At 44.6% G+C, this 57,671-nt stretch carries 52 protein-coding genes and 1 tRNA gene (1 of these 53 running past the window's edge); 23 read left to right on the forward strand and 30 right to left on the reverse strand.

Annotated features, from left to right (window positions below):
* Positions 1–133 precede the first annotated feature (133 nt).
* Positions 134–616, reverse strand: coding sequence for a regulatory protein RecX (locus ACTHQF_RS09520; protein WP_440429933.1), 483 nt, complete (start codon positions 614–616; stop codon positions 134–136).
* A gap of 68 nt (positions 617–684) precedes the next feature.
* Positions 685–909 carry a hypothetical protein gene (locus ACTHQF_RS09525; RefSeq protein ID WP_440429934.1) on the reverse strand — a complete coding sequence of 75 codons (225 nt, stop codon included), beginning with the start codon at positions 907–909 and terminating at the stop codon, positions 685–687.
* A 403-nt stretch (positions 910–1,312) separates the two neighbouring features.
* On the opposite strand from ACTHQF_RS09525, the gene ACTHQF_RS09530 reads away from it, so the two are divergent.
* Both ACTHQF_RS09530 and ACTHQF_RS09535 read left to right on the forward strand, forming a co-directional pair.
* A complete protein-coding gene (locus ACTHQF_RS09530) occupies positions 1,313–1,939 on the forward strand; it encodes a DUF6266 family protein (protein WP_440429935.1) in 627 nt (208 codons plus the stop codon).
* A gap of 6 nt (positions 1,940–1,945) precedes the next feature.
* On the forward strand, positions 1,946–4,036 hold the full coding sequence (locus ACTHQF_RS09535) for a PAS domain S-box protein (protein ID WP_440429936.1): 2,091 nt from the start codon (positions 1,946–1,948) through the stop codon (positions 4,034–4,036).
* Positions 4,037–4,249: 213 nt separating this feature from the next.
* Here ACTHQF_RS09535 and ACTHQF_RS09540 read toward each other — a convergent pair whose 3' ends face one another.
* From ACTHQF_RS09540 to ACTHQF_RS09550, 3 genes are read right to left on the reverse strand one after another with little or no spacing between them, the layout of a single operon-like run.
* Positions 4,250–5,260 (reverse strand): glycoside hydrolase family 43 protein, encoded by a 1,011-nt coding sequence (locus ACTHQF_RS09540; RefSeq protein ID WP_440429937.1) that lies wholly within the window; start codon positions 5,258–5,260, stop codon positions 4,250–4,252.
* A gap of 31 nt (positions 5,261–5,291) precedes the next feature.
* Positions 5,292–5,777, reverse strand: a complete 486-nt coding sequence (locus ACTHQF_RS09545) for a DUF4112 domain-containing protein (protein ID WP_440429939.1) — start codon at positions 5,775–5,777, stop codon at positions 5,292–5,294.
* A 3-nt stretch (positions 5,778–5,780) separates the two neighbouring features.
* A complete protein-coding gene (locus ACTHQF_RS09550) occupies positions 5,781–6,590 on the reverse strand; it encodes a hypothetical protein (RefSeq protein WP_440429941.1) in 810 nt (269 codons plus the stop codon).
* Positions 6,591–6,694: 104 nt separating this feature from the next.
* On the opposite strand from ACTHQF_RS09550, the gene ACTHQF_RS09555 reads away from it, so the two are divergent.
* Positions 6,695–6,931: a hypothetical protein gene (locus ACTHQF_RS09555; protein ID WP_440429942.1), complete on the forward strand. Its 237-nt coding sequence runs from the start codon at positions 6,695–6,697 to the stop codon at positions 6,929–6,931.
* Positions 6,932–6,968: 37 nt separating this feature from the next.
* Here ACTHQF_RS09555 and ACTHQF_RS09560 read toward each other — a convergent pair whose 3' ends face one another.
* Genes ACTHQF_RS09560 through ACTHQF_RS09570 form a run of 3 tightly spaced genes read right to left on the reverse strand, consistent with a single transcriptional unit; the run spans position 6,969 to position 11,199 of the window.
* Positions 6,969–8,168 (reverse strand): AGE family epimerase/isomerase, encoded by a 1,200-nt coding sequence (locus ACTHQF_RS09560; protein ID WP_440429943.1) that lies wholly within the window; start codon positions 8,166–8,168, stop codon positions 6,969–6,971.
* A gap of 10 nt (positions 8,169–8,178) precedes the next feature.
* Positions 8,179–9,354 (reverse strand): glycoside hydrolase family 130 protein, encoded by a 1,176-nt coding sequence (locus ACTHQF_RS09565; RefSeq protein WP_440429945.1) that lies wholly within the window; start codon positions 9,352–9,354, stop codon positions 8,179–8,181.
* Between the two features lie 18 nt (positions 9,355–9,372).
* Positions 9,373–11,199 carry a sodium:solute symporter family protein gene (locus ACTHQF_RS09570; RefSeq protein ID WP_440429946.1) on the reverse strand — a complete coding sequence of 609 codons (1,827 nt, stop codon included), beginning with the start codon at positions 11,197–11,199 and terminating at the stop codon, positions 9,373–9,375.
* A 330-nt stretch (positions 11,200–11,529) separates the two neighbouring features.
* On the opposite strand from ACTHQF_RS09570, the gene ACTHQF_RS09575 reads away from it, so the two are divergent.
* Positions 11,530–12,405 carry an AraC family transcriptional regulator gene (locus ACTHQF_RS09575; protein ID WP_440429947.1) on the forward strand — a complete coding sequence of 292 codons (876 nt, stop codon included), beginning with the start codon at positions 11,530–11,532 and terminating at the stop codon, positions 12,403–12,405.
* 88 nt (positions 12,406–12,493) lie between these two features.
* On the opposite strand, the gene ACTHQF_RS09580 is transcribed toward ACTHQF_RS09575, so the two are convergent.
* The 7 genes from ACTHQF_RS09580 to ACTHQF_RS09610 all read right to left on the reverse strand — a co-directional run bounded on the left by ACTHQF_RS09580 (position 12,494) and on the right by ACTHQF_RS09610 (position 19,001).
* Positions 12,494–13,489: a glycoside hydrolase family 5 protein gene (locus ACTHQF_RS09580; protein ID WP_440429949.1), complete on the reverse strand. Its 996-nt coding sequence runs from the start codon at positions 13,487–13,489 to the stop codon at positions 12,494–12,496.
* A 20-nt stretch (positions 13,490–13,509) separates the two neighbouring features.
* Complete coding sequence (locus ACTHQF_RS09585; RefSeq protein ID WP_440429951.1) at positions 13,510–14,526, reverse strand: WD40/YVTN/BNR-like repeat-containing protein; 1,017 nt, start codon at positions 14,524–14,526, stop codon at positions 13,510–13,512.
* Entirely contained in the window at positions 14,523–14,957 is a 435-nt protein-coding gene (locus tag ACTHQF_RS09590) for a DUF2147 domain-containing protein (RefSeq protein WP_440429952.1), read from the reverse strand. Before ACTHQF_RS09590 ends, ACTHQF_RS09585 begins: the two co-directional genes overlap by 4 nt.
* Positions 14,958–15,025: 68 nt before the next feature.
* Positions 15,026–16,192 carry a sensor histidine kinase gene (locus ACTHQF_RS09595; protein WP_440429953.1) on the reverse strand — a complete coding sequence of 389 codons (1,167 nt, stop codon included), beginning with the start codon at positions 16,190–16,192 and terminating at the stop codon, positions 15,026–15,028.
* A complete protein-coding gene (locus tag ACTHQF_RS09600; protein ID WP_440429955.1) occupies positions 16,179–16,559 on the reverse strand; it encodes a response regulator in 381 nt (126 codons plus the stop codon). Before ACTHQF_RS09600 ends, ACTHQF_RS09595 begins: the two co-directional genes overlap by 14 nt.
* Before the next feature lie 107 nt (positions 16,560–16,666).
* The gene (locus ACTHQF_RS09605) at positions 16,667–17,317 is read right to left on the reverse strand and encodes a response regulator (RefSeq protein ID WP_440429956.1); all 651 of its coding nucleotides are present in this window, start codon (positions 17,315–17,317) and stop codon (positions 16,667–16,669) included.
* A 67-nt stretch (positions 17,318–17,384) separates the two neighbouring features.
* On the reverse strand, positions 17,385–19,001 hold the full coding sequence (locus tag ACTHQF_RS09610) for a PAS domain-containing sensor histidine kinase (protein WP_440429957.1): 1,617 nt from the start codon (positions 18,999–19,001) through the stop codon (positions 17,385–17,387).
* 274 nt (positions 19,002–19,275) lie between these two features.
* Here ACTHQF_RS09610 and ACTHQF_RS09615 point away from each other — a divergent pair, with 274 nt between their 5' ends.
* The 4 genes from ACTHQF_RS09615 (at position 19,276) to ACTHQF_RS09630 (ending at position 22,917) form a co-directional block, all read left to right on the forward strand.
* Positions 19,276–19,812 (forward strand): GNAT family N-acetyltransferase, encoded by a 537-nt coding sequence (locus ACTHQF_RS09615; RefSeq protein ID WP_440429958.1) that lies wholly within the window; start codon positions 19,276–19,278, stop codon positions 19,810–19,812.
* Positions 19,813–19,880: 68 nt separating this feature from the next.
* A complete protein-coding gene (locus tag ACTHQF_RS09620) occupies positions 19,881–22,112 on the forward strand; it encodes a heavy metal translocating P-type ATPase (protein ID WP_440429959.1) in 2,232 nt (743 codons plus the stop codon).
* A 16-nt stretch (positions 22,113–22,128) separates the two neighbouring features.
* Positions 22,129–22,344 (forward strand): heavy-metal-associated domain-containing protein, encoded by a 216-nt coding sequence (locus ACTHQF_RS09625; RefSeq protein ID WP_440429961.1) that lies wholly within the window; start codon positions 22,129–22,131, stop codon positions 22,342–22,344.
* A 6-nt stretch (positions 22,345–22,350) separates the two neighbouring features.
* Positions 22,351–22,917: a helix-turn-helix domain-containing protein gene (locus ACTHQF_RS09630; protein ID WP_440429963.1), complete on the forward strand. Its 567-nt coding sequence runs from the start codon at positions 22,351–22,353 to the stop codon at positions 22,915–22,917.
* On the opposite strand, the gene ACTHQF_RS09635 is transcribed toward ACTHQF_RS09630, so the two are convergent.
* The 5 genes from ACTHQF_RS09635 to ACTHQF_RS09655 all read right to left on the reverse strand — a co-directional run bounded on the left by ACTHQF_RS09635 (position 22,914) and on the right by ACTHQF_RS09655 (position 31,557).
* Positions 22,914–23,177: a zf-TFIIB domain-containing protein gene (locus tag ACTHQF_RS09635; RefSeq protein WP_440429964.1), complete on the reverse strand. Its 264-nt coding sequence runs from the start codon at positions 23,175–23,177 to the stop codon at positions 22,914–22,916. The two genes, ACTHQF_RS09630 and ACTHQF_RS09635, sit on opposite strands and share 4 nt — an antisense overlap.
* A gap of 85 nt (positions 23,178–23,262) precedes the next feature.
* Entirely contained in the window at positions 23,263–24,441 is a 1,179-nt protein-coding gene (locus ACTHQF_RS09640) for a GAF domain-containing sensor histidine kinase (protein ID WP_440429965.1), read from the reverse strand.
* 140 nt (positions 24,442–24,581) lie between these two features.
* Positions 24,582–26,543 carry a glycoside hydrolase family 97 protein gene (locus ACTHQF_RS09645; protein WP_440429966.1) on the reverse strand — a complete coding sequence of 654 codons (1,962 nt, stop codon included), beginning with the start codon at positions 26,541–26,543 and terminating at the stop codon, positions 24,582–24,584.
* 44 nt (positions 26,544–26,587) lie between these two features.
* Complete coding sequence (locus ACTHQF_RS09650; protein ID WP_440429967.1) at positions 26,588–28,396, reverse strand: RagB/SusD family nutrient uptake outer membrane protein; 1,809 nt, start codon at positions 28,394–28,396, stop codon at positions 26,588–26,590.
* A 38-nt stretch (positions 28,397–28,434) separates the two neighbouring features.
* Positions 28,435–31,557, reverse strand: coding sequence for a SusC/RagA family TonB-linked outer membrane protein (locus tag ACTHQF_RS09655; protein WP_440429968.1), 3,123 nt, complete (start codon positions 31,555–31,557; stop codon positions 28,435–28,437).
* Positions 31,558–31,715: 158 nt separating this feature from the next.
* On the opposite strand from ACTHQF_RS09655, the gene ACTHQF_RS09660 reads away from it, so the two are divergent.
* On the forward strand, positions 31,716–33,158 hold the full coding sequence (locus ACTHQF_RS09660) for a sensor histidine kinase (protein WP_440429970.1): 1,443 nt from the start codon (positions 31,716–31,718) through the stop codon (positions 33,156–33,158).
* Entirely contained in the window at positions 33,136–33,861 is a 726-nt protein-coding gene (locus ACTHQF_RS09665) for a response regulator transcription factor (protein WP_440429971.1), read from the forward strand. Before ACTHQF_RS09660 ends, ACTHQF_RS09665 begins: the two co-directional genes overlap by 23 nt.
* A 38-nt stretch (positions 33,862–33,899) precedes the next feature.
* On the opposite strand, the gene ACTHQF_RS09670 is transcribed toward ACTHQF_RS09665, so the two are convergent.
* Positions 33,900–33,983, reverse strand: a tRNA-Leu gene (locus tag ACTHQF_RS09670).
* Between the two features lie 166 nt (positions 33,984–34,149).
* On the opposite strand from ACTHQF_RS09670, the gene ACTHQF_RS09675 reads away from it, so the two are divergent.
* Together ACTHQF_RS09675 and ACTHQF_RS09680 are read left to right on the forward strand one after the other, a co-directional pair.
* On the forward strand, positions 34,150–34,965 hold the full coding sequence (locus ACTHQF_RS09675; RefSeq protein WP_440429972.1) for an alpha/beta fold hydrolase: 816 nt from the start codon (positions 34,150–34,152) through the stop codon (positions 34,963–34,965).
* 15 nt (positions 34,966–34,980) lie between these two features.
* Positions 34,981–35,634 (forward strand): hypothetical protein, encoded by a 654-nt coding sequence (locus ACTHQF_RS09680; RefSeq protein WP_440429973.1) that lies wholly within the window; start codon positions 34,981–34,983, stop codon positions 35,632–35,634.
* A gap of 1 nt (position 35,635) precedes the next feature.
* On the opposite strand, the gene ACTHQF_RS09685 is transcribed toward ACTHQF_RS09680, so the two are convergent.
* Both ACTHQF_RS09685 and ACTHQF_RS09690 read right to left on the reverse strand, forming a co-directional pair.
* Positions 35,636–37,321 (reverse strand): sodium:solute symporter family transporter, encoded by a 1,686-nt coding sequence (locus tag ACTHQF_RS09685; RefSeq protein WP_440429974.1) that lies wholly within the window; start codon positions 37,319–37,321, stop codon positions 35,636–35,638.
* A 102-nt stretch (positions 37,322–37,423) separates the two neighbouring features.
* Positions 37,424–38,698, reverse strand: coding sequence for an NAD(P)/FAD-dependent oxidoreductase (locus ACTHQF_RS09690; protein WP_440429975.1), 1,275 nt, complete (start codon positions 38,696–38,698; stop codon positions 37,424–37,426).
* A 76-nt stretch (positions 38,699–38,774) separates the two neighbouring features.
* Between ACTHQF_RS09690 and ACTHQF_RS09695 the strand changes: the two genes are divergently transcribed.
* Positions 38,775–39,962 (forward strand): metallophosphoesterase, encoded by a 1,188-nt coding sequence (locus ACTHQF_RS09695; protein WP_440429976.1) that lies wholly within the window; start codon positions 38,775–38,777, stop codon positions 39,960–39,962.
* Here the strand turns inward: ACTHQF_RS09695 and ACTHQF_RS09700 are convergent.
* Both ACTHQF_RS09700 and ACTHQF_RS09705 read right to left on the reverse strand, forming a co-directional pair.
* Positions 39,959–41,719 carry an ABC transporter ATP-binding protein gene (locus ACTHQF_RS09700; RefSeq protein ID WP_440429977.1) on the reverse strand — a complete coding sequence of 587 codons (1,761 nt, stop codon included), beginning with the start codon at positions 41,717–41,719 and terminating at the stop codon, positions 39,959–39,961. The genes ACTHQF_RS09695 and ACTHQF_RS09700 overlap by 4 nt on opposite strands.
* On the reverse strand, positions 41,703–43,439 hold the full coding sequence (locus ACTHQF_RS09705; RefSeq protein ID WP_440429979.1) for an ABC transporter ATP-binding protein: 1,737 nt from the start codon (positions 43,437–43,439) through the stop codon (positions 41,703–41,705). Before ACTHQF_RS09705 ends, ACTHQF_RS09700 begins: the two co-directional genes overlap by 17 nt.
* 144 nt (positions 43,440–43,583) lie before the next feature.
* Between ACTHQF_RS09705 and ACTHQF_RS09710 the strand changes: the two genes are divergently transcribed.
* From ACTHQF_RS09710 to ACTHQF_RS09725, 4 genes are all read left to right on the forward strand, one after another.
* The gene (locus ACTHQF_RS09710) at positions 43,584–45,083 is read left to right on the forward strand and encodes a gluconokinase (protein ID WP_440429980.1); all 1,500 of its coding nucleotides are present in this window, start codon (positions 43,584–43,586) and stop codon (positions 45,081–45,083) included.
* Position 45,084: 1 nt separating this feature from the next.
* The gene (locus tag ACTHQF_RS09715; protein ID WP_440429981.1) at positions 45,085–46,380 is read left to right on the forward strand and encodes a gluconate:H+ symporter; all 1,296 of its coding nucleotides are present in this window, start codon (positions 45,085–45,087) and stop codon (positions 46,378–46,380) included.
* Between the two features lie 90 nt (positions 46,381–46,470).
* Positions 46,471–46,725, forward strand: a complete 255-nt coding sequence (locus tag ACTHQF_RS09720; RefSeq protein WP_440429982.1) for a YtxH domain-containing protein — start codon at positions 46,471–46,473, stop codon at positions 46,723–46,725.
* Between the two features lie 3 nt (positions 46,726–46,728).
* The gene (locus ACTHQF_RS09725) at positions 46,729–47,517 is read left to right on the forward strand and encodes an SDR family oxidoreductase (RefSeq protein ID WP_440429983.1); all 789 of its coding nucleotides are present in this window, start codon (positions 46,729–46,731) and stop codon (positions 47,515–47,517) included.
* Between the two features lie 210 nt (positions 47,518–47,727).
* Here the strand turns inward: ACTHQF_RS09725 and ACTHQF_RS09730 are convergent, their stop codons facing one another.
* Together ACTHQF_RS09730 and ACTHQF_RS09735 are read right to left on the reverse strand one after the other, a co-directional pair.
* Entirely contained in the window at positions 47,728–48,261 is a 534-nt protein-coding gene (locus tag ACTHQF_RS09730; protein ID WP_440429984.1) for a ferritin, read from the reverse strand.
* A gap of 93 nt (positions 48,262–48,354) precedes the next feature.
* Positions 48,355–48,720 (reverse strand): hypothetical protein, encoded by a 366-nt coding sequence (locus ACTHQF_RS09735; RefSeq protein ID WP_440429985.1) that lies wholly within the window; start codon positions 48,718–48,720, stop codon positions 48,355–48,357.
* Between the two features lie 204 nt (positions 48,721–48,924).
* Between ACTHQF_RS09735 and ACTHQF_RS09740 the strand changes: the two genes are divergently transcribed.
* Positions 48,925–49,860, forward strand: a complete 936-nt coding sequence (locus tag ACTHQF_RS09740) for a ring-cleaving dioxygenase (RefSeq protein WP_440429986.1) — start codon at positions 48,925–48,927, stop codon at positions 49,858–49,860.
* Positions 49,861–49,882: 22 nt separating this feature from the next.
* Complete coding sequence (locus tag ACTHQF_RS09745) at positions 49,883–50,536, forward strand: alpha/beta hydrolase (protein WP_440429987.1); 654 nt, start codon at positions 49,883–49,885, stop codon at positions 50,534–50,536.
* Between the two features lie 67 nt (positions 50,537–50,603).
* Here ACTHQF_RS09745 and ACTHQF_RS09750 read toward each other — a convergent pair whose 3' ends face one another.
* Together ACTHQF_RS09750 and pta are read right to left on the reverse strand one after the other, a co-directional pair.
* The gene (locus tag ACTHQF_RS09750; RefSeq protein ID WP_440429988.1) at positions 50,604–51,752 is read right to left on the reverse strand and encodes an acetate/propionate family kinase; all 1,149 of its coding nucleotides are present in this window, start codon (positions 51,750–51,752) and stop codon (positions 50,604–50,606) included.
* Positions 51,753–51,765: 13 nt separating this feature from the next.
* Positions 51,766–53,859, reverse strand: coding sequence for a phosphate acetyltransferase (gene pta, locus ACTHQF_RS09755; protein ID WP_440429989.1), 2,094 nt, complete (start codon positions 53,857–53,859; stop codon positions 51,766–51,768).
* A gap of 184 nt (positions 53,860–54,043) precedes the next feature.
* Between pta and ACTHQF_RS09760 the strand changes: the two genes are divergently transcribed.
* Genes ACTHQF_RS09760 through ACTHQF_RS09775 form a run of 4 tightly spaced genes read left to right on the forward strand, consistent with a single transcriptional unit; the run spans position 54,044 to position 56,831 of the window.
* Positions 54,044–54,850, forward strand: a complete 807-nt coding sequence (locus tag ACTHQF_RS09760; RefSeq protein WP_440429991.1) for an MlaE family ABC transporter permease — start codon at positions 54,044–54,046, stop codon at positions 54,848–54,850.
* 9 nt (positions 54,851–54,859) lie between these two features.
* Positions 54,860–55,633 (forward strand): ABC transporter ATP-binding protein, encoded by a 774-nt coding sequence (locus ACTHQF_RS09765; protein WP_440429993.1) that lies wholly within the window; start codon positions 54,860–54,862, stop codon positions 55,631–55,633.
* A gap of 4 nt (positions 55,634–55,637) precedes the next feature.
* Positions 55,638–56,627, forward strand: a complete 990-nt coding sequence (locus ACTHQF_RS09770; RefSeq protein WP_440429994.1) for an MlaD family protein — start codon at positions 55,638–55,640, stop codon at positions 56,625–56,627.
* Positions 56,628–56,687: 60 nt separating this feature from the next.
* A complete protein-coding gene (locus tag ACTHQF_RS09775) occupies positions 56,688–56,831 on the forward strand; it encodes a hypothetical protein (protein WP_440429995.1) in 144 nt (47 codons plus the stop codon).
* Between the two features lie 312 nt (positions 56,832–57,143).
* Here ACTHQF_RS09775 and ACTHQF_RS09780 read toward each other — a convergent pair whose 3' ends face one another.
* A protein-coding gene (locus ACTHQF_RS09780) for a baeRF7 domain-containing protein (RefSeq protein WP_440429996.1) crosses the window boundary here: on the reverse strand, positions 57,144–57,671 show its end. Its footprint extends 636 nt past the window's final position; the window shows 528 of its 1,164 coding nt (coding positions 637–1,164); the start codon falls outside the window, past its right edge; its stop codon occupies positions 57,144–57,146.

Consider the following 57,671-nt stretch of genomic DNA (forward strand, 5'->3'; position numbering starts at 1 on the left):
CATTTTGTAAAACATCTCCGATGTTTTGTCCCTCTGAAACGCGTACTTTTTTAATGTGCTTCGTTCCGTTTGGGATTGCAAATATAGTGACAAAACATTTCCTGACAAGTTTTTTCTTAAATAATTTAGAAGTTTATTGTAAGTTATTGTCTTTCAGGACAGATAAAATCACATCACTTTCAAAGCCCTTCCCCATCAGATAAGTCATGAGCTTATGCTTCCTTTTGTATGGGTCTTTCTCGGTGATCGTTCGCAGTTTTTTCTCTGCAGCAGCCTGTATCACCTGTAGATAATCATCGTAATTGATGCTGTTTAGCGCCTTAGTAATCATACGATCCGGCACTTTGCGCAACTTCAAGCCTTGCTTGATCTTAATCTTTCCCCATTTCTTGATGTTGAACTTGCCAGACACATAGGACATGGCGAAACGTTCTTCATTTAGAAAGTTGGTCGTGATCAGTTCAGAGATGATATTCTCGACATCTGCTGCATGCAGGCCCCATTCATAGAGTTTATTCCTGATTTCCTGCTGCGCACGCTCCTGGTAGGCACAATAATGCTCTGCCTTCATCAGCGCTGCTTTTTTATCTAATATAACGGGCTTTCTCTCTTCCAAGGTTGCTTATAATAAAAAAGCCATTAAATCTTCATTCAATGGCTTTCAATGTTTTTTATCCGATACGATTATCTTGATCTTCTTGCTTGTGTTCCTGCAAATTCGATTGTAGAAGCGAAAAGAATCAGGCCGATACCGAAAACGATAAACCCGCCATAAACCAAGCCTGCAGCTGCATTCAAGCTACTTGCTGAATCAAATATGCTGCGGTGATTGGAAGCTGTTAAAATAAATCCACCTGCGATTATCAATAATCCTAAGACTGTGATGCCTAATCCTAATGTTTTTTTCATCTATTTAAAATTTTCTCTGGTTGATGAAGCGATTTCTATTTGATGCTACAATGGGCAAATATATAAATTTTAGCTGGCCATGAAAATCAGAAGCCATTAATTTTCTGGAAACAAATAGTGTTCCAGCTCAGCGGAATAGGTATTCAGAAAGACGGGGAACGGAGCGGACCAATCTAAAAGACAAATATAAGACAGCGTTGGGTCAAACCCAGACCAAACGCACAACACACGCACACCACGCGCACACCGGACCCACAAAAAGGTGCCTGTGGTGTTTGTCTGATCTCTGTTTAATCTTTATTTATACTGAATGTGTATCGAAGCTTTTAACGTTTTTTCCTTTTCCAAGTGTAGGAAATTACTTGAAATACTTGTATTTTAATACCATCAATTAACGCTCAAAATGGCAAAATATACAGATGGCGTAACCGGCGCCTTTTCCGGAAAAGTAGGCACAGTAATTGGCTCAAGCTGGAACGGCATACCATACATGAAAAGTAAAGGAAATCCACGTACGACTTCTGCAACGGGCGCAGAGCAAGCGAATAGATCTAAGTTCGCTGCAGCTCATGCATGGCTGCATCCTTTGTTGCCACTACTGCGGGTAGGATTCAACAACTTTTCTAAAACATCTTACGGATACAATGCCGCGAAGTCATACCTGCTGAAACATTCCATGGAAGAAGGCCGCGTCATTCCAGAACGGGTCAAGATCAGTGCCGGCGACTTAATGCTGTCGGCAGACTTAAATGTTCACCTCAACGCCGACGACAACCTCCATTTTAGTTGGTCGCCCGATTATCTGGCGGGATCAGACGGCAAAGATCAGCTGATGGCGCTTGCATATAGCCCTGAAAATAAGACAGTCAGCTATATGGTACATGGCGCCTTCCGGGAGCTCGGTGTGCAGGAACTCCATCTTGCACCTGACTTCCGTAATACCACCATTCACGTTTATGCCGCCTTTATCGCGGCCGACAGAACCCGGCAGTCGGACAGCTTATATTTTGGCCCAATAACTGTAAGTTAAAGGCTAATGCTGGCGGAAGAACATAAAACTTTACTCAATTCATCACCTTGGGCAAGTGTCGTTTTAGATGTTAATTCGCCAAGGTTCGCCGTTGCGTGGATCAACCCACCGGGGCTGCAATTTTTTCAGGCAAACCGGGACGACTTGCTGGGCAAGAGTATTTTTGATCTGATCAATGGACATTTCGGTGAACATTCAAATGAGGAGTTAGCAGTTCGAAGCGTGCTGGAACGTTCACTTCGGTCCAAATCGCCAGAGAAGGCGGAAATTCGATACTATAAAAAGTCACCGAAAGCTGAAAACTCAGCTTACCCAGGCATATGGAATCTGGTGACTTATCCAGTATGCGATAGTTCGGGCGCAGTATTGTTCCTGGTGTTGAATCCGCAGGTGGACGCCAGTCAACAAATTAAATCAAACATTCTGGAGAGCATCACGGATGGTTTTTACGCCGTAGACAAAGACTGGACGGTTACTTACTGGAATAGGGAGGCCGAGCGAATTTTGAAACGGCCACGTGAGTTTGTCATTGGGCGCAATTTGTGGGATAGCTTTCCTGTGCAGGCTTATGAGTTGCTGTATCCATCCTATCAGAAAGCACTTTCCGATAATATCTCCATAGAACTGGAAATATTCTATCATCCGATGAATTCCTGGATAGAAATAAAGGTATTTCCTTCGGAGGAAGGGCTATCCATTTACTTCAAAGATGTTAACGAAAGAAAGCTGGCAGAAGAAGAACTTAATGACGCAAAAAAGCAATATCAGGATCTCTTTGATTTCAGTCCATTGCCACAGTGGGTTTATGAACTGGAAACCTTCCAGATTAAAGACGTAAACCAGGCGGCTATCCAACATTACGGTTATTCCAAAGCAGAGTTCTTATCCATGACCATCAGGGATCTGAAACCCCCTGAGGAGGTTGAGATTCTTGAAAACGTTGTGCAAGTAGCTTTAAATACTGGCTCTTTTCCCAAAACCTCTGGCAGGCATGTAATTAAATCCGGTGAAATCATCAATGTGCAGGTTGAAGGGAACTCCATTATGTTTGAAGGCAAGCCATGCATGTTGGTGCTTGCGGTTGACATAACCGAGATTACCAAGGCCAGGCAGGATATGCAGGCGAGTGAGCAGAAGTTTAAAGTCCTGGTACAAGATGGTTCAGACTTGCTGACGATACTAGATGAGGATGGTTATTTTACGTATGCCAATCAAACCACTACCAGAATACTGGAATATACGGAGAGTGATTTCGTTGGCAAATTCGCCTTTGATTTCGTCCATGAAGAAGACCGCGCAGGAGTAATGGAGCAATTTCGCACCCTGGATAATGAGAAAACACATAACATCTCACCTTATCGGTTTAGAAACGTGCACGGCGAATATCTTTGGCTCGAAACGATTATCACAAATATGACTGCAGACCCTGCGATAGCCGGAGTGGTGGCGAACTCAAGAGATGTGACCAGCCGGATGGAAATTGAACAGCGCATGCAGCAGAGTATTGATCGTTTTAATATTGTATCCAGGGCCACGAGCGATGCGATCTGGGACTATGATGTACCTACAGACCGAGTCATTTGGAACGATGTAGCCAAAAAGCTATTTGGTTTTAAACACACCACTTATACCCGGGACTGGTGGCGCAGCCATGTTCATCCGGATGATCTGACCACTACTGTAGAGGCCATAGATGCGTTGGTAGCAAATCACGGCAGCCGTCTCGAACTTGAATACCGTTTCCAGTGCGAAGATGGCGGCTACAAGCATATACTGGACCGTTCCTTTATGTTGTATGACGGTAATGGAAAGCTGAAACGGGTGATTGGTTCCATGCAGGACATGACAGAGCGGGTAAGGTATTTGCAGCGCGTGGAGGCTCAGAACGAACATCTGAAAGATATTGCCTGGACACAGTCGCATGTGGTGAGAGCGCCTTTAGCCAGGATCATGGGTATCGCAGACCTGCTGAGCTTTTCAGCAGCTGAAGATGATCCAAACGCAGCACTGATCGGCCATCTTGCAAGTTCTGCCGCTGAGCTGGACAACATCATCCGCGAACTGGTGAAGAAAACGGAAGACATTTACAAGGGATAAAACCTTAACTTTACCTTCCAATAAAGTCTTATTAAAATAATGTTCGAACAAACCTTTAAGAATATAGATGATATTCTTCATAAAGATGCAGGTTGTGGTAGTGCGTTAGATTATGTAGAGCAAACACTGCCGCGGAAGTGAAGATGAACTACGCGCCTTCCGGGGTGATAGCACTTGTACGAACAAGAGGTTGCATCGTTCGGAATACCAGGCTTACTTGTTAAAATATTTTTTTAAGCGATCTGCTTCCCTTGGAGTGATCGGCATCACCGTACCATGGCGTGGATGAAAATCCATGCTTACCCCATTTCCGATCACTTCGAAATGTTCCAGATCCTTGCTCCTGCACAGCTCATATTTGCCTTTCCGATAAACATCATACATCAGGATCCAGTCCTCAACGTCATTTAACTTGAACACATCTGCCCCTTCAACCGCTTCTGTGGTTTGATGCAAGTTCTTGTTCTGCCAAACGTAACCGCTGGTAAGCTTATCGGACACCGCTTTTTGGATGCCGTCTCCATGTGCCTCGGTTTTGAAGAACAAATGGTACTGTCCATCTTTGAAGGCAATGGTACCATCTATACAAGCACCGTCGCCGGGTTTGAAGAACAATTGTTTCGGCTCCGTGCTTAAGCCGCTGAAATCTTGGTTGGCATAGGCATAGTAGATCTTGTCTGGCCCTTCACCAAAGCGCATGGACCAGTAGATCATGTACTGCTTTGTTTCCGGATCATAGATGGTTTGTGGCGCCCAAACACGATTGATTTCCGCAAATGCTTCAAATGTTTTTGGAATATTCACTTTGCTTGATGTCCAGTTGATCAGGTCCGTCGATTTCAACAACACCATTCCATAGTTCGGGCCCCAGTCATTTACCGCGACATGCATGTCTGTCGCGACCATGTAGAAAGTTTTACCATCTTCCGCACGCAGGATATGCGGGTCACGAAGTCCACCGGTTACGCTGTGTGCCGCTGAACTAATCACCGGCTGATCGTCGTTTAAAGCTCTATACGCCAATGCATCATCACTCAATGCGAAATGTACTGCCTCCTCTCCTTTTCCGTTGCCCGTAAAGTAAGCGAAGAGATAAGCTGCAGGTTTTTCAGTCTTTAAGTTAGCGGACTTGTCGCCGCTGGTACAGGCCTGCAATAGGGCGCTGAGGCAAATGCAACATACCTGTAGCAGGAAAAAACCGGAACGGAATGATCTTAAAAGCATATTATCTAAACTGTGGTGTTAAAGGTTTGCGCTAGCTAAACCAGCCGATCACCCATTCACTCACTTTGATCAGACCGTATACCAGCAAGGCCAAGATAAGCACAAGAACGATTAACGCAATGATTATGGTGTTTTTACCACTGCCCTGGTGTTTTCCTTCGACAAAATATTCCTGCATCAGGCGCAGGTTCCGGGTATTGGATTTGAAGTAGAAATCGAAAATATGCCCGATCACCGGGATCGGCCCGATAATGGAATCAACAAGAATATTGATGGACATGAGGACCACCACCTTACTGCTGGCACCATTGCGGGCCATCGCTAACAACATACCCGCCGATATCAAAAAGCCCGTCATATCCCCTACAACCGGGAACAGGTTGATGATCGGATCAATACCAAAGCGGAACTTTGTGCCGGGCAGCCTAAACTGCTCATCCATCAAATACGAAACTGACTTTATCCAGCCTGTTCCAGGTCTATTTGGTATTCCGCTTTGATATGGATTCTGCGCCATGGCTTATTTTTTGAATTCGCTGATGTCGACGATCGCATTATCGTCTACATACTGCAGGAACTCAATTCCTTTGCCATTTTTCTTCCAGGTGTAATTATTTTGAATCCATTTATAAACATTGGTCATATTCCTTGGCGCTTTCGTCGGCAGTGCCGCCGTGTAAACGCTGCCTGTAGGGTAATGAACCTGGTAAAAGGAATCCTGTGTCAGAAATACGAGCGTTGTTTTATCTTTTGACTGCAAAAAGAATTTTCCCTGAATGCGTTGGTTTTCCTGCTGACGTGGGATTTGGTACACCCGGGCATTTACGGTTGTCACAAATACATCGTTATTGATCAGGTACCCTGACTTGCCCACGCGAATCATACCATTCGTAAATTCCTGATCATTCGCCCCGTTGGATGCGCGGTAAAGACTTACGACTTCAACTTTGCCATTATTTGCCGACAACAGAAAGAACGGCGCCTCTGTTTTCAGACTTCCTTCCAGCTGTACAAGTACACAGGTCTTCTGCGTATTCACAACTTCAGCAAGACTGAAACGATCTTTAAGAAAGGTTTTATCTTTTTCATCAGGCTGTATCCTGATAAGGGTGTCCTTATATTTCACCTGGAAGGTCTCTTTAACTTCTGGCCCGGCTTGTTCTCCAGGAGCGGCTAAAACAACTTTGAAAACGTCCTCAGGATTTTTGGGATAATGGTTGAAGTCTTCGTTTTGCGTTAGCGCACGAGGTACATAGCTTTGTTCTTTAGGGCTGTTTTTACAGGCACAGAAGCAAACAATAATTAAAAGGGCGTATAATCTAGTTTTCATATGGTGCCAAAAGTAATATTCAACACTTAAATCCTATATTTTATTTTTTAAAACTTCGCCTTTAGCGGGTTGTTTTCTAAATAGATAACATAAAATTTTGTGCTATGAGATTTACCTATAAAGACCCGATTACCGAAAATGAGATCGAATTGAATGCAGAACCTGAAGATTATAATGGAGAACAGGGCCTGAGGATCATTTTTCCTGAGAAAGATTCTTTCGTAATGGTGCAAAAAGATGGAAGCTGGGATGTAGTGGATGATGAAGACATCAACCCGGCAATTGTAGAAGCAATCGCCAATGGATTGAAAACCCATTCGCGGTATAATCACCTGACCTGATAAAAACCAGAAAGTCCCGGCGCAAACCGGGACTTTCTTATTTAATCCTTTTAATTAATTCTATACAGGCCCTGCTATTATGGTATGGACACTTCCACAGACCAACTTTGTCCTCTTGAGCCATCAGCTGTCCATCCTCGTAAACGCCCCAAAACCATTCTCCGTTCTGCCGGTCCAATATGGATTGCTTCACAAAGTTCCAGTTCTTGTAGGAGATGGTAAGGAAGTCATGGCAACCGCTGATCTGCCAGGCATTATAAAAGCCCACCATGGCTTCAGCCTGTACCCACCAATGCTTTTCTTTTACGATATGATTTGCTGAAGGATCTTTCTCGTACCACAAGGCACCATCATCATCCAGCCCTTCAAGGCAGGCATCAGCCATTTTTACCGCCAATTTTTTGATGTCCTCTGCCAGTTGATGATTGCCAATTACTTCCGCTGCTTCCAGCAACAACCAGGAGGCTTCAATATCGTGGCCGTAGGAAATGATGTTTGACTTGCTATTCCATCGCTCATCGAAAAATAAGTGCATTCGAGAAGTGTTGGGATCTATGATATGATGCTGGAAATCATTGAGCAGCCCGATGATCTGCATTTTCAAGCCAGCATCGGGCCAAATGCGGTAAAGGTTGGTGAAAGCCTCCAGCACATGCAGGTGGGTATTCATCGTTTTCTTTTCGTTTGCATCCTTATTGCTCAACCTGAGGTCATCCATGTCCTGCCACTCGCGATTGAAAGCTTCCAGGTAGCCACCATGCTCGGCATCAAAGCTGTGCTTCAGCAAAACCCGGTACAAACGCAGCGCATGATCTCTGATCACTTCGTCACCTTTCGCCAGAAAATATTCGCTTAAAGCGTAGATCGTAAATGCAAGTGCATAAACCTGCTTCTTGGTATCTAATGGCCGGCCTTGATAATCAACCGTCCAGTAGACGCCCCCATATTCCTGATCGATGATATGATCAACGATGTATTGATATGCCCGGTCAGCAAGCCTTAGGTCATGAACTGGATTCAGGTTGTGTGCCGCAGCGAAGGACCAAAGAATCCTGGCGTTTAGTACTGCGCCTTTGGGCGCGGTACCATCAACCGTATTAGCATTGGAAATCTTGCCATAAAAGCCTCCATTGACTTCATCCACCGTATGCTTGCTCCAATAATCCAGAGTGTTCTGCAACTCAATAGCGAGCTCATCTTTATAGTCCTGCACGGTGACGCCTTTATCGTTCATCATCTTAGTTGATTTAATCAGCCAGCGCTTTGTTGTTATCGACAATCTTGATGATCGACTGCACTGAGGCTGCGGAGCGCAGGCCATCAGCCGGTGTGTTCATCACGTAGTCCAACAGCTTCGAAATGGTACTGGTTGCAACATGCATGCGGGTATCAGAAGAGGCATAATAGATGAATACCTTATCGTCTTCATCTCTGATCCAGCCATTGCTAAAAACCACGTTAGATACGTCACCGATCCGCTCTTCACCCATTGGAGCCAAGAAGTAGCCCCCTGGTTTATAGAGCACTTTGGTTAGATCTTCAAGATCTGTCATGAACAAATATAATACATAACGCAAACCTGCAGCGGTATTACGTACGCCGTGTGCCAGATGTAACCAGCCATGTTCGGTTTTTAAAGGCTCTGGTCCTAAGCCGTTTTTGGCTTCATACACCGTGTGATATTGTTTATTGTCGACGATACTTTCTTTGTCGATAACCGCATTTTCAATAGTATCGCTCAAGCCAAAACCAATGCCACCTCCGGTACCAGACTCAATGAATCCATCCTGCGGACGGGTATAGAAAGCATATTTTCCATTTACGAATTCAGGATGTAACACCACATTCCGTTGTTGTGGGGAAGGCGTTTTTAAATCGGCAAGACGCTCCCAGCTGACAAGATCCTTGGTGCGTACAATGCCGCATTGTGCAACAGCCATCGTTTGATCAAAAGCCGGTGCTTCAGGGTCCTTCCGCTCTGCACAAAACAGACCATAGATCCAGCCATCTTCATGGGCCGTTAAGCGCATGTCGTACACGTTTGTATCCGGCTCAGCTGTTTCCGGTATCACCACAGGCTTGTCCCAGAAGCGGAAATTGTCAATGCCATTTTCACTTTCTGCAATGGCGAAAAAGGACTTACGGTCTAGACCTTCCACCCGCACCGCCAGCACGTATTTGCCATTAAACTTCATTGCGCCAGCGTTAAACGCTGCATTGATCCCGAAACGTTCCAGTAGATAGGGATTGGTTTCCGGGTTGAAGTCATAACGCCAGTTTAAAGGTGCATGATCTCCGGTGAGAATTGGATTTTGATAACGGCTAAAGATGCCGTTACTACTTGGAATTTCTTTATTCGACAAGGTAATTAAGGCCTCGTGAGCTGCTTCTAATTCTTTTTGTCTTTTATTAAAGTCTGTCATATGATACTATTGGGATTCTTAATCTTCTAATTTGTTCCACCAGGTTCGTTTCAGGACTGCAATCAACACTGCGAGAACAGCAATGGTGATCCATAGTGGGATTTGCATATTTAAAATGAAATACATTGGCAGGATGGTCAGACAGAGCTGCGCAATAATACCGAGCACCACGTTGAACATATCCAGCTTAAAGCGTTTGTTTGCGAGAAACGAGGGGTCTTCAGCAACAACTGCTGCATGGACAGGGCCCCAGAAACCCCATGGACGTACAGTCTTGTAGAAGGACTTCAGTACCTTCATGTCCGTTGCTGCTGTTGCATAGGTGCCAATGATGCTTCCTGTGAGTGAAAGCACGAATAACAGTGGCCACCAGTATAGCGGTAAACCAGTGGTGAAGTATGGCATCAATAATGCTGCGACAATTCCTACGGCCATGCCCCAGAAAAATCCGTTTGCATTGAAACGCCACCAGTACCACTTTAAACAGTTGGAAGCAACGTAGCCACCATACAGTCCACCAACAATCCACTGCAGGATGTCATTTACATTGTTGGCCATCAGGCCTAGTCCGATCCCGATGAACACCACGGCTACCCCCACGATGTAATTCATGGAGATCACTTTCCTGGTACTAGCATTTGGATTGTAGTATTTTAGATAGATATCGTTTACGATATAGGCCTGAGCAGCATTCAGCGTTCCACTGAAAGTCCCCATGAATGCACCTAAAAGGCCGGTAAGTACCAGACCTAAGACGCCTGTAGGTAGAAAAGTATTGATCGCGGCAGGTAGGATCATTTCGAAGTCTGTCATGCCACCCGGGCCTTTCAGGTTCAATCGGTCATAGTACAACAACGCCAGCACCGTTAGTCCAATGACCATGGAATAACGGATTGGAAGCAAAATAATGCTTACAAAGCCGGTCATCTTGCTGGCTTCCTTTGGACTTCTGGTACTTAAGACCTTCTGCATATCGTAGTTTGGCGCAGGTCCGGCAAGCGAAGCAAACACCCCTTTAAGCAACATCATGCCGAAGAAAAGGCTGAAAAGGCTGAAACCGTCTTCCTCAATTTTTTTGTTTGCATCTTCAGCGATGCCGGTCCAATCCAGATCCAGCCTCCATCCAAAAAATGGGTTGTGCCAGCCTTCGGGAACATTTAGTGTTTGTCCATCCAAATGCGACATGGCAATTACGGCGATAGACATACATGCAACCGTCATGATTGCGTATTTGATCATATCACCCAGCACAATGCTGTGAAGTCCGCCCAGGATCGAATAGAACATTGCAAACAAGGTAAAGGTGATACCATAAACATGTGGCACGTACTTCGGTGCAACATCAAAAGGCACGTAGGCTTTGACTAGATCCCAGGGAATAAAGATTTCCATGAATTTACCCAGGCCGATGAATCCGTAGGCGAGAAATCCGAAACAGCTTAACAAGGCAAATGCGATCACCACAATGTGTGAGGCGGTAACACCTTTCCCAGTTAAGCCAAAGCGGGTTTGCAACCATTCTGCTCCCGTGTTAGCATTACTCCTGCGCAGCCACTTACTGAGGAACATCATCATGAAGACCTGGTTGAAAACCGGCCAGAGCCATGGAATCCATATGCTCTTCAGTCCATACACAAAACATAATGCAACCATCCACATCGTACCACTGATGTCGAACATGTCTGATGCATCGCTTAGTCCCAATTTATACCAGGGCAGTGATTTGGAACCCAAGAGGTAACTTTCCTTATCAGTTTTGGCTTTCTTACGATACCAAAAGCCAATGAAAATCATTGTTGCCAGATACAGCAACAGCATAGAAATATCAATTAATTGTAGGTTCATACGGGTTTGGATGCTATGGAACTAAGACTTGATTACCAGGCGTTTGTTTAGCCTCAATGATTGGTCTTGATCCAGGCTTGTCTGCACATTCGAATAGAAGCGCATGAGGAATGGTAAGTAGTTGATCATACAGTATTGGGTTATTTGGTATAGGGGTCTAAATTAGAGATCGAAGTTACATGCGTGGTAATACTATTTTAACCAATTTACATCGATATTTTTAATGGGAGCTCTTATAATCGTGTTGCATATTCGTTATGGTTAAAAATTTTTATTTTATTTGTACCAATGATCTTTTAACCAGGAACAGAATACTTCTAGCCAAACTATATGAACAATATCATCAAAGAGATCACTCCGCTTACCCAAAATGATTGCTTTACCATTTTTTCGAGGGTAAAAAGTGAGTTTAACTTCCCCCTGCATTTTCACGAAGAATTTGAGTTGAACCTAATTGTAAATGCAAAGGGGGCCAAACGCATTGTTGGAGATAATGTGGAAGAAATTGATGACCTGGAACTGGTACTTGTAGGACCTAACTTATCGCATGTTTGGCTCAGCCATAACTGCACAAGTGAAAATATCACGGAAGTCACCATCCAATGGCACAAAGACTTGTTCGACGACAAATTCCTGAAGCGGAATCAGCTGAGCTTTATTCGCAGGATGTTTGATCGCTCGGTAAGAGGCATATTATTTCCAAGAGCAACAGCAGAGTCCGTTGCAGCCCGGCTACTTGCGATCAATCAGATGCAGGGCTTTGATTCGGTGTTGGAATTGATGAGCATTCTGCATGAGTTAAGTACTTCGAAGTCCATGCGTATACTCTCCGATGTAACCTTTAACAACGCGCAGGTTCTGAATTATAACAGCAGGAGAATTGATAAAGCTTATGAGTTTATGAATGCCAACTTTCACAAGCCAATTTCACTGAAAGATTTGGCTAAGCTGGTAAACATGACTGAGGTAAGCTTCAGCCGCTTTATCAAAAAACGAACAGGCAATACTTTCATTGACAGTTTAAATGAGATTCGTTTGGGTCATGCCACCAGAATGTTAATAGAGACCACCCACTCCATTGCAGAGATTTCCTATAACTGCGGGTTCAATAACATCTCAAACTTCAACCGCTTTTTCAAGAAAAAGAAACATTGCACGCCTAAGGAATTCCGGGAAAACTTTGCCGGAACCAGGGTATTTATATAGCAGCTATAAACAACGAAGCGCCCTGCGACTAAAATCAACCTTCGGTTGAGACCAGTTGCAGGGCGCTTCGTTTTGAATTATCGGAAGGCTATTTTGAATGGAGTTCAATCAGCTTCGCACGAATATACTGACCGGCAGGTGTAAGCTCCGCCATGCTCCATTTGCCTTTTGTATTTGCGCCAGGCATCAGGATTGCGGTAGTCTCTTTCTTATCCGTGATGTTCCAGTTTGCCCAACTTAACTGGTTTTTTTCCATCCAGTTCATCCATTTGGCATTTCTTTGCTGATCAAAAATACCATCTCCATTGGCCTCGCCTACCCCCCATTCTGTTACAAACAGCGGCAGTTTCAATCGGATGGCCTCATCAGCCCTGGCCATTAAGCCTTCCTGGTGATTATTGTCTGAGGCATAGAAGTGGAAAGAATAAGCAATATTGTTTTGACCCGTAATCGGATCTTTTGCTGCAACATCGACATGCTGGTCCCAAAAAGGGCTACCAACCACAATGATGTTCTTTTGATCGTACTTGCGGATCACTTTGATGACTTCAATTGCATAATTCTTTATGGTAGGCCATTCTTCTTTCTCTGGCTCATTCCAGACTTCATAAATCACATTTGGTACACCGGTATAGCGTTGAGCCATTTTAGCGAAAAAAACCTTTGATTGCTGAAGATTTTTATCCGCGTGATGATCGTGCCAGTCAATAAGCACATACAGGCCTTTCTTAATGGCCGCATCCACGACCCCAGTGACCAGCTTTTCCTGTGCCACGGGATCTTTCAGGTAACCACTGTCTGGCTCTACAGCCATGGAAACCCTTAACAAACTGATCTTGAAATCATCTGCCAGCCAGTTCACGACATCAGGGTTGTAGTACTTCCGCCCAGCCCAGATGCTCCAGGAGAGGCTTATACCACGCAGTTGTGGCGCTTCATCCCTGCTGTTCAGCATTAGGCCATTTTGAACTTTAAGTTGACCGTGTTTGGAAACCGGTGTTTGCGCTTGAAGGGATATACTAGAAAGGATAAAAATTGCGGCACTAACTAAGGTTCGCAAGAAGGAAACGGTATTGACTTTCATATTTTAGCAGCTATAGGTGTTTATGGTTGGATATCTAGCCTGTAGATGTTGCCTTTATTACCTGCCAGAAGAACCAGGTTGCCCGACTTTGCTTTGGTAACGGCATTGATATTCAGGTCGGAGATCTTTTTCCAGGTCTTACCGCCGTCGGTAGATGCGTCCACTCCTGAAGAGCCTGCAGCGATGCAGGTGCTTTGGTTTACATATATTACCGCAGAGCGATAACCTGACACGGAGGTCTGCGGCTTCGACCAGGTTTTTCCTCCATCTGTGGTGTACAGTGCATTGTTCGTACTTTCCTGGTCTTTCAGATAATCACCACCAACCACGATCCCGTTCTTTGCGTCAAAGAAGTCGATCGAGAAAGCACCGGTACTGTTCAATCCCTGGATGATTGGGTTTGAATAGCGCTTCCAGCGTTTGCCGTAGTTTGAAGAATAGTAGATGTTGGCTTTTGCGCCACCTGTCGCGACCCACACTTTACCATTTTCTAAGGTCTTGATGGTAGAACCACTGGCGGCAAAGCCAGCTTCACCCATCGCCATTTTGTATTTTAACTTTGAGGAGATATCATCCCAGCTTGCACCACCTGTACCGGTGTAGAGGAGCTGCAGTTTTCCTTTGATCGGATCACCGAAAATGATCCCGCGGTCTGCATTCCAAAAATCCATACCATCGAGGAAGATGGCGGAATCCCTATTCACATAGGATTGTTGCCAGTTCTTCCCGCCGTCTGCGGTATGCAGCACAAAGGCAGGTGAGCCTGCATTTACGATAATGGCTTTCTGGGCATCAAAGGCTTCAACATCACGGAAGTCGAGGCTGTCATAGCCAGCAGGTTTGATCCAGGTCCAGCTTTTACCTCCATCCAGGGTTTTACCTACATGGCCGTTGCTACCGCTCACCCAGGCTACCTGATCATCTACAACGGCAAGGCCGCGAATACTCGTGTTTGTACCACTGCTTAAAGGCACTAAGGTAAACTGTTGTGCGGTGGCGATAAAGGGAAATAAAAGAAGGATTAAAAAGGCTCTCATGATTTAACTTTTTTCCAGACTTCGGTTCTACCGATAATTGATATGCCAATATATCCACGGATGTTGAGATCACCGTTTCCTTTCTGGCTGATGTTGCAGCTATAGGTCTTGCCAGACTTTGGATCATAAATTTTGCCATCGCTCCATCTGCCATCCTCATAAACGAAGTCTTTTAAGATCTCAAGGCCTATCACAGGTTTTGTGCGCAGGCTTTCGTCGGGATTCCGAAGGTCCGTTTTAGTATTCCCTTTTTCATCCTTCGGATTTTTAAGCCAGACGATCTTGCCATAGAATTTCTCATTTTTTTTGTAGATGTCGACATGGGCTTCACCGGAGGAGTTCACCCAGCGACCAACAATGGCATCCTTAGCCTGCGCAAAGCAGGACAGCGTGATGGTAACGAATAACAATAGGAGCGTAATCTTTTTCATGTAATTGATTTAAAGCGTTTAGTTGGATGAAATATAGATTAAAGAAAGATATGAAAAAAATATTATGGTCAATTTGGTACCGGCAGCGCAAACCAAAAGATTGAACCTTTTCCAAGCACACTTTCCACATCAATCTCGCCGCCATGCACATTAATGATCTCAGCACAGATGTACAATCCAAGCCCAAGACCTGGCAACTTGTTCATATCAGGAGATTTAACACGAACAAAACGTGTGAATACCGACTTCTTCATATCATCGGGTATGCCCATGCCCTGATCCTTTATCCTGATGTACACACGGCTATCGATTTGTTCACAGCTTACATGAACGCTGGCTTTTCCTGGTGAGTACTTCACGGCATTACTTAAGAGATTTAAGATTACCTGTTCAATACGGGATTCATCCCCGTTGACCATTACTTTATCTGATGGTAAACTACAATCTAGGAAAGCTTCAGGTTCTGCAGCTTTAAATCCTTCAACACAATCGTGCAAACAACGGACAATATCAAAAGGCTCCATGTGGCAATTTAGTGCACCTGCCTTAATCCGCGTGGATTCCAGGAGATCATTGATCAAGGATACCAATTTATCCAGTTGAAAGTTCATCTTCGACACCAGGGCCATAAACTCTGGCAGCGCCTTTCCTTCAGGCTCAGCTGAGGCAATTTCCGGCATCTTGATTTTCATCTCCGCGAGTTGGAGGTAGGCTTTTAGCACCGTCACTGGAGCTTTAAGCTCATGAGTTGCCATATGTACAAAATCTTCATGGATCTTCTCACGTTCCTGAATTTCCTGCTTAGCTTTCAATGCTTCATTATACTGAATGGCACAGCGCTGTTCATTTCGGTGAAAACGATGCAACAAAGCAGTGAGAAAGATACACTGACAGAAGTAAAGCAGCACCTGTAAAAAGCTGAACACCCGGATCAACTCCTCTCCTTTCATCCAGAAGAAGTGCAGTAGCAAGGCGAAGGCAGTTGTTATTACCGTACCAATGAATGCGCCACGGATACCACCATAACAAGTTGTGAGGGTAAGAATTACGAAAAATACCAGAAAGGGCGGAGAACCGGAATCGAGCACACTGACCTTAAACCAGGTACCCAAGGCACACAAAATTATCGGCATAAGCCAGATCAGCCAGACAGGCCGTTTAGCTATTCTACCGTTATCCCAGATCTTTTGATATGAATATGCAAGCCATCTTTCAAGAGCTTTAGTGATATTCATAATCTTTTCCCTTTGGGAGTAGGTTATTGATGTGATAAACCAGCGTTGAGAATTCAATTGGTTTGGCCACGAACAGGTTACAGCCATAATCTCCTAAAGACTGTATGATGCGGTCATAGGCTGACAGCAGGATCACCGGTATATGTTGGGTGGTCAGGTCATTCTTTAACACGGAACACAATTCACCACCATTAACATCATTCATCAGGTAATCCATGATGATCAGGTCAGGGTGATGAATTGTTATCAATTCATTGATGTCGTAAGTTGGCGCTGAGGTTACAACCTCAAACCCATTGAGGGATAGGATTTCTTTCATGACGCCAAGAAGATCCTTGTCGTCATCAAGAACTAAGATTCTACTCATAGATTAGATTTCTAGAATAATTATATTACAAAATTACGGCTGTTGCGGTTAAGACTTAACAGTAATTGTACGATAATATAAAGCGGTATTTACTTGAAATCAGCCATTTAATTAATTATACCATTCAGAACAGCATAGCGGATTAGCGCAGCAGTGTTTTTTGAACCGGTTTTCTCAATCAAACTTTGTCTGTGACCTTCTATGGTACGTTTACTCAAAAATAGTTTTTCAGACATTTCACTATTGGTAAGTCCGTCGGCAATAAGATGTAAAACTTCAATCTCCCGCATAGAGAACTCAATATTGGAAACATTTTCGGAAACTGAGTTAACACTCTTCTGGCTCAGTTTTTCGAGCATCTTAATGGAGAGCTCGGAGCATAGATACTTCCCTCCTGCTTTTACATGTTTCAGTGAGAAGATCATTTCGTCTGCACTGACACTTTTCAGCAGGTAACCTGATGCACCTTCCTGGAAGGCCTGGGACACATACTTGTCGTTGTCATGCATCGACAAAATCACCACCTTGATGTCTGGTTTTAAATTGTGAGCTTCTTTAATCAGTGAAATGCCATCAAGCTCCGGCATATTAATATCAGCAAGAATCACATCAATTCCTTCGTTACCGGAAATAAAGTCTAAAGCTTCCTTTCCATTGGTGGCCTCGCCGGCTACATGGATCTCTTTATCGGAACCCAGTAACATCTTTATGCCGTTACGAACTATGTTGTGATCTTCTGCTAATAAAACTTGTATCATTCTTTGTTTAATTTATTCTTTTTTTCCTGCGGAGCGCTAATTAACCTCTCTATAACAAAGAAAGTTATTAATTGTGCGGTAAATTATCATATTTTATTCTAATTTCTATAATTGTTCCCAAACTTGAGCTCTGAAGTTCCATTTCACCATTTAAAAGAAAGATCCTGTTTTTAATACTTCTAAGTCCGGAACCGTTTAACAATGAGCGCTCTACTTTGACACCAAAACCCTTCCCATTATCTTTAAAGGTCAAATTTAGCCAACCGTCTTTTTCAAACATTTTTATTTCTGCCAGGCTCGCCTCTGCATGTTTCATGCAATTATTGATCAACTCCTGAATAATACGGAAAAGGTAAAGTTGCTTTTCTTCGTTCAGGCTGCTGAAATCCGCATTGATGTCTGTGACAATCTTAAATCCTGGAATACTTAGCCGGTTTCCGAGCTCTTGTATCCCGGCAGCGAAGCCGAAATCGCGAAGTACAGAGGGGGTAAGCTCATAGGACATTTCCCGGGTTTCGCGAATGACCTGGTCCAACAGCAGGTTCACATTTTTAAACTCTATGTTCATATTGTGGCTACGCTGAATGTTTTGCAGGTTGATCTTTATCCCGTAAAGAATCTGGCAGATACTGTCGTGCAAGGCACTGCTGATCTGCAGACGTTCTTTCTCCTGGGCCTTGAATGTAGCCGATAGAATATTTCGCTGATTTTCTTCCTGCAGCCTTACCGCCTCCTTAGCAAGATTTGTTTTTTCTGTGATATCCATGATGATACCTGCGAAATAAGACTGTTCATCTAACCCTTGGATTTCGTTACCCTGTGCGTAAATGACCTTATGTTTCCCATTTCTGGTGATAATTTCAAATTCGATATCCAGTTTACCAAACGGGGCCGCCGTAAAATCAAAAACCTGGGTGACCCGGCTTCGATCTTTTGGATGAATAAAGGAGAGAAAATTTCGAATGCGGCCATCGAAAGTACCAGGTTCAATTTCAAAGATGGAATTGCTGTATTCATCCAGGAAAATGCGTTGGCGTTTGAAGTTCATGGTCCATGTACCCGTGTCTGAAGCATTCAGGGTCATGGCTAGACGGTGACTTGTATCTAAAAGCTTTTGCTGGGCCTCCCGGCTTTCAGTAATATCGGCCACTGTGATGTAAAACTGCAGTTTTTCCGTGACGGGGTCTAGTATTGCCACCCCTTCAAGGCGTGCATAGAATGCATACTTTTGCTCCGGAAACAGGCTGATTTCCACGTATTGTCGCTGCTGGGAATTGGCAACTTTATCCAGGAAGTTGCTGAATGCACTGAGGTTGTTGCCCTCGAAAAAACTATGAAAACGTCTATTGAATAATGCTTTTCGCTGAACCTTAAGCAGGTCCGCCCCAGTTTGATTGGCCTCGGATATAAAACCGATGCTATCCAGAATGAAAAAGCCCACCGGCGCATGGTTAAAGAAGCCCGCAAGTTTTGCCCGTTCGGCTTCAAGCAGCTGGTACGACACTTTTAACTCTTCGTTCTGCATCTCCAACTCCAGTTGAAATATCTGTAGTTCATTGAGTAATACAGAAATTTCATAATCGGAAATATTGGTGTCTGCACCCTCAGGTGTGCCCTTAGAAGTTTCGATTCGCTTATTTAAAAGTTCAATAACCTGTTCCTTGTTATTTATAGTCCTATCCAATGTGATGGTAATAAAATTTTAAATAGATCCCCCGTCATGTTAATCTAAATTTATACTATAAAACGCAATCCAACAAACGGATGTAGTATTTGCCTTTTTTTTAGAAATTTAACATTCGATTCAGCGAATAAATCTTCTCACAAATTTACATCTTACTTTGCGAAGGACTTAATATACAGGGTGTAAACACGTATATTACCATTGAAATGCTGTATTTTCACCAGCCTTACTAAGGGTTCCTCCAGATTTCCTTTTTGCCTATCTTTACCCATCTATGTCGAGATCAGAATTAATAAAGTTTCAGCGCTGCAGTGTTGATCACTGTGAAATACTTCATAGCATAGCCGTACAATCTTATCATGAACACTATTCGGACATCTGGGAGGATCAGGGTCAAGCATATTTAGCACGTTTTTACACCAGAGACATCTTTGAGAATGAGCTCCAAAAATCCACTGCTGCATTTTATCTGATTTATCATTCGGAAAGGCCAGTAGGCTTTCTCAAGCTTAGGGAAAATGCACTTGCACCCTACAGCCCCAACGATTGTCTCGAATTGAACAAGATCTATTTGTTACAGGCACATATTGGAAAAGGTATTGGCCACCATGCCCTTCAGTTTGTCTTCGATCAGGCCAAGGCAAAAAGCAAGCGCATCATCTGGATGAACGTTATGGCGGAAAGTAAGGCTAGAAAGTTTTATGAGCATTACGGTTTTAAATGTTGCCATGAGGTTTCGTTAAACTACCCGCACATGAAGGCTGGGCTAAATGTACTTTCGACCTATAAGTTGGAAACCACAAAATTGTAAATAAATAACACAGAATCCTGTAAAACTGCCGCCGCCGATATACTTAATTTTGTAGAAAGATAATTGTTATGGGATCAACGAAAGACATCAATACGCTGAATTTACCAGTACTTGGTATGTCCTGTGCAGGCTGCGCACAGAGTGTAGAACAAAGCCTGACCAAGTTGGTAGGTGTGGAGGAAGCTGCTGTAAACTATGCCAACCAGAGTCTTAAAATTACCTACAACCCTAAATACATTAAGCCTGAATTGCTGCAAAAGGCGGTTCAGGATGCAGGATATGACCTTATACTGGATGATCACGATGGTGCAGCGAAACAAGAGGAGCTACAGCAACAAAATTACAAAGACCTTAAACGACGCTTGATTTACGCTGCGGCACTTACCTTGCCGATTGTCATCATTGGTATGTTTATGATGAATTTGCCTTACGCCAATTACATCATGTTTGTGCTTAGTACCCCGGTACTGTTCTTTTTCGGGCAGTCATTCTTTAGCAACGCCTATAAACAGGCGCTGCATGGGCGGGCAAATATGGACACTTTAGTTGCTTTAAGTACCGGAACCGCCTATATCTTCAGTACCTTCAACACCTTCTACCCTTCCTTCTGGCATGAACGAGGTCTGCATCCGCACGTCTATTTTGAAGCTGCAGCGGTCGTAATCGTATTCATTATGCTGGGCAAAGTACTGGAATCTGGCGCAAAAGCCAACACCTCCACGGCAATCAAAAAGCTGATGGGTCTACAACCAAAAACGTTAATACTGATCGAAGCAGGTACGGAACGGGAAATCAACATTGATCAGGTAAAACCTGGTGATGTTGTGCTGGTTCGCCCCGGACAGCAGGTTCCGGTAGACGGGCAGCTGCTTGAGGGCAGTTCCTATGTTGATGAGAGTATGATCACTGGGGAGCCTGTCGCTGTGGCTAAGCGGAAAGATGATCGTGTATTCGCAGGCACCATCAACCAGAAGGGCAGCTTCCGGATGATCGCTGCTAAAGTGGGTTCAGAAACCATGTTGGCACAGATTATCAGGCTGGTGCAGGAAGCACAAGGTTCAAAGGCACCAATCCAGAAACTTGTAGACAAAATAGCGGGCATCTTCGTCCCCGTTGTTTTGGGAATCGCCTTGCTTACGTTTCTTTTGTGGATGGTGCTCGGAGGAGACAATGCCCTAACCCAAGGCATACTTGCTATGGTAACGGTGTTGGTAATTGCCTGCCCTTGCGCACTCGGACTAGCCACGCCTACAGCGCTGATGGTTGGCATTGGTAAAGGTGCTGAACATGGTATCCTGATTAAAAATGCTGAAGCACTGGAACTCGGGCTTAAAGTGAACGCGTTAATCTTCGACAAGACCGGAACAATTACGGAGGGTACTCCGGAGGTTTCCAAGCTATACTATCTTGAACATGCCAAGGCACAGGAGGCCGAACTTAACGAAGTGCTGCTTGCCCTCGAAAAGCAATCGGAGCACCCGCTTGCAGGTGCCATTGTGCAGTTCCTCCAACCTTTAGGTACAGAAAACATCCGCATTGAAGATTTCCAGAGTGTTACCGGCCAAGGGATTTCTGGAAGCTACCATGGGAGAAAATATTTCGTTGGAAACCGCAAGCTGCTGCAGGAAAATAATATTTCGCTGGACGTCGCGCTGGTTGAACAAGAAACCTCGCTACAAGAAGCTGCTCAAACGCTGATTTATTTTGCAGATGCGCAGCAACTGCTAGGTTTTGCCTGTATTGCGGACCAGATTAAGTCAAATTCAGCAGCGGCAATTGCAGCCTTGAAGCGTCAGCATATTGAGCTGTACATGCTGACCGGAGATAACGAACAAACTGCTGCCGCCGTAGCCCGGGAAGTTGGTCTGGAGCACTTCAAAGCAAATATGCTCCCTGAAGATAAGGCAAGCTTTGTGCAGGTACTGCAAGGCCAGGGTAAGACGGTGGCAATGATTGGTGATGGTATAAATGACAGTCAGGCGCTGGCATTGGCCGACTTTTCCATTGCCATGGGCAAAGGATCAGACATCGCCATTGATGTAGCGAATATTACCTTGGTGCGGTCAGATCTAATGCAGGTGCCACGTGCGCTACAACTCTCGAAACAAACCGTTAAAACCATCCGTCAGAACCTCTTCTGGGCGTTTATCTACAATCTTATTGGCATTCCAATTGCGGCCGGAATACTTTACCCCTCATACGGCTTTTTACTGAACCCAATGATTGCAGGAGCTGCAATGGCGCTAAGCTCTGTATCTGTAGTTGCGAATAGCCTTCGACTTAAACTCGTAAAATTATAACCTTAATTCTAACAACATGGAAACATATAAATTTAAAACAAACATCAAATGTGGTAATTGTATAGCAACAGTAACCCCCTTCCTTAATGGAATCGCGGAAGTGGACGATTGGGCAGTTGACACAAAGAATCCTGATAAAACACTAACCATAAAAAGCAGCACAGCGGTTGATACCGCTAAGGTTATTGCCGAGCTAAACAAGGCGGGCTACCAGGCTGAAACAACTTTATAAGCGATCATGATCTTACACATCAAAAATATGGTTTGTGACCGATGTATCATGGTTGTTCGACAGCAACTTGAACAACTGGGATTTGAGGTTCTGAACATTTCACTTGGCCAGGTTCAAATTGAGCCGGAGCCAAGTGAAAAACAATTGCTGGATATAGGCGCGTCGCTTGATCTTTTAGGCTTTGAACTTATCGATAGCGAGAAAGACAAGCTTGTTGCTCAAATACGAAACATCATCATTGAAATTGTGCACCATAATAGTGACGGAGCTGAAATCAACATGAACTATTCGGCGCTACTCAGCGAGCGACTTCACAAAGATTATAGCTACCTGAGTCGTTTATTCTCTGAGCATGAAAACAGAACAATTGAAAAGTTTATCATCCAGCAAAAAATTGAAAAGGTAAAAGAACTCCTGGAGTATGGTGAACTGAACATGAATGAAATTGCACTGCAAATGGGCTATAGCAGTAGCGCACACTTATCCACACAATTTAAGAATGTGACAGGTATGTCTCCCAGCACTTACAAACAGGAACGCAAAGTAGAGCGTCAGGCGCTGGATAAAATTTAGAAATCAAAGATATCACCTAAGAATGACTTCTTTTTATATCCATGACGTTTCTCATAATCGCTGTCCCTACCGCCCCGCTGATACTTGTCGTAATCTTTGTCATAGTTCTCCTTTTTAGAATAATGATCCGCAGAACGATCAATGATCTTTTCTAGTTCTCCACGGTCGAGCCAAATGCCTCGACAGTTCGGACAATAATCGATCTCTATACCGGTTTTCTCGCTCATTAACAAAGTTTCATTACAGGAAGGGCATTTCATAGGCTTGTATCTTATGTTTCCTAAATAACTAAAAATTCTTGGATTTATTGTCTATAAACAAACCTTTGCCAGTTTTTTTCAGCGATTAAGCTGGCAGTTTAAAGCTGAACGAAGTCTGTTCATCTGTGGAATCTACGCTCAGTATACCACCATGGGCAATTGCAATTTGCGAGGCGATATAAAGTCCAAGACCTAGCCCCTGCTGATCCTTTTTTACCTTTCCTCGGGAAAAAGGCTGGAAGAGTTGTTTAAGCGCGGCATCGGGGATTTTCGATCCACGGTTGGTAACGGACAGCATAAACGATCCCTCTCTGCTATCAGCCAGAACATCTATCGGAGCAGTTTTATCACCGTGTGTCAGGGCATTCCCCAGAAGATTGGAGAATAGCTGTGAGATGCGTCTGGCGTCACAATTTACAGGAGTTTTCAGGTGTGCCTCAAAGTTTATCTGACATTCAGGCCAGCTGGTCTGTAGTTCGGTGATCACCTGATTTAATGGATCTTCAAGGTACTCCATTTGCATTTCTAAAGTAATGCCCTCTCCGAGCCTTCCTCGGGCAAAGTCAAGCACATTTTCAATCAGACCATTAATCCGATAGGAGCTGTTTTTAACAATCCTGGCGAGCTTGGTTAATCTATCATCCAGCGGCATCTTTAGCATGAGCTGTGCGCTGCTGGTTATTGCGCCAAGGGGATTCCTTAAATCATGGCCCAGAATCGCAATGAATTGATCTCGCAATTCGGCGATCTTTCTTTCCTCGGCAAGCTCTTTCTGCGAGGTATCGACCTGTTGGGCGGCACTTAAGTAGAAGGATATCAAGTCTGCATAGAGGCTGAACATTTCAAATACCTGCGTTTTGTCTAACTGTGCAGGTTTAGGATCTATGGCACAAAGAGTGCCGAAGAAAGCGCCGTCTTTCCGGTAAATGGGTATGGAAACGTAACTTTCAAATCCATACATCTTCGGCGTATGATGGTTGCAAAACTCCGCGTCCTGCGAAACATGATTAATGATAATGGCCTTATCATTCTGCCGGATCTCATTGCAGATTGTCGTTTCAAGTACCAGTTGTCCTCCAGGTTGCAGACCGAAATTGATCTTATCGTTCACACTACAGGCAATCCATTGCTCTGAGGTCACCCGCGCCACAGCAGCAAAGCCCATACCGGTGCTTTTACAAATTACTTCAAGAATGTTGGGAATTGCAGGGATATTCTGCACGGCATTGATATCTGCGAGGAGGTCTGGCCGGAGGTTGTTCATATTTCAACTTATTTCCCACAAATATAAGGTATGTGGTTAAATGCGAATATAATATCTCAGTTACGTAAAGGAAGTAGGTGGTTTAAGAACGCTAAAACACCAAAAGCCACCAACTTGGCGGCTCTTGGTGTCGGCTTATTTTATTGCTTGATTTTAGCGGCGAAACCGCCGTTTCTTACCATTTTGATATGGATGGTTTCACCCGCTTTTACAGGACGCTCCTGTTTTCTGTAGTCCATTGCTTGTCGGCCGGCATTGATGCCGTCCTCAAACGAAATCATGTTAAAGGTTTGGTTTGCTTTCAGAAAGTCAAGTTTAAGGTCAAACTCGCGTGTAGCTTGCTGGTTATTGGTCATACCCCCGATATACCACTGCGCTCCTTTTCGTTTGGCTACAATGGCATATTGCCCTGCTGCTGCTGCGAGTACACGAGTTTCATCCCAGGTCACCGGCACGTCCGTAATAAAGCTGGTACAATCTGCATTTTTGTAATATAAGGTTGGGTTATCTGCCAACATCTGCAATCCACTTTCGAAGATCACAAACAGGGCCATCTGATAAGCCCGTGTGCCGATGCTTGCGGCGTTTGGCCTTTTTGCGCTGTAAACTTCAGGCTGCATGCTCAGCATGGCACCAGGCGTATAATCCATTGGTCCAACGGCATTGCGCATAAACGGGAAATATACACTATTGTCAGGTTTGGCCCCACCCATCTGTTCCATGCCCCTTACGCCCTCATAGGAAAGTACGTTTGGGTACTTGTATTCCAGCCCTGCGGGTTTGAAGGACCCGTGGAAGTCCACAAACAGCTTATGTTTCGCCGCTTCTTTGGCCACCCGTTCATAATAATTTACCATCCACTGATCGCTGCGATCCATAAAGTCTATCTTCAGCCCTTTTACCCCCCAATCGCTGAAGGTCTTAAATAGATCAAAGTTGTTTTCAACCGTAAGCCAGGTCAGCCATAAAATGATGCCTACATTCTTTTGTTTACCATAGGCTAATAATTCCTGCAGATCCACCTCCGGATTAGGTTCAAAAGGATTTTTGGTATCCTTAGCCCAACCTTCATCCATAATGATGTATTTGATGCCATACTTTGCTGCAAAATCAATGTAGTACTTGTAGGTTGCCAGATTATACCCCGAGACAAAGTTGACGTCCGGCCCGTAAGGCGAGGCATCATTCCACCACTCCCAGCTTACCTGTCCGGGCTCGATCCAGGCTGGGTCTTTGATCAGGCTTGCTGCGGCAAGCTTATTCGTCATGGTATTGGTAATGAGCTGTCCATCGTTCTCCGTAACAACCATATAGCGCCAGGGAAAACTTCTTGTACCAGTTGTTCTGGCAATGTAATCTGCTTCCTTCAAGATCTTCTGACTGCGGTCTCCCTCCGCTTCAACTTCAAGCGGCACCTTCGGAAAGGTTGACTGCATGCCGTTGTGGCCAGTGCCTTTCAGAAACATCGCAGGATAATCTTCCAGATCGGATTCTGATATTAGAACCTTATGCTTGTTTCGGGTATCAATAAGCACGGGTAAAGTTGACATCTTGTCTGTTGCTTTCCATTCGGTTGATGTGAGGTGGGTGTAGGATTCTTCGTACGCAGTTTTAAATCCGCTTGCTTGCTGTAAATGCAACTGATAAGCTGCAGGGAATTGCACCGACAGTTCCTCGTCCATGACTTCAACCATGCCTTTTTTCCTGGTAATGAACCGGTAAGCGATCCCTTCATCATAGGCGCGGAATTCTACAGAATAGTCGTTCGCAAAATCTAATCTAAGCAGATTATACTGATCACTTATGGTAGAGGATTTCAGGGGCACTACAGGTCTCAAGGCCTTCTTCACCGAAGTGGTACTTTGCTTCCGGAGCTTTGGTTTAACGCCCAAGGTTGTACCTTTTAACTGGAGTGCTATCCTGGCTGCAGAAATCAATGGCTTACCGGCATAAGATACCGAATAAGAAATGTCGTTTGTAAGTTCAATATCTGCACTGAGCTTACCATTCGGGGATTTGAGCTCAAGTTTTTGAGCAGCCGACAGCTTACAGACGAGCATCAGCATCGTAAATAGGAAGGGTTTCATTCTTTTGTTATTCATAGTTGTTGTTTAAATATACTCAATTGATTAAGACCAAACACTCGCTACCAACCAGGATTTTGTACAAGAAGGCTGTTTTTTAGGATCTCATCATTTGGAATTGGCCAGAGATAATCACGTTGTCTGAAGGTTCGGTCAGCGACCGTGGTGAGCTGATAGAAAGCCGATCCATCAGCATACATGTTCATCCCTCGGACTGGCTCATTGTCAGTTTCCATCGCAATTTTCCACCTATGGCAATCGAAGTAACGCACACTTTCAAAGGATAGTTCTACCTGACGCTCTCTGCGGATGATACTGCGCATAATAGACTGGTCTGTGGATACCGGGATCTGTCCTGATGCATTTCCGTAGGCAGGCACTCCGGCACGTTTTCTGATCAGATTCAGATAAGTAAGGATGTTCGGATTTCCAGGTTCATATTCATTCAGCGCTTCCGCATAGTCCAGATAAATTTGCCCAAGCCGAAGCAACATGGATCCACGGGAGTTTGCATTGTTAGTTACGTCCTTACGAACTGTATAACCCGTAGGTGAAATGTCTGATGAACTTTGACTTCTGCCGGAGTTTCCTGAAAATTCCATGTTTGTAACTACCTCGCGATTGTTACTGCCTTGGTACAACCAGTAGCTATTGTTATAAGTAATGCCAACGTAGAACCGTGGCTCCCGGTTAGCCCATTGTGCAAAGGTACTGCGGGCTTTGATATCAAACGGAGCTTTAAATTCTACAAAACCAGCTTGTTGGTAACCCGAGCCGGGCACGTCAATCGCAAGCCCATTGCCCATAAAATATGCATCAACCATCTTTTGAGTCGCCCCAAGTGCACCAAAACCCTGAACCTCAGTCGTGTAACCTTTATGCAGCGGCGTCTTATCGTGCCAGCTATACACGCCAGAATTTGAGCGCCCGAAAATCCACTCTTTGTTCCAGTTCAGTAAGGAAATATCTCTGCATGAAAGATATGCAGCAATAAAGGGATCACCATTCTGAACAGAATATAGATCATAAGTACTGGGTACGAATTCATCTATAAAGGCCTTTGCAGCATCAGCTGCAAGCTTCCATTTATTCGGTTCGTAAGTTTGACTGATCAAAGGAATACCAGCTTTGTTTACCAGTGAAGCCATGTCCGTATTGCCATTAAACAATGGGCTCGCAGCTAGCAGCAATGCCTGTTCTTTATAGGCCTTCACAATGCCTTTTGTCATTCGTCCATATTCATCATTGATGGGTTGCAATGGCAAATCCGCATATGCGGCATCCAGTTCCGTTACCACAAAATTTACGCATTCCTCAAAGGTATTGCGCTCCACAAGCAAGTCAGACAAAGGTGCGTCCGGACTTGTCACTTTATTGATCAGCGGAACGGGCCCGTACATCCTAATTAACCAGAAGTAATACAAAGCTCGAAGAGCCTTGGCCTCGGCCTTGTACCTTGTCTTCAAAGCATCATTCACCTCTACCGGGTTAGCAGCATCTATTTTGTCGATGAAATCTGTTGCACTCCGTATGGATTTATAATAATCTGTCCAGAAATCTGAAACAGGGCCATCAGTCGATGCCCAGGTACTCTGATTCATATTCCTAGAATAATTGAAATCCCAGTTATACATCGCTTCATCCGAAGAAGCAATCCAAGGCCCGGAGTGGTCACTGTTGATGTAGCGTTGCATCAACTCGTTGGGTATATTGGAATAAATGCTGGCAAGATACTCATCGACATACTTCTTTGAAGTAAAGATATCGTCCATGGTCAACCGATCATCTGGCACCTGATCCAGGTATTTTTTACAGGATGGGGAGACAGTCACGCCGATGACCATCAAAATCATTACTAATATTTTTTTCATACTAAATGTAAATTTTAGATAAGCTCAAATCACAATAATTAAAAGTTCGCCTGAACACCGAGTGATAGGGTTCTGGTGTTCGGATACGAAGCACCATTGCCGGTGTTTAACTCCGGATCCCAAAGCTTAAACTTACTCCAATAGAGGACGTTCACGCCTTGCGCATAGATCCTTGCTGTTTTTACGCCGATACTCTTCAGAGTTCCGGAGGCCAGGTTATACCCGAAGTCCAATGTTTTCAACCTTAAGAAATCTACATCCTTGATCCACCAACTGCTGGTTGCAGCATTATTCCGGTTAGCTGAATTACCGAACGCTAAGCGCGGATACAGCGGGCTCTGCAGCGGATTTGCTTCTGTCCAGCGGTCTGTCGCTGCTGCGAACAAGTTGCTGCGCTCACCACCATTGCTGTTGTTGAATGGAATTATGCCATCACCTGTGAGGAGGCGCTGTGCCCCGGCTGTGCCCTGAAAGAATGCACCAAAGTAAAACCCTTTGTAGGAAACATTAAATCCCAGCCCATACACCCAGTTGGGAACATCACCATTGCCAATCTTAGTGATGTCGTTGGCATCTACTTTACCGTCTCCGTTTAAATCCTTATACCTGATATCTCCTACACGCTGTGTGCCTAGTACCGCCTGGCTCGCGTGATTATCAATTTCCTCCTGAGATTGAAACAAACCATCCGCTACATAACCAAAAGTTGCCAGGTAGTTCTTGCCTCGTCTCTCCATGTATGGGAAAGGCTGTACTGGATCATCATTCTCAATAACTTTGTCTTTGTTGTATGAAAATGTACCGTTTAAGGTCCAGCTGGTTTGGCCAATCTGAAAAGGTGCAAGATCAACGGTTCCGTCGAAGCCACGGTTTTCAATCACACCCAAGTTTCCGTAAGGATAATTTTGTAGGCCCAGATAATTTGGTAAACTTCTCCTTTGCAGGAATACCCCTTTGCGGTGCTCTTTAAAGTAATCTACTGTAATGGAAAGCTTAGATTTCAAGGTTTTAAACTCCAATCCAAGATCCTGCTTGTGTGACTCTGACCATACCACGTTCGCGCCATAGTCCTGAACAATCACACCGGCGTAATTTGTATTGTTCTGGCCATTACCGAAGTTATAGCCATAATCGCCGTTTTCATTGATGATCGTAAGATACCCGAAGCGGCGTCCGCCACTTCCGGAACCTACCCAGCCGTTTGAATAGCGTAGTTTGAAAAAGGGCAGTACACCAGTGAGGGGTTTAAAGAACGATTCATTAGATACTACCCAGCCAATACCCAGCGAGGGGAAAAAGCCATATCGCTCCTCAGGCGCAAAATTTTCCGAGCCGTTGTAGCCAAAATTGAACTCACCAAAATACTTCTCTTTCCAGGAATAAGTTGATCTTCCCGCTATTCCCTGTGTTCTAATCGGTAATGAAGAGGTAAGATCACCTGCGAAAGCAGTTGTATTGCTGGTTTGATTATAAAGCAACATTCCACTAACATTATGCTCCCCAAAAGCTCGATCATAGCTAATAGCACCTTCAACATAGTATTTTCTGTCACCACTATTCGAGCGAGTATAATTGAGTTGGTCCGAACCATTTGCAAGCACAACAGTTCTAAGGTTTCCATCCTCATCATACGGGTCGCCCTTATCTATGCCGTAAAGTGTCCTGTTTCTGGTCCTGCCAATAGTATGTGCGTTCCAGGTATCAAATGAGAATAAAGCTCGTGCAGAGAGCCCTTTCAGCACAAACCCAAGATCCTGATTGATGGCTGCATTGGAATATAGCTGGCTTTGAAAAGTATTGGTATAACCGGTCTGGGTTATTTGGGCATAAGGATTCGGCTGATAGTCGCGGGATGAATTAATTCCTGGAACAAGGTTCCCAGGTAACATCACCGGGTACAATACCGGATTGGTCTGCATGATGCTGTTGAATGCGGTCTGCGGCCCCACACCTGGCATATTGGTGTTGGTAATATAGCCTTGTATGCCCAGGGAGAACTTGGTGGTTTTGGTCCAGTTCATGTCGACATTTGACGTGAAGTTATACCTCCTGAAACGGGCATCGGCCTTGTAACGCTGAAGGTTGTCCGTTTCCAGCAAACTGGTTTCATCGTAATATGCCAACGAGGAATAATATTGTGTGCTTTCAGAACCACCACGCGCGCTAAAATTGAAGCGTCTATTTACCGACTGATCTTTGAAAATCGTGTTCATCCAGTCTACGTTAGGATATAGGTTCGGATCTACTCCGTTTAGGGTGTTGGCAATGTATTCAGCTGAATAATCCGGCTGTGAACCAGAAGCGATCAACGCTTCATTACGCAACGTCATATATTGCTCAGCATTTGCCAGTTCCGGTGTTTTCGTAAAAGAAACAAAGCCTTGATTGTAGTTGAATGACAGGGATGTCGCTCCTGTGCGGCCTTTTTTAGTAGTAATCAAAATCACGCCATTTGCACCCAGCGCACCGTAAACGGCTGTAGCAGAAGCATCTTTTAACACAGTAAAAGATGCGATATCCTCTGGATCAAAGGCATTAAGGTTCCTGCCTTGCACGCCGTCTACAATGATTAATGGACCGGCGGCGTTTAAAGAATTAAAGGTTGAAATACCGCGAATCCAAACATCTGCAGTATTACTTCCTGGTAAACCTGTACGTTGTACACCCACTACGCCAGCAATCCGCCCAGCTAAAGAGGCGCTAAGGTTTGCGACCGGCGACTTTAGGTTTTCAACATTAACGGATGACTGTGCACCCACCAAGCTCACCTTCTTTTGCTGACCATATCCGACAATTGCAACTTCGTTCAAGCTGTTGTCAGCAGCCTTTAGTACAACATTAAAATCTATTATGTTGTTAATTTTAAGTAAATGATCCAAGTAACCTACATAACTTATCCGAATTGAATCGCCTCGGCTGGCAAGCACGCTGAATTTACCATCACTATTCGTCACTGCGGTTGCACTCGTTTGTAGGTTTTTGACACTTACTCCGGGAAGGGGGAGATTTAATTCGTCTTTGACGGTACCGGTGATCTTGATTTGACCTTCCTGAGCCCGACCGGCATTTGCTGCTATGAAAAGCATCAGGAATAAAAATGCGGTCTTGAAATTTCTTTTTTTAGTAGTTGACTTGTCTGGAACAGGAGCGCTACACTTCATGGCTTTTAGTTAGAATTTTAAACATCTTGTTGATTGGTTAAGTATTTAATTGACTGTAGCTGATAAAATTATGGGGATACTGTATCGATTTTGTTAATGAAAACTTAACGGATTGTTAATAGGATCAAACAGTTGCTGGATTTCAGTAATTTTAGGCGATGACTGATTTGAAAAAGCACCAGATTGTTGCTTTGCTAAGCTTTATTACACTTGTGGCAGTATTATTCTACCTGACATACAACACCTATGTACTGGAAGACCAGCAATACCGCTCATATGAGAAGACATTCCTGTCTGAAGAATTCAAGGAATTAACCAGCCACGAAAACATATATCCTGGAGGGTATAAGATTGTAAGTACGCATTTGGAGAAAAACATGCGCGATTTAGAGCGCCAATATCAGAAACATCATTCGCTACGCAATCCATTTACCGACTCCGTATTGAAGAGTTTGTTCTTCCAACTACAAACGCATAGTCCAATGGATTCCATTTTCAAGGCTGTGAAAAAGAAATATCAGCTCCATGACAATCTTGAATATCTACTCATAATCAACGGCATCAAACTTCGATTTGGCCCGGGAGTGGTCACAACCTTATATGACCCTAAAGCTGAATACCCCTTTCTTGACGATCAAAGGCAATTAGATTTAGGCTATATGTTAGATGGAGCCCTGGCAAGCCCTTTACCTCAGAATAGATGTTTTAGCATTTCTCTGGGTTCCTCCCTGCAGTACTCCTATGATTTAAGCTTCGCGATTTATGTCGATAGTAATAATCGGCAGCTTGAAATTTTAAAGGCAGCCTCGCCTATTCTGCTGCTTACGCTCTTTGCGCTTTCAGCAGTAATTTTTATCTATTATGTCACTTTTAAAAACTGGATCCAACAGAAAAAGCTAACGGAAATGAAGTCCGATTTCATTAACAGCATTACCCATGAATTTCATACACCAATCGCTACCATCATGGTGGCAAATAAGAGTTTGGAGAATGAGCGGGTACTTGCCAATAAAACCAGCGTTAAAGAACTTACTGAAGTAATCTCCCGCCAGTCTAAGCGTCTTGAAATGCTCTTTGGACAAGTACTTGACATCACCAAAATCGACAGTATGACCATTGAAAAAGAAAAAACCGATGTCGTGGTACTACTTAAGGAGGTTCTCCAGAGTTATAAGTTGAAAGTTTCTCAGGAACAGGCCAATATCAAACTGTTGGATATCACTGAAGAAGCACAGGTGGTATGCTTGAATGAGTTCTGGTTTACCACCATGTTGTTTAACATATTTGACAATGCAATAAAATACAACGATAAAGCTGAAAAAACAATCTATATTCAACTGACTAAAAACCACGGTGGTCTCCAGCTCATGATTGCCGACAATGGCATCGGAATGGAAAAATCGGCAGTAAACAATATCTTCGATAAGTTTTACCGAGCAAACAAAAAAGAAATGATGCATGTAAGCGGGCTCGGGTTAGGACTCTATTATGCGCAACAATGTATTCGTATTCATAACTGGAAAATGCTTGTAAATAGCCAGGTTGGCACCGGAAGTGAATTTATAATATTTATCCCTGATGAATTCAGAACAGAAGACTAAACTCTTATACATCGAGGATGAAGTCGATCTAGGCAACGTCACCCGGAGATACCTTGAACTCATGAATTTCGAGGTAGAATGGTGTACAACGGCGAAAAAGGCCTTAGAGCTATACAACACTGCGCCCCTGGCTTATCAGTTAATGATTATTGATATTCAATTACCCGACATGGATGGCTTTGAACTTGCAGAAAAATGCATCCCCATAAACGAGGATGCCTATTTTCTTTTTTTAACTGCCCGCAAAGAGAAGTCAGACCGGCTAAAAGGATTACAAATTGGTGCTATGGACTATATTACGAAGCCATTCGACGTGGACGAGCTTGTTTTACGTATTCAGAATATCGTACGCCGCCAACAGCAGCATTCCAGGCAAAAGATGGAAAGAACGCTGTCTAACGCTCATGTTCGTATTGGAGATATGCTCTTGAACAAAGATCTACTCACTTTATCCATAAAAGAAGCAAACTCAATACAACTAACACAAAGAGAAGCCGAACTTCTAGAGTACCTGAATAATCACCAGAACATGATTATAAAAAGATCAGATATTCTGATGCAGGTTTGGGGAGAAAATGACTATTTCCGTGGCCGCAGTTTGGATGTCTTTATTTCTAGATTAAGAAAGCTGCTTCGTTCCTCCCGCGGTGTGAGGATTGAAAACGTCTACGGAATAGGCTTTATCTTTTCGGTGAAAGCTTAATGCTGCCAAGGAAGGTAGATCTGGCAAAGGAGAAGTTGTACCCGGAAGCAGATTCGAACTGCCACGCCTTTTCAAGCGCCACCCCCTCAAGATGGTGCGTCTACCAATTTCGCCACCCGGGTATATGGCCGCAAATATAAATCTTTGTACGGGTTTTCAAAATTCTTTCTACGGCTAAACGCTGCGCACCTAAAAATGTCTGTATTTATACGCAATCACTTGACAATTTCTCAGTGATGAACTATTTTACACAATATTCTCTAATTTTGCCACTGCTAAATATAAACCATGAACGATGCTCTTGATTCTCCAGTATGTCTTAGAAACAATGTAAAGGTACTCGGAAAAGGTTCCCGGGTACTCATGTTTGGACATGGATTTGGATGCGACCAGAACACCTGGAGATTAATCACCCCTGCTTTCGAAGCGGAATACAAGATTGTGCTCTTCGACTACGTTGGTGCAGGACATTCAGACCTTAGTGCCTACGATGACAAACGTTACAGCAGCCTTGAAGGCTACGCTACAGACGTATTGGAGATCTGTGAAGCCTTAAATCTCCAAAATGTGGTCTTTATTGGCCATTCGGTGAGTAGTATGATTGGTTTGCTCGCCGTTAATATGGCTCCGGAGAAGTTTAGCAAACTCGTATTTATCGGTCCTTCACCAAGATACTTAAACGATGTAAACTATCCGGGAGGCTTAGAACGCGACGAACTTGAAGAGCTGCTCGACATCATGGACAGTAACTACCTCGGCTGGTCCAGTACCATAGCAGGCCATATCATGGGCAACCCGGACCGCCCGGAGCTTGCCGACGGCCTGGCAACCAGCTTCTGCAGCACAAATCCGGAGATCGCTAAAAAGTTCGCCAGAGTAACCTTCCTCTCCGATAATCGTCAAGATCTTCCAAACCTGAAAGTACCGAGCCTTACCATACAATGCCGGGAAGATTTCTTAACCAATGATGATATTGCCAGCTATATTCAAAAGATTACCCCTGGGAACCAGATTACCTTCCTGGAGTCCAGTGGGCACTGCCCACACTTAAGTGATCCAGATAGCGTGATTCGTGCATTAAAATCATTTCTTCAAAGCTCCTAAGCTTAAATCAGTACCATGACCCATTTTGACAACTTTGTTAACCCAGAATTTATCTTTAATGAAGCGCCAATAGGGTTCATCTCCTTTGAACCAAGTGGCAACATTGTTAAAGGGAATGGTACATTTTACAGCTGGTTTCAGAAAACAGAAGCAGAACTATCTTCTGAAAACTTCTTCAAACTCTTGACCAAGGGAAGCGCGCTGTACTTTCAAATGGTAATCACCCCATTATTGAACCTCCGAAGTTATAGCAACGAAATCAACCTGACTTTTATCTCAAATGAAGAAAATTTTGATGCGCTATTCAATGGCAAAGCGTATAAGGATGAACAAGGAAAGATAATCCTGATCAATGCTTACCTGTTAAAGATCATTGATCGCAAAAAATACGAAGCAGAGTTGTTGCTGGCTAAACGCATGGCCGAAGAAAGCCTGAACTCTGCTAAAAAAATCATTGATGACAATAATGAGCAGTTCCTTAAAATTGCCATGAACCAGTCGCATATGATAAGGAGGCCCTTAGCAAATATGCTAGGCCTCCTTGCCATTCTTAAAGACATTAAAATGCCCGACGAGGGCGAAAACCTCATCAAGTTACTCGAATTAAGTGCGGAGGAGTTAGACACCCTCATTAAAGAAGTGGTAAAACAAACCCGCACGCCTGAATAACCTACCAAAAGGCAGAATACAGGGCTACAATTAAAGCAAAGATAATTAATGAACCAACCGCAAAAGAGGTAGAGACTTTAAACATCTTAGCATCAATCTCCAGACCCTTCGTTACTACGCCTTTTTTGTGCTCGTAAATACTTATCAGGTACATGCCCAGGATACACAACGCGAACACAATGGCCATCCTGTCCATAAAAGGGATCTCATAAACACCACTTGCATTCGCTACTGCCCAACCGATGCTGTACAACGGGGATAGGTCCATCCATCCCGGTAAAAACTTGAGCACTACGGAGAAGATAAACCCACCTATGGTCGCAAATAAAGCGGCATTGGATGTGGTCTTCTTCCAGAAGAAACCTAGAATAAACATCGCGAAAATACCCGGAGACACGAATCCGGTGTACTCTTGTATGTATTGGAATCCTTGTTTCCCCTCTCCCATCAACGCGTCACCAACGATCAATGAAAGTACAACCGCCAGCAGCATCGAAACCACCACAGCAACTTTGCCGACATTCACAAGGTTACGCTCAGAAGCAGCTTTATTGAAGGCCTTTTGATAAATATCCAATGTAAAAATAGTTGCAATACTGTTTGCCTTGCCTGCCAGGGAAGCCACAATTGCAGCGGTAAGGGCGGCGAAAGACAAACCTTTAAGACCAACTGGCAGCAAGCCCAACAGGGCCGGGTACGCTTTATTAGGATCCTGAACCCCCGACGCGGTTAGCAGGTTTTCACCACTAATGCCCCCCAGGTCTTCTTTAACAATGTAGTAAACTGCGATACCAGGGATAACAACAATAACCGGCATCAGCATTTTTAGAAATGCCGCAAACAAAAGTCCCGAACGTGCAACAGGCAACGAAGCACCTAAAGCACGCTGGGTGATATACTGATTACAGCCCCAATAGCTGAGATTCGCAATCCACATACCGCCAATAAGCACGCTTAAACCAGGCAGGTCCATATAGTTCGGGTTGTCTTTGTCAAAGATCAAATGGAAGTGTTCTGAAGCGCCATCGGTCAGCATTGCAAATCCTTTGGTAATGCCCTGATTATCGGAGATCAGGTTTAAAGCCAGGTAAGTTGCTACCAAACCACCAAGGATCAGGAAAAACACCTGGATCACATCTGTATAGCCAATAACTTTCATCCCTCCCAGCGTAATGAAGATCGCGAAGACGGCTAAGGCCAAGATACATAAGGTGATGTTCAGGCCAGAAATCCCACTCACCGCGAGTGCACCCAGGTACAAGATTGACATCAGGTTCACTACAATGTACAACATCAGCCAGAAAACCGCCATGATCATGGCCACCTTTTCATTATACCGCTGACTTAAAAACTGCGGCATGGTGAAGATCTTGTTCTTCAGATAAACTGGCATAAAGAAAATGGCTACAATAATCAGCGTTGCTGCTGCCATCCACTCATACGCAGAAATTGCCAGCCCCAGCTTAAATCCGGAGCCACTCATCCCGATCATCTGCTCGGCCGAGATGTTAGATGCGATCAAGGAAGCCCCTATCGCCCACCAGGTTAGTGAACCTTCCGCTAGAAAATAGTCTTTGGAATCTTTAGACGCTGATTTCTTTTTGTAGTAGATCCAGAAGCCATAACTGGAAACGATCAGAAAGTAAATGAGAAATACGATATAATCGTATGTATGTAATCCGCTCATCAATTTAGGAGTATATATTTGAAAATTTGAATATAGCAGGTTTTTTCAAAAATACTTTTAAATTCGATGTACAATTTGGGCAACAAAATATCCGTCAAGAAATCAGACAATATCTTCCTGATCCGGTGGTTTAATGATCATGCGTAACGATTGATCACGGGAAAGATAAGCTACCGTCCAATTCCAGAAGGTCCGTGCACGATTGCGGTACGTGATCAAAGACATCAAGTGAATAAACAGCCAGACCAGCCATGCGACCAAACCATTCATATGTATCTTCGGCCTCGGCAAATCTACAACAGCTTTTGCACTGCCAATGATCGCCATGGAGCCCTGATCCTTGTACCTGAACCCTTCCGGACTCTTCCCGGTAGCCATATTCTTAAAGTTCTTTGCCAGCAGCTTTCCTTGTTGTATTGCCGCCTGCGCAACCTGCGGATGGCCATTCGGAAATTCCGGGTCGGAGAGCATCAGCGCAGTATCCCCAATCGCATAGATATTTTCCGAACCAATCACCTTGTTATATTCATCCACGAGCAATCTTTTTCCACGTCCATACCAGCTCGCCGGTATACCATCAAAGATCTTTGCCGTCACACCCGCAGCCCAGATAAGGTTTTTCGACTGAATTTGCATACCGTCCGATAAGGTCACCGTATCGCCGTCAAAATCATTTACATGGGTGCTCATAATCAGCTTTACCCCTAACCTGGTAAGTACCTCCATCGTGTCGGTCTGCGACTTTTCGCTCATTGGCGATAGTACGGATTTCCCGCCATCCACCAAATAGACCAGTCCGTTACTGCCGATAAGCTCAGGATAATCTTTGCGAAGTATCCCTTTCTTCATCTCGGCAAACATCCCCGAAATCTCCACCCCGGTTGGTCCACCACCTGCAATAACCATGGTCAGCAATCTGTTCGCCTCCTGTGGATTCTTGCATATAGAAGCCTGCTCCATACGCATCAACAGTACATTCCGCATGGCGATCGCATCACTCAACGTCTTCATTGGGATTGCGTGCTTCTTGATATTTTCATTCCCAAAGAAGTTGGTTTCCGCTCCGGTCGCAAAAACCAGGTAGTCATAACTCAGTTCGCCATTGTCTAAAACTATTTTATTTTCCTCAGGCAGCACCTGCTTTAACCTTCCAAGCCTAAAAAACAGGTTCTTTTTACCTGCAAACAGCTTGCGAAAAGGATAACTTATACTGGAGGGCTCCAGAAATGCCGTAGCCACCTGATAAACAAGTGGAGGAAAAAAATTATAATTGTTCTTGTCTACTAACGTTACTTTGAAGTTGGGATGCCGGCCTAAACTTTTTGCCAGATTTATGCCAGCAAACCCGCCACCAACTACCACTATATGTTTCTGCATAATTTAATTCTGATTATAATTAAACATTGTTAAAGGTAGATAGTTTACATTTCAGACAATAAGCAAAGCCGGTTCCATGAAAAGCAAAAATCCTCTTATCCCTTTTTTACTCTTTCTCCTGATATTCTTCTTCCTAAACACCTACACATTATCCGGCTTACAATTCTTCAGCGGAAATCCCCTGCTGCCCCTTCTCTTCTGGACATTTGTACTGCTGCTCTGCGCTTCCTTAATTATCGCATTCAGGAGGATTCCCAGGCGAGGTATGGATGGCTTCTTCAAGATCATTTCACATGCCTTTTTAATCCTGCTGGTGAGTGAGTTCATCTTTGTACTTTCACTTGCTCCAGGAGATATTTACCGGCTGATCCTGCATCAACCGCGAAATTACGCCTGGGTGGTGTTCGCTTCAGCCATGCTCGCGCTCAGCATACTAACTTTCATATATGGTATGGTACGTGGGAAATATGCCTATCGGGTAATCCGGCATGTACTGGAGTTTGAAGATCTCCCGGAAGCATTTGACGGTTTCACCATTACACAGATCTCAGATGTGCATGCCGGAAGTTTCCGAAACCGTAAGGCCGTAAGTAGAGGCATTGACCTGATCAACAAACAACAAGCTGATCTTTTTGTATTTACAGGTGATCTGGTGAACAACAAGGCTTCGGAAATTGTACCCTGGGTAGACTTGTTTTCAACGATCAGAGCACCCTATGGTCAATTTTCAGTACTTGGTAACCATGACTATGGCGACTATGTAAAGTGGGAAACAGAAGCGAATAAACGCGCGAACCTGGAACAGTTGAAGTCATTGCACAAACAGATGGGCTATCGCTTACTGCTGGATGAACATGTGGTCATTGAGAAAGGCGGTCAACGAATTATCCTTGCCGGCGTAGAAAACTGGGGATTGGGCTTCGGCCAGCGGGGCGACCTGAAAAAAGCACTGCAGGGCACACAACCAGATGATTTCAAGATCCTTTTATCGCATGATCCGACGCATTGGGAATCCGAAATAAAAGTTTTACCAGCGAAGATACACCTCACTTTAGCAGGCCATACCCACGGTATGCAGTTCGGACTAGAGGCCTTTGGCATCAAGTGGAGCCCGGTGAAATATCGCTATGCGCATTGGGCAGGTATCAAGGAAGAAAATGGACGCTACTTGAACATCAACCGGGGATTTGGCTTTCTTGGCTTTTCCGGACGTGTTGGAATCTGGCCTGAAATTACGGTGATTGAACTCCGGAAAAAACCCTAACTGCTACGCTTTTCCTCCAGCAACAAGTCTAATGCGTGTTGCATGGTGCCTGCACGAACAAGTTTACCAGAGTTCACGAAAAAGATCTCATCCGCATTTTCAATGGTATTCAGTCGATGCGCAATGATGACCACGGTTGTTTCCTTCGACAGGTTACTTAATATCGCCCCTAGCAGTTGCTCGGTGATGGTATCGATGTTTGCAGTAGCTTCATCCAGAATCAGTAACTGTGGATGTCTTAGTACCGCACGCATAAAGGCGATCAACTGCTTTTGCCCCAGGCTGATGTTGTCTGAGCCAGAAGTAACCGCAGTTTCCAAGCCTTCATCGAAAAGGTTCAACAAGGTCTCTAGTCCAGATTGCTTGATCACCTCCTCCAAAGCAGCATTATCAAAATCCTTGTATTTTGGATTGCCGTAAAGAATGTTGTCCCGGACAGAGCCCGTAAACAAAAATGGTTCTTGTAAAATAAACCCGATCTGGCTGGTCCGTTCCGCTGCTGAATAGGTACGGATATCACGGCCATTCAGTAAAACTGTGCCTTGTGTAGGATCGTACAACCTGGCAATTAAAGAAGCGGTAGTCGTCTTCCCCCCACCTGTGGGGCCGATAAGCGCATAAGTCTTGCCCTTTTCCAGCTTAAAGTTAATGTCGTGCAAAATTTCCTTTCCCGACTCATAACCAAAGTGAACATGTTTAAATTCCATGAGGCTGCTTTCCGCAGCAGCTGTTCCCTGGGGTAAGACGGCAAGATCATTTTCCAGGTTTAAAATGGCGGAGATACGATCCCATCCAGCCATGGCCACTTGGAAGTTTGCCCACAATGCAGCCAACTGCCGCAGCGGATTGTAGAAGTTCGTCGCATAGGAGAAATAACTGACCAACAGTCCTACCGTGAATTCACCATTGCTGATCAGGTAAATGCCATAGGCGAGTACCACAAGCTGTGCCATACCGGAAAACAGGCCATAAACCGGTACAAACACGTTATTGGCCAGGCCCGCCCCAATCGCAGACTTGTAGTTATCCTGATTAGCCTCGTCAAACTTTTTCCTGAAGTAATCGCGGCGGTTGAAGGCAATGATCACTTTGAAATTGTTCAGGCTTTCCTGAATCTCTGCACTCAGCCCACCGACACTCTTCAAATTTTTAGCATTTTTTCTTCTAACCCAGGGCGACACAATGCCTGTAAAAACCAAGATTAGCACTGCAGGTCCTAATGCTGCAGCCCCTAGCCGGGTATTAATCGAAAGCAGAAAAGCCCCGGCACCGATCATGGTCACCATGCTCCCTAAAAACTGCATGAGCGATTGAGAGAAAAACTGATTGATCTTGTCTGTATCATTATTCACCCTGGAGATCAGATCACCAGCTTTGTTCTGGTTAAAGAATGCGACCGGGAGCTCCTGGATCTTGTTGAAAATTGCATTTCGAAGGGTGTATAACATGCGCTGTGCCACACCTCCCATTAACTTAGACTGGAAGTATCCCGTAACAAGCGCTGTCAGGTACATCCCCAGTAGCAATCCCGAATAACGGAGTACCCCCTCGAAGTCTTTGGTACGCACATAATGATCGATGGTATAACCGATGATCAAAGGACCGACCAGCAACAACCCGGAATTAACGAGTATGGTGACCAGCGCAAGAATTAAGGTCTTATGCTCTGCGGAGATAAGTTGTAATAGTTTCCTCAGGGCAGCAACTGTAGAGCCTTTCGCCGGTTTGTTGTTGTCCTGATTAAGATTGTAATTCATAATTACTTGTACTCTGTTGTGAAGTATGGATCTGGACGTATTCAGGACTGCTCTTCAATAGCTCCTTGTGGGTTCCTTGTGCAATAATCTCCCCCTGCATCATCACAATGACCTTATCATAGTTTTCTACAGAAGCCACTTTTTGGGTCACAGACAACAAGGTAAGTCCGGGATAGTTCCTGGCGATATTATCCAGGATCTTCTTTTCCGTCAAGGTATCCACCCTCGCCGTAAAATCGTCCAGCAGCAATATCCTGGGGTTGATCGCCAAAGCCCGTGCAAGCATAATACGCTGCTTTTGCCCGCCGGAGAGGCTTGAACCTCTTTCAGAAACGATGGTATCGAGCTTTTGCGGCAGGGCATCTATGAAGTCCTGCAACTCTGCAGTTTCTATCGCGAGCTTCAATGACTCATCGGTTACGGTGTCGCTAAAGGCTATATTTTCCCGAAGGCTCATATTGAAGATGATACTGTCCTGGAAAACAAAACCTACCTGACGGTAAAATTCTTCCTGGTTGTAGTTTGCTAGTTCATTGTTGTCGAACAATATCCTGCCGGAGCCAGGCTTGATCAAACCTGTCAGGAGATATAGTAATTGACTTTTGCCCGCAGCGGTAGGTCCTATTATGGCCGTTCTAGACCCCGCTGGAAGCAGAAAGCTGATATGCTCAAGTGCTGGCTTTTGCCCGAAATACAAACTAATATCCTGCATTTCTACGGTGCCGAGCATATCGCCGCTAATTGTACCCTGCAGAGGTTCCTCTACACTGTTCAAAACCGCTTCTATCCTACCATAAGATGCGGTTGCCTGAGCGATAACATTGCTCATAAAGCCAATAACCAAGATTGGAAAGATAAGGATGGCCAGATAACTGTTGAATGCGGCAAATTCTCCGAGGCTCATTGAACCGTTAATTACAAAGTGGCCGCCCAGAACAAGTATGGTTAAGCCAGCAAGATTGGCTACAAAGATGATCAATGGAATAAGCCAGGCAAAGAGTGCCAGAATGGAGAGGGAGATATCGCGTGCCCGGGCATTCGCCTCTACAAATTTATAAGCCTCCAGCTGCTGGGAATTGATGACCCGGATAATTGCCGAGCCCAGAATACTCTCATTAATTACTTTATTCAGCCAGTCAATAACTTCCCTGCTCTGCTTGAATAACACCTTGACCTTACGCAAAACCAGGTAAAATGTAATGCCGATCACTGGAATGATCGTAACGATGGCAAGCCCTAGTTTCCAGTTAATCGACAGCAATAACGCACTTGCCCCAATAATCAGAAAGGCAGAGGAAACCATTGAAACGATGGCCTGTGAAACAAACAACTTAATAGAATCTACATCAGCCGTGAGGTTTGTCAGCAACTTAGAAGGATTGGTTCTTAAAACAAATGCATGGCTTTGCCGGGAAATTTGATCCGAAAGCCGCGTCCTAAGATCCCGCGCCACACGCTCAGAAGCATACGTCTGAACGATGCTTTGTGCATAGGTAAAAACAAAGATCAGGACAATAGCCAACAGGAACAACAATAGTGTACGTTCCATATCAAATGTTCCTGAGGTATAGGTATCTATGCCCTGGGAAATCAGCGTTGGTAAAAGCAGGTTCACCCCGTTGCTGATCAACGCGAACAGCACCAGGCATATAATCAGGTTTCTATAAGGCCCTAAGAGGCTAAAAATATTTGGCTTTTTAACCACTGTCGATTTCTCCATTTGGTCCGTATGCTTTCGTGGTATGATGACCAAAAATACACGAATATTTAACAATAAAAAGAAGATTACGGGAACTAAAGGACCCGGAAGAGCGTGTTTAAACAACAGTTTTATATATTAGTGACCGAAACCAAATATAATTGCATGCGTAAACCCTATATTGTTGGAATTGACATCGGTACAGGCAGCACCAAAGCTGTTTCCATGGATTTGGAAGGAAATGTATTGAATGTGTCACAATGTGGATATCCCACCCTAAACCCCGAACCAGGCTATAGTGAACAAAATCCGGAAGACATCTGGGAAGGTTTTAGGGGCTGTATCAAAGACACCATGCAAAAAATGGGCTATGCACCTGAAGCATTCAGCTTAAGTAGTGCCATGCATAGCTTCATACCGGTAGATCAAAATGGAGGGGCGCTGCACAACATGATCACCTGGGCTGATGCCAGAAGTGAAGCGCTGGCGGAAATACTTCGTGAAAGTGCGGAAGCGGAGTTCATTTATAATACCTCCGGAACCCCGATCCATGCCATGTCTCCCTTGAGTAAACTGCTCTGGCTAAAAGGCAGCAACAAGGATCTCTTCGAGCAAAGCCATAAATTTATCTCCATCAAAGAATACATTTGGTTTAAGCTCTTTCGCACCTTCGAAATAGATTATGGTATTGCTTCTGCAACCGGGCTGTTTGATATCATCAAACTGCAATGGAGTCCGGAGATCATGGAGATTGCAAGCATTACAGCCGATAGGCTTTCCACTCCGGTAAACACCAGTTTCTCCAGAAAAATCGACGATCCTGAAGTCTTAAGCAGCCTTGGGCTGGATAAGGGAATTTCCGTAGTGATAGGTTCCAGTGATGGCTGCTGCGCCAACCTGGGCAGCGCCGTGACGGACGATTACAAAGCTGCTTTGACTATAGGCACCAGTGCAGCCGTCCGCGTTACGGCAAATGCACCGGTATACAATTTCAAAGCAATGACCTTTAACTACCTGCTCGACGAGCAAACCTATGTCTGCGGTGGTCCGCTGAACAATGGAGGTGTTGCAGTTGATTGGGCAATAGAGAAATTTCTGAATAAAGTAGAACCAGACGAAGCGGATTATGAATACTTTTTCAAACAGATAGAGGCGACAGCGGCAGGTTCGGGCGGACTGATCTTTGTCCCCTACCTCACCGGGGAAAGGGCACCAATCTGGGACACTGCCGTAACCGCGAATTTTGTGGGTCTGCAACTGCACCACGGTCAGCAGCACTTTTTCAGGGCTGTACTCGAAGGTGTTTGCATGGCTATCAATGAGGTACTTCTTGCGGTTGAACAGGCCACCATGCCGATCAAACAACTTAATATCAGCGGCGGCTTTCTCAATGCGCCCGTGTGGATGCAGGTACTGGCCAATGTAACCGGCAAAAAGCTGGTTGTGGTTCAGGCCGACGATGCCTCCGCTATTGGCGCAATCATACTGGCGGCCCGGGTGCTACATCCAGATTCGGAACTGGAGGAGAAGCTCTCCCAGGAAACACAAACCATCATGCCCGACTACAGCCAGCATGAGGTGTACAAGAAACTTCAGCCTGTTTACGGCAGGCTTTACGACGACCTGAAAACAGTTATGCATACCCTTAAAAGCTTAGCCCTCTAATATGGATTTCCTTTACGTTCTTGCAGGCATCATCATCTTGCTTATACTGATCATCAAAAAGATCAACCCCATGCTTGCCCTCCTTATTGCCTCCATTGCGACCGGACTGATGCTGGGCATGCCAATACTTAAGGTGATGACCTCGGTAAACAATGGCATCGGCAGTACGCTGGGCAGTATGACCATGGTCCTTGCACTTGGAGCCATGATTGGTAAACTTGCTGAAGATAGTGGTGCCGCGAAGAGCATCGTGGTGGTTTTAATCAGATTGTTTGGCGCCAAACATATTCAATGGGCTGTATTGATTACCGGGATCCTGGTCGGCATTCCGCTTTTCTACAATGCCGGTTTCGTGGTGCTCATCCCACTCGTATTTGCAATCGCTGGTGCCGCAAAGCTGCCGAAGCTCTATGTCGGTATTCCAATGGCGGCGGCACTTTCCGTTACCCATGGCTATTTACCGCCGCACCCTGGTCCGGTAGCACTTGCTGGTATCTTCCATGCCGACATTGGGAAATTGCTGATTTATGGATTTATCCTCAGCATCCCCATCGCTATAGCAGCTGGAATTTTCTTTCCGCGAATGATCATCAAGAGGGATAAAACCGTCGATCAACATCAGCTCATTACCTTTGATGACCTGCATCTGCTGCCACCGGCTTTTAAAAGCTTTATCATTGCGCTGTCACCCATCGTGTTGATCACCGCAGGTACATTGGGTACACTAGCCTTTGCAGATGGACCTGCCAGAGCTTTCTTCATCTTCATATCCGACCCTACCATAGCATTATTGATTGCCTTGTTCATCACCTTGCTGATGCTAAACCTTCCTATCGCTAAAGCAATGGACTCCTGCACCGACGGGGTTAAGGGCGTTGCCATGATCCTACTGATCATTGCGGCCGGCGGTGCATTTAAACAGATATTGGTAGACAGCGGTATCGGAGACGATGTAAAGACCCTTGCGAACAGCATCAATGCTTCACCACTCTTCCTGGGATGGCTAATCGCTGCATTACTGCGGGTAACACTTGGCTCGGCGACGGTTGCCGCACTTACAGCCTCTGGCATGGTGGTGCCGTTGGTTGTTGCAGGTGCATCACCAGAGCTGATGGTGTTGGCTGTAGGTGCGGGTAGTTTGATGTTTTCACACGTTAATGATACGGGTTTCTGGATGTTTAAAGAGTATTTCGGACTCAGTCTTAAGGAAACATTTAAAACTTGGACCCTTATGGAAACCATCGTTTCGGTACTCGGCATTGTCGGTGTTCTGATCTTAAACTACTTCATTTACTAACGTATCAAACTGAATAGATTGGCCGATTTGGCCTTAAAATTGCTCAATAACAGCCGTAAAGCGCAAAAACAGCCTTTATCTATATCAAAGATGAAAGACAACTCAAAAGTGATTGTAAATCTTTTAGCGGGAGTGGCTGTAGGTGCAGCCTTAGGAATTTTGTTCGCGCCAACGAAAGGCAGAAATTCACGCCGTAAGATAGATCTCTTTTTTACCAACTTTAGCGATACCCTGATTGACAATGCAGAAAACCAGTACAACCTGCTGGATAACTTCAAGGATGGACTGAAATACGCCGTTCGTGAACGTCTTGAACAACAACGCGCCAAGCTTATTGGCAAATAGCCTATGAACCTTTCTTTACTAAACAAAACTGCTGTTATTTGTGGAAGCTCACAAGGAATTGGTTTTGCCGCCGCCGTTGAACTCGCCGAGCTTGGTACAAACTGCATATTGATTGCCAGGAATGAGGCAAGCCTCCAGCAAGCGTTAACAAAAATCCCAGCAGCATCTGGTCAGCAACACCAGTATAAGGTGGCGGACTTTTCAGATACGCGTGCCGTGCAGAAAGCCATTGAAGAAATCATAAGCAACCAGCCTGTTCATATACTGGTGAACAATTCCGGAGGTCCGAAGGCAGGTCCGATAGAAAACGCCGCCTTGGACGAATTTACAGCGGCTTTCCAGCAACATTTGATCAATAATCAGCTCTTGGTAAATGCTGTACTTCCAGGTATGCGCGAGGTTAACTATGGCCGCATCATCAATGTGATATCGACTTCTATCAAAACACCCCTTGCTGGTCTGGGCGTTTCGAATATCATCAGAGCTGCAGTTGCCGCCTGGGCGAAAACCTTGGCAAATGAAATTGGTGCTTATAACATTACCGTGAATAATATACTTCCTGGCCTTACGGAAACTGCACGACTAAGCAGCCTGGTTGCCGGGACAGCAGCAAAAGAAAATAAGAGTGAAGCCGAAGTTGAAGCGGCTTTAAAAGCAAGCATACCTTTGAAACGATTTGGTCAGGCTTCAGAGTTGGCCAACGTTATCGCCTTCTTAGCAAGCCCGGCGGCAGCCTATGTACATGGGGTCAGTATACCAGTTGATGGTGGAAGAACACCTAGCCTGGCCTAACCGCTGAGGAAATAAAAAAAGCTTAAGAAAACAGTGCGGGATTCAAAGGGCAGTTTTTACAACGCTTGCCCTTTTTATACTTTTCACAGCACTTTTTCTTAAGCTTCTTAATTTTTAAATCTTTAAGGATCTCCTTGGTAAGGACCTTTTTCAATTCCTTCTTGGAATCCTTTTTTTCAGATTTATCTTTCTTTGACAAAATCGCTCTGGTTATTCAGCCTCACTGGTATATTCAATTTTACCAACATGCTTATCAATTTCCCATCTTCCGGTACCTTCTTCGCCAATAACTTCGAATAGTTCCAGCGCACGTCTGGCTTTATATTCTTCCTCACGTTGCTCTTTGAAGAACCAGTTCAGGAATTCAAGGGTCACAAAATCAGATTCTTTATAACAACGAGCTGCGATGTTCTTAATAGACTGTGTAATGTTAACTTCTTGTTCCAATGCTTCTTCAAAAACCTCTCTAAAGCTGTTAAATTCATTCTTGATATTGGTAATTTCGGGAGAAATTGCTACCCCACCCATGTCAAGTACATATTTATAGAACTTCAATTGATGCATTCGCTCTTCCTCTGCTTGTTTGAAGAAGTAATCTGCTGAATAATCAAATCCATTGCGATTACACCATGAAGCCATTGCAAGATAGAGTGATGATGAATGTGCTTCTTTTTTTATCTGTTGGTTTAGCAATACTTCTACATCTGCAGAAAGCAAGCATTTAATGCGCATGATATCTTTCATATTCCTTGTGTTTAAAACTGATTTAAACCAAAAATAGTGCTACAAATCTATTAACACGTTTTTATTAGAAATATGGAAGCAGTCTAAAGAAGATTAAGCAATCACGCGGTGTAACCGGTCCTGGATAATGTGATTTAATTCCAGCATTACAAAAGTACCTTGCAGCAGATCCTTAATGGCAATGATCTCCATCAACGATAACACATAACAATGGTCGCAGGCACAAATGAAGATGATTTCAAGATCCCCAGACTTATCATTGCTCAGGAGCAAGGCCTCAATATCAATGTTATAAACTGCCTTTTTTAGCTTTAAGATGTTACGATAATCAAAACGTGCAATTTTCCCCGCAAAATCAATAAACCAGCATTTCTCCTCATCGGATTGATAGATGGTTCCGGAAGTATTTCCGTACACTTTATTCCAGTTTAAAGAAGGGACGTATGTATTTGGCTTCATTAAATGTGATTATGTACAAATGTTAGCATTATTTAGATTTAATCCAAACTAAAGATCAATTATCTGAAATTCTATCTGTAACAATTCTAATTAAGAAAAACGCGAGGTAAAAAACGTAGGTGCTGCCAGGCCCCTGATTTCTTACGATATGATAAGATCTCGCTGTCTTACAAGCCGTAAATTTGAATATCAAAACAAAACAACATGGAAAATCAAATCTTAGGCATTCATCACATCACCGCTATTGCGGGGAAAGCCAAAACCAATTATGATTTTTACACCAAGGTACTTGGGCTTCGTTTCATTAAAAAGACAGTGAATTTTGATGATCCAAATACCTATCACTTCTATTACGGTAACGAAGAAGGAACACCGGGCACCATTCTAACCTTCTTCCCTTGGGAAGGGATCCAGGCTGGGCGTAGAGGTACCAGACAGGTCACTGAGATTGGGTACAGCGTTCCTGCTGGTAGCCTGGAATTCTGGCAAAAGCGCCTTGATGATCACCACGTCATATACAATAAGGTTGCAGAGAAATTCGGGGAGCAGTATCTCACCTTCCTTGATCCGGACGGCTTGAAGTTTGAGCTTACCGTTGCAAAGCAGCAGGATACCAGAGTGCCATGGACTACAGCTGACGTTTCGGCGGCACATGCCATCCGCGGCTTTCACCACATTACCATCACCAGCAATAAGATTGAAAAAACTGCTGCTGTCTTAACTGAACTTCTGGGCTACCAATTACAGGAACAAGTGGTGAACCGGTCCAGATTCGTTACTGATACAGTTGCAGAAGCTGCTATAGTCGATCTTGTGGAAGCAACTGGTGAAGCAGCTGGACTTGTCGCAGGCGGTTCTGTACACCATGTGGCCTTCCGGGTAAAGGACGAAGCAACGCTTATGTACTACCGGGATAAAATCAGCGCCATGGGTTTAAACATCACGGAAAAAATTGACCGAAACTATTTCTATTCGCTCTACTTCCGCGAACCTGGAGGTGTACTCTTTGAGCTTGCGACAGACAACCCGGGCTTTATGATCGATGAAAGCAAGGAGGAACTAGGCCAACATCTGCTGTTACCGGCACAATATGAAGAACACCGGTCTGCTATTGAAGCGGTCTTGCCAAAGCTCGACTAACACAATTTTCAAACGATCTTAAATGAGTAAAATGGAAGTTAAAAATAATCAGTATGCTGCAGCGGGAACCCCGCTGGCAACGGCTAAAAGTGCATTGATCATGATCCATGGTCGTGGTGCGAGTGCTACGGGCATATTGCCACTGGCGGCCGAACTTCAGCTGCCCGAACATACCGCGGTGTTTGCACCGCAAGCGCCCGGGAATACCTGGTATCCGGCAAGTTTCATTGCGCCGCTGTCGTTCAATCAACCGGCACTGGATCTGGCACTCGCCTCGATACACCGCCTCGTAGCGGAAATAACTGCCGCCGGCATTCCGAAACGAAACATTTACTTTCTGGGATTCTCCCAGGGTGCTTGCCTGAGCTTGGAGTATGTCAGCAGAAATGCCGAACGTTATGGAGGTGTGGTTGCGTTTACCGGCGGACTGATTGGTGAAGTTTTGGAACAAACCACCTATATGGGTGATTTTGCGCAAACACCGATCCTGATCTCTACCAGTAACCCCGATCATCATGTGCCGCTTAAACGCGTCAAAGACTCTGGTTGCCTGTTAGAAAGGATGAATGCCAGGATTACAGTGGTTGCTTACCCCAACAAACCACACAACATCACTGACGAGGAGATTGAGCTTGCAAACAAGGTGATCTTTCAAACGCCTATCCAGCACGTTTAAATATACAAGTACAGCAAAAAAGGCCAACACTTAAATGTTGGCCTTTTTTAATGATTGGGTATGCAGCTTAATGACTTAGATCCGGCTGAAAAAGTGCAAAACACTCATTTGCAATTTCAAGCTCTTCATTCGTCTTCGCTACAAGTATTTTGACCTTTGCATTCGGCTGATTGACTTCAAAGATTTGTCCGCCAGCAACTTTATTCTGCTCTTCGTCGAACGCTATGCCCAGGTATTCCAGTGCGTCGCAAACCATGGCCCGCATAACCCTGTCATTCTCTCCTACGCCGCCGGTAAACACCACCGCGTCTATGCCGTTCAATACCGCCGCATAAGCACCGATAAACTTCTTGATCCGGTAAGCATACAACTTTAAGGCAAGTGCGGCCTCTTTCGAACCCTGGTCCGCAAGCTTATGAACGTCACGCAGGTCGTTTGAACCGGCCATACCTAGTAGCCCCGCCCCTTTATTTAATAAATTACTCACCTGAGCCACGGTAAACTGCTCCTGATCAATGAGGTGAAATACCACCGATGGGTCAATATCGCCCGAACGGGTGCCCATAACGAGTCCACTCAAAGGCCCGAACCCCATGCTGGTTTCTATAGACTTTCCTGCTTTGACCGCGGCTACACTACAGCCGTTGCCCAGATGCAAGGTGATTAACCGCGCATCCGGATTGCCAAGATATGCCATTGCCTGCTTGGATACGTTTTTGTGGCTGGTACCATGAAAGCCATAAACCCGAACACCATAATCCTCGTAATACGACTTTGGAATAGCATAACGATACGCGTAATCTGGCAAGGTATGATGAAACGCAGTGTCAAAGACAGCAACCTGCTTCGCTTTAGGAAAGGTATGTTCAGCAACTTCAATGCAGGTATAACTTACCTGATTATGCAGCGGTGCAAGTGAAAATAAGGCTTTGATCTGTTCTTTTACCTCCGGCGTGATTTCCGTGGCACGACAGAACTTCTCCCCACCGTGTACCACGCGGTGCCCCACCAGATCAACATCGTCAGGGCCATGTATGATCCCTTTCGCACTTAAAGCATTCAACACTTCTTTGAGCGCCTCACCATGGTTTGTTACCGTAGAACCCGGCAGACCTATTCTTTCTACTAAACCCGTGGTCAGGGGGTCGGTAGCAGGCATATTAAAAAATTGATATTTTAAGGAGCTGCTTCCTGAGTTAATCACAAGGATCTTCATCTAACTTATTATATTATACTTCCTGGCATTGAATTGCAGTAATGACAACGGTATTAAAAATGTCATCCACGGTACAACCCCTGCTTAAATCGTTAATTGGTTTATTTAATCCCTGCAACATTGGCCCTATGGCCAATGCACCGGTTTCTCTTTGAACTGCTTTATACGTGTTGTTACCGGTATTTAAATCCGGAAAAATCAGCACACTTGCTTTCCCGGCAACTTCAGAGCCTGGAAGCTTTTGCTGTCCTACATCGGGATCTACCGCGGCATCATACTGTATAGGTCCTTCAATCTTCAGATCCGGCCTTCTTTCGCGTACAATGTTTGTCGCCTCACGTACACGTTCAACGTCCTCTCCTGCACCGGAACTACCGGAAGAATAAGACAACATCGCAATTCTCGGCTCTATGCCAAACCGGATGCTGCTCTCCGCAGAAGAAATTGCAATCTCTGCCAACTCCGTTGCTGTTGGATTCGGGTTTACCGCACAATCCCCGAATACGGCGACACGCTCAGGTAAACACATGAAAAACACCGAAGAAACGACAGATACACCCGGACGCGTTTTAATAAACTGCAAGGCTGGTCTGATCGTGTGTTGCGTGGTATGTACCGCGCCAGACACCATACCATCCGCATGCCCTTTATACACCATCATGGTGCCGAAATAGGAAACGTCGGTCATCATATCCGTAGCCATCTCCAGATTTACATTCTTATTTTTCCTCAATTCATAAAGCGTCTGTACGTAGTCGTCATAGTGCTCTGAAGTTTTTGGATTTACAATATGAATGGTACTTAAATCCAAGTTCAGGCCCAGTCTTTTCAGCGATAAGCCTATTTCTGTCGGATCTCCAAGAATGGTCAATTCTACCAGATCCTGGCTCATGATCCTGGCCGCAGCTTTCAATATCCTGTCGTCATTACCTTCTGGTAATACAATATGTTTTTTAATGCTTTTCGCTCTTTTAACCAGTTGATACTGGAACATATGGGGTGTGATGCCTTCCGGAGTAAAGGTAATGATCTTATCATCTAATGCCTTCAGATCCACATATTTCTCGAACACCTGTATGGCAAGCTGAATCTTCTTCTTATTGTCTTTTGTAATTCTGGAGTGGATATGCCCGATAGCATTGCTGGTTTCGAAAGTCCCCGTTTTTACGCTGATGATCGGCATCACCGTTTGCAGACCTTCTATCAATTTCATAACCGGTTGGTCCGGAATACTGCCAACTGTTAACACAATTCCAGCGACTTTAGGGTAATTTGTCGACTGATTGGCCTGTAAAGCACCTATAATGATGTCACCACGGTCGCCTGGAGTCACAATCAACACATTTTCCTTGATGTGGTTCAGAAAATTAGGGAGCATCATTGCGCCGGTCACAAAGTTGTCGACCTGGTTAGACATCAGCTCTTCCCCAAATAATACGTTTCCGTTTAGCGCTTCTGTGATCTCCTGCATGGTCGGACTTTGTAATCCGCTTTCCATGGGGATCACCGTTAACATGATATCTGCAGGGACTTGTGCAAGCAACAACTGTCTAATATCTTCCACATTTTCCTGCTTCACCATGTTTACCACCATCCCAAGCACCTGCACATCGCGGGAAGAAAAATTCCTGAAGATGTTGATCGCGGTGTTCACCACCTGGGCCGTAGATTTATGTTCACCGGTTACTACGATTAGCACCGGTGCGGCCAGGTTTTTAGCTATAAGCACATTCGACTCAAACTCGAAAGCGGTGCCCTCACCAAGGAAGTCACTGCCTTCAATTACCGTAAACTCATAGTTTTCTTCTGCCTTTTTATATTTGCTGATGATCGTGTCGATGATCTCACTGCTATTTTCCGTTTGCGGCTGGTGCAATACTTGTTGGCCAGTAAACGCAAAAGTGTCGCTGTAATTAATTGGTAAATTAAAGAAATCTAAAATTGCTTCTATGTGTTGTTCTTTGTGATCAGCATCTTCCTGCGTGATGATTGGTTTGAAGTAGCCAACCTTCTGCGTTTTTGAAAGAAGCATGTTGATTAGGCCAAAGGCGATGACGGATTTTCCGGTATAAGGCTCTGCGGAAGCTATAAAAATGTTCTTAGTCATTAGAAGATGTTTATAGTGGGCAATATGCATTTTTTTTGCCACTCCGGCCAGCTTAAAGCAGGGATTTCCCCCCATCAGCCATTATTAGGTTCAAATTACAATGTTTTGCAATACTGTTAATATATTTACCGATTCTTGGCGCATGCTTTGATAATGGCGTGTAAGGATAAAGAAAATTGATTGAATGGATAACACTGAAACTCCCGTCGTACCGGAGCAGGTTGATAAAAAACCCGGAATTTTTTCGAGGATGTTTATCACCCTGGCTGAGGTATACAGCTTTATTGCCCGGTTCTTTAAAGAAGCATTTCTACCACCATTTGAGGGCAAAGAGCTACTGCGACAATGCTTCGAGATTGGGTACCGCTCTGCCCTGCTGATTTCAACTACCGGCTTCATCACTGGAGTCGTATTTACCAAACAGTCCAGGCCCTCACTGGCAGAATTTGGCGCCACCTCCTGGCTACCCTCCCTTGTAGGTATTGCGCTGTTGCGAACACTTGCACCCCTGTTAACCGGTTTAATTGCCGCTGGTAAGGTGGGCTCCAGCATCGGTGCCGAACTTGGTTCCATGCGCGTAACCGAACAGATCGATGCCATGGAAGTCTCCGCAACCAACCCTTTTAAATTTCTGGTTGCAACCCGCGTACTTGCCGCCACCATCACCGTCCCCATTCTTACTTTCTATACCGGATTGATCGGCATGCTTGGTGCGCTCCTGAACGTTGCTATGTTTGAAGAAACCAGTGCTAAACTGTTCTTCCAGTCCTCTCTAGAACAAATTACCTTTCTGGATATAACGGCATCAACAGTGAAGGCCATCCTCTTTGGATTCACCATTGGGGTTGTGGGCTGCTACCAGGGCTATAATTCCTCCAAAGGCACCGAAGGCGTGGGAAAAGCCGCCAACTCTGCTGTAGTTATTTCCATGTTCCTGATCTTCATTGAGGAAGTGATTTCTGTTCAGTTCTTTGGTTTATTCAGATCCTAATCCGCAGTTATGACATCAAGACCGATTACAGATACTAACCTGGAAAAGGTTATCGAGATAAAAGGATTAACCAAGTCTTTCGGAAATTTTCATGTACTCCGGGGTGTAGATCTAAACCTTCACCGCGGTGAAAACCTTGTTGTACTTGGAAAATCCGGAACTGGAAAATCAGTGTTGATCAAGATTATTATAGGTCTCCTGAAGCCCGACAATGGCATGGTGAAGGTTTTGGGTAACAACGTCGATGAGATCAGCTACAAGGAATTGCTCGCTTTGCGCCTCGACGTAGGCTTTTCCTTCCAGAACAGCGCACTATATGATAGTATGACGGTTCGGGAGAACTTGGAGTTTCCGCTGGTACGTAACCGCAAAGGTATTACCAGAGCTGAAGTAAATCGCGCTGTGGAGGGCACCCTGGACGCCGTAGGATTACTGCAGGCCATCAATCAGATGCCTTCAGAATTATCCGGTGGGCAGCGCAAGCGCATTGGTATAGCACGTACGCTGATCCTGCAGCCTAAAATTATGCTGTATGATGAACCTACAGCAGGTTTGGATCCAATAACCTGCCTGGAGATCAACAGTCTGATCAACGAAGTACAGGAACGGTATAAAACCAGTTCCATAATTATTACCCATGATTTAACCTGCGCAAGAGCGGTGGGTAACCGCGTGGCCATGTTGTTGGACGGACAGTTTCAAAGGCAAGGTACTTTCGATGAGGTTTTTGACACAAATGATGAAAGGGTAAAACCTTTTTACGATTACAACTTTATAAAATAATAGCATGGCACAATCAGATAACCGTAAACAGATCACCACAGGCGTATTCATATTCGTAGGCCTGGTGATTTTTGTACTGGCAATTTTCACCTTAGGCGGGCAGCGTAAAACCTTTGTTAAAAGCTTTACTTTGAACGTCGTATTTTCAGACATTCAGGGTTTAAAAGCCGGTAATAACGTATGGTATTCAGGTGTTAAGGTCGGTACGATCAAGAAGATCCAGTTCTATGGCAAGTCGGAAGTGCAGGTATTCCTTAGCGTCGAAGAAGAAGCACACAAGTATATTCATAAGAATGCAACTGCGAGCATAAGTTCTGATGGACTGATCGGAAACAAGATCATTGTAATTAATGGCGGTGATCCGAAATATCCTTTTATTGAAGATGGTGACCGCCTGCAGGTGGCTACAACACTTTCCACAGACGACATCATGAAGACCTTCCAGGTGAACAACAAAAACCTGGTAGACATCACCGGTGATTTCAAGACCCTTGCAAGGGGCCTTGTAGAAGGAAAAGGTTCTGCCGGCGCACTACTCTCTGATGAAAAAATTGCCAACAACTTCCGGAAGATTGTTAGCAACCTGGAGCGTACCACAACTTCTACGGATCGTATGGCCAGAGAGCTGGATCAGTTCAGCAAAACATTAAACACTAAAGGTGGCCTTGCGGATAAACTCCTAACAGATACGGCTGTATTCGCACAATTAAGCCGCTCGGTCAATGAGCTTCAACGAACAGCGCGTGCTGCAGCTGAAATGACGCAGAATCTAAATGCGGCATCTGCTAAGTTGAACCAATCTGACAACGCTGCTGGTCTTCTACTTAATGACAAACAAACGGCTGATCAGGTTCGATCCATTATGACAAACCTGGAAACAAGTTCTAAGAAACTCGACGAGGATCTGGAAGCCTTGCAAAGCAACTTCCTCTTCCGTGGGTTCTTCAAAAAGCGCGCTAAAGAAGAAGCTAAGGCAGCCAAAGCACAACAGTAAGGCAATTTTTTCCAAACCATTCGATATGCAGGTTGTTCTAAAATAAAACAAACAATCGTTATGGCAAAGCAAACAGATGGTGCGAAAGGCACTACAACAAGCGAAGAGAAAAAAGATACGAAGAAAGCCAAAGGCACCGAGCCTCAAGATGTCATTTCTTCGAAGGATGCTAAACCGGTAAAAGTCACCAAGAAAGAAAAGTAATAAGCCCAAGCCCTGGTCATCTGAATGAACCAGGGCTTGTTCGTAATACCCCTCCCTTACATGCTAAGCAAACAGCACCCCCGCGAAAAGCCCGGCATCTTTGCCGATGCATGTTGCAATTAAATTCAAGCATTAGAAACAACAGACCAGCACCTGACGCATAGCTGCAACACAGCTTACACACAGATTGCGTGGGTGAGGTGTGCTTGAGGTGTGGGTAAGGTGTGGCTGAGCTGTGCGAAAAGTACAAGCAAAATAAAAGCCGGTCAACTTGGTTGACCGGCTTTATAATTGAACCGTTGGTTCGTGTATTTAGAATCGCATAAATGCGGCGACTTTACTGTCTGCGGGCATTTTTTCCTGCTCCAGCACGTGCACTGCACCTCCATTTTTCAAGGTTTTGATCGCAGCCTTATTCAACAGGCAGGTATCTCCTTCCTGTTTTTCCTCGTGGATCACCAACTCGTTGGAGGCCTCGTCGAAGGTGCCCCAGATGTGTGCATCTTTCACGATGAACAAGTCAGAGATCTGGCTGTAAAAACTTGCAGGGATCACATCTTCTGGAATGGAAGATGTTAATTCGGTCGTTGAATTATCGTAGTAGGTTTTCAATGCCTTGCGTACATGCTCCTTGAAGAACGGTGCCGCAATTTCACGCACCTTCTGGTATACCGAATTCTTATCTTCGTGATCGAAGTTGCCAGTAAGACTTTGCTCAACAACATTATACTTGGAGATCTGGCGGTATAAGCCTGTGATCTGCTCAGTTCCGGCAAGGATTAGCGGCGCAGACTCCTGCGACAGCAGTTCCGTCCACAAGGTTTGATTCACCTCTTTAAG

It is taken from the genome of Pedobacter sp. SAFR-022 (assembly GCF_051965375.1).
Lineage (GTDB): Bacteria > Bacteroidota > Bacteroidia > Sphingobacteriales > Sphingobacteriaceae > Pedobacter.

What these genes read in the sequence shown, in the direction of transcription:
- ACTHQF_RS09605 (WP_440429956.1), bottom strand. Translation starts at nt 17,317, where the DNA reads ATGATACAAGTTTTATTAGCAGAAGATCACAACATAGTTCGTAACGGC.
- ACTHQF_RS09765 (WP_440429993.1), top strand. Translation starts at nt 54,860, where the DNA reads ATGACATCAAGACCGATTACAGATACTAACCTGGAAAAGGTTATCGAG.
- ACTHQF_RS09550 (WP_440429941.1), bottom strand. Translation starts at nt 6,590, where the DNA reads ATGAAAACTAGATTATACGCCCTTTTAATTATTGTTTGCTTCTGTGCC.
- ACTHQF_RS09725 (WP_440429983.1), top strand. Translation starts at nt 46,729, where the DNA reads ATGAACCTTTCTTTACTAAACAAAACTGCTGTTATTTGTGGAAGCTCA.
- ACTHQF_RS09715 (WP_440429981.1), top strand. Translation starts at nt 45,085, where the DNA reads ATGGATTTCCTTTACGTTCTTGCAGGCATCATCATCTTGCTTATACTG.
- ACTHQF_RS09630 (WP_440429963.1), top strand. Translation starts at nt 22,351, where the DNA reads ATGATCTTACACATCAAAAATATGGTTTGTGACCGATGTATCATGGTT.
- ACTHQF_RS09650 (WP_440429967.1), bottom strand. Translation starts at nt 28,396, where the DNA reads ATGAAAAAAATATTAGTAATGATTTTGATGGTCATCGGCGTGACTGTC.
- ACTHQF_RS09580 (WP_440429949.1), bottom strand. Translation starts at nt 13,489, where the DNA reads ATGAAAGTCAATACCGTTTCCTTCTTGCGAACCTTAGTTAGTGCCGCA.
- ACTHQF_RS09680 (WP_440429973.1), top strand. Translation starts at nt 34,981, where the DNA reads ATGACCCATTTTGACAACTTTGTTAACCCAGAATTTATCTTTAATGAA.
- ACTHQF_RS09740 (WP_440429986.1), top strand. Translation starts at nt 48,925, where the DNA reads ATGGAAAATCAAATCTTAGGCATTCATCACATCACCGCTATTGCGGGG.
- ACTHQF_RS09640 (WP_440429965.1), bottom strand. Translation starts at nt 24,441, where the DNA reads ATGAACAACCTCCGGCCAGACCTCCTCGCAGATATCAATGCCGTGCAG.
- ACTHQF_RS09645 (WP_440429966.1), bottom strand. Translation starts at nt 26,543, where the DNA reads ATGAATAACAAAAGAATGAAACCCTTCCTATTTACGATGCTGATGCTC.
- ACTHQF_RS09775 (WP_440429995.1), top strand. Translation starts at nt 56,688, where the DNA reads ATGGCAAAGCAAACAGATGGTGCGAAAGGCACTACAACAAGCGAAGAG.
- ACTHQF_RS09635 (WP_440429964.1), bottom strand. Translation starts at nt 23,177, where the DNA reads ATGAAATGCCCTTCCTGTAATGAAACTTTGTTAATGAGCGAGAAAACC.
- ACTHQF_RS09730 (WP_440429984.1), bottom strand. Translation starts at nt 48,261, where the DNA reads ATGAAAGATATCATGCGCATTAAATGCTTGCTTTCTGCAGATGTAGAA.
- ACTHQF_RS09665 (WP_440429971.1), top strand. Translation starts at nt 33,136, where the DNA reads ATGAATTCAGAACAGAAGACTAAACTCTTATACATCGAGGATGAAGTC.
- ACTHQF_RS09540 (WP_440429937.1), bottom strand. Translation starts at nt 5,260, where the DNA reads ATGCTTTTAAGATCATTCCGTTCCGGTTTTTTCCTGCTACAGGTATGT.
- ACTHQF_RS09530 (WP_440429935.1), top strand. Translation starts at nt 1,313, where the DNA reads ATGGCAAAATATACAGATGGCGTAACCGGCGCCTTTTCCGGAAAAGTA.
- ACTHQF_RS09575 (WP_440429947.1), top strand. Translation starts at nt 11,530, where the DNA reads ATGAACAATATCATCAAAGAGATCACTCCGCTTACCCAAAATGATTGC.
- ACTHQF_RS09685 (WP_440429974.1), bottom strand. Translation starts at nt 37,321, where the DNA reads ATGAGCGGATTACATACATACGATTATATCGTATTTCTCATTTACTTT.
- ACTHQF_RS09660 (WP_440429970.1), top strand. Translation starts at nt 31,716, where the DNA reads ATGACTGATTTGAAAAAGCACCAGATTGTTGCTTTGCTAAGCTTTATT.
- ACTHQF_RS09545 (WP_440429939.1), bottom strand. Translation starts at nt 5,777, where the DNA reads ATGGCGCAGAATCCATATCAAAGCGGAATACCAAATAGACCTGGAACA.
- ACTHQF_RS09620 (WP_440429959.1), top strand. Translation starts at nt 19,881, where the DNA reads ATGGGATCAACGAAAGACATCAATACGCTGAATTTACCAGTACTTGGT.
- ACTHQF_RS09555 (WP_440429942.1), top strand. Translation starts at nt 6,695, where the DNA reads ATGAGATTTACCTATAAAGACCCGATTACCGAAAATGAGATCGAATTG.
- ACTHQF_RS09590 (WP_440429952.1), bottom strand. Translation starts at nt 14,957, where the DNA reads ATGAAAAAGATTACGCTCCTATTGTTATTCGTTACCATCACGCTGTCC.
- ACTHQF_RS09565 (WP_440429945.1), bottom strand. Translation starts at nt 9,354, where the DNA reads ATGACAGACTTTAATAAAAGACAAAAAGAATTAGAAGCAGCTCACGAG.
- ACTHQF_RS09535 (WP_440429936.1), top strand. Translation starts at nt 1,946, where the DNA reads ATGCTGGCGGAAGAACATAAAACTTTACTCAATTCATCACCTTGGGCA.
- ACTHQF_RS09690 (WP_440429975.1), bottom strand. Translation starts at nt 38,698, where the DNA reads ATGCAGAAACATATAGTGGTAGTTGGTGGCGGGTTTGCTGGCATAAAT.
- ACTHQF_RS09750 (WP_440429988.1), bottom strand. Translation starts at nt 51,752, where the DNA reads ATGAAGATCCTTGTGATTAACTCAGGAAGCAGCTCCTTAAAATATCAA.
- ACTHQF_RS09600 (WP_440429955.1), bottom strand. Translation starts at nt 16,559, where the DNA reads ATGAGTAGAATCTTAGTTCTTGATGACGACAAGGATCTTCTTGGCGTC.
- ACTHQF_RS09625 (WP_440429961.1), top strand. Translation starts at nt 22,129, where the DNA reads ATGGAAACATATAAATTTAAAACAAACATCAAATGTGGTAATTGTATA.
- ACTHQF_RS09615 (WP_440429958.1), top strand. Translation starts at nt 19,276, where the DNA reads ATGTCGAGATCAGAATTAATAAAGTTTCAGCGCTGCAGTGTTGATCAC.
- ACTHQF_RS09570 (WP_440429946.1), bottom strand. Translation starts at nt 11,199, where the DNA reads ATGAACCTACAATTAATTGATATTTCTATGCTGTTGCTGTATCTGGCA.
- ACTHQF_RS09735 (WP_440429985.1), bottom strand. Translation starts at nt 48,720, where the DNA reads ATGAAGCCAAATACATACGTCCCTTCTTTAAACTGGAATAAAGTGTAC.
- ACTHQF_RS09705 (WP_440429979.1), bottom strand. Translation starts at nt 43,439, where the DNA reads ATGGAGAAATCGACAGTGGTTAAAAAGCCAAATATTTTTAGCCTCTTA.
- ACTHQF_RS09695 (WP_440429976.1), top strand. Translation starts at nt 38,775, where the DNA reads ATGAAAAGCAAAAATCCTCTTATCCCTTTTTTACTCTTTCTCCTGATA.
- ACTHQF_RS09700 (WP_440429977.1), bottom strand. Translation starts at nt 41,719, where the DNA reads ATGAATTACAATCTTAATCAGGACAACAACAAACCGGCGAAAGGCTCT.
- ACTHQF_RS09595 (WP_440429953.1), bottom strand. Translation starts at nt 16,192, where the DNA reads ATGAATATCACTAAAGCTCTTGAAAGATGGCTTGCATATTCATATCAA.
- ACTHQF_RS09560 (WP_440429943.1), bottom strand. Translation starts at nt 8,168, where the DNA reads ATGATGAACGATAAAGGCGTCACCGTGCAGGACTATAAAGATGAGCTC.
- ACTHQF_RS09585 (WP_440429951.1), bottom strand. Translation starts at nt 14,526, where the DNA reads ATGAGAGCCTTTTTAATCCTTCTTTTATTTCCCTTTATCGCCACCGCA.
- ACTHQF_RS09655 (WP_440429968.1), bottom strand. Translation starts at nt 31,557, where the DNA reads ATGAAGTGTAGCGCTCCTGTTCCAGACAAGTCAACTACTAAAAAAAGA.
- ACTHQF_RS09770 (WP_440429994.1), top strand. Translation starts at nt 55,638, where the DNA reads ATGGCACAATCAGATAACCGTAAACAGATCACCACAGGCGTATTCATA.
- ACTHQF_RS09745 (WP_440429987.1), top strand. Translation starts at nt 49,883, where the DNA reads ATGAGTAAAATGGAAGTTAAAAATAATCAGTATGCTGCAGCGGGAACC.
- pta (WP_440429989.1), bottom strand. Translation starts at nt 53,859, where the DNA reads ATGACTAAGAACATTTTTATAGCTTCCGCAGAGCCTTATACCGGAAAA.
- ACTHQF_RS09760 (WP_440429991.1), top strand. Translation starts at nt 54,044, where the DNA reads ATGGATAACACTGAAACTCCCGTCGTACCGGAGCAGGTTGATAAAAAA.
- ACTHQF_RS09710 (WP_440429980.1), top strand. Translation starts at nt 43,584, where the DNA reads ATGCGTAAACCCTATATTGTTGGAATTGACATCGGTACAGGCAGCACC.
- ACTHQF_RS09675 (WP_440429972.1), top strand. Translation starts at nt 34,150, where the DNA reads ATGAACGATGCTCTTGATTCTCCAGTATGTCTTAGAAACAATGTAAAG.
- ACTHQF_RS09720 (WP_440429982.1), top strand. Translation starts at nt 46,471, where the DNA reads ATGAAAGACAACTCAAAAGTGATTGTAAATCTTTTAGCGGGAGTGGCT.
- ACTHQF_RS09525 (WP_440429934.1), bottom strand. Translation starts at nt 909, where the DNA reads ATGAAAAAAACATTAGGATTAGGCATCACAGTCTTAGGATTATTGATA.